Consider the following 57,671-nt stretch of genomic DNA (forward strand, 5'->3'; position numbering starts at 1 on the left):
TTTGACGTCACGTGCTACCCAACTTTATTGAGAGATTGGAAGATTTTTGCAAATCAACAAAGAAACGTGGGGGAGGCAGCATAAATGCCCCAAAACAGAGAAATCCCCCAACTTTTTAGAGAGAGCCATAAAGCATAGTTGCTAGGCGGTTATATTACAAGGCAGTTTCGGTTCTGATCAACAAGTTGGGTAGAAAATCGCAATAATCAACTCGCCATCAGGCAAAACACTCTAGATTGAACGTATCTTTGACAACTATAACCCCTGTTCAAACCCGATTTTGGGTACAACGAACTATGCCCTTTATGGGGTTGATTTTTGCAGGTTCGGTTTTTAGCGCCCTACGGGCACAGATAGGCCAAGGACATCACCGTCTTCTTGCGCGGCGGCGCGGCATTAATCAAGGGCATCACCTCCAGATCAAAGGCGGTTCGCTAGCCCCTCGGGTCTTCGAACTTGACGCCGTTGATCTTGATGCCGCGCTTGATGATTTTCATGTAGCCCAAAGACAAAAGACAACGTCTCCGCATGCGCTCGAATGTCTTGAACCCATAGCTTGTGCGTTTCAAGACCTTGATGGAGTTGTTGAGTCCTTCAGCTGTAGCATTGGTCTTGTTGAACTTATATCCGTTAAGGACGCCTTCACGGTTGCGCTTGATGCTCTTGGCAGCTCGCCTCATCTCAGGTATTCCGCTTCTTATTGCAAGGCTAATCCAATTGGAAAGAGAGTCACGCTTCTCAGCACACCATGTCATGTCAGACCAGTTGCGGAACAGGTGCATGAGTTTGTATGCACACTTAAGGTCGGGGTCAGCCTCCAGCAGGCGTTCAACCTTGGCAACACGTGCCTCACGGGGCTTCATGAAGGAAAGCTCCGCAATCTCTTCTTCGGTAAGGTCGAGCGTGGACATCAAAGCGGCACGGTTGTCGGCGAGTTTCTCAGCGTATTCAAAGTCGATGCGCTCAAGCTCTTCTGGGCGCGTCAAGAAAAGCTTCCAGGCTTTGCGCATCTCCCTGCGCAGGGGTTTGGGCAGCGACTCGTCGTTCTGGACGTGCCTGCGCACGCTGTTGAAGGCCTCGGTCGCGAGCTTTACCACATGGAAGCGGTCGATACAAAGCGTAGCGTCAGGAAACCAGGTCTTTTGGGCACGTATGAACATAGCGCTCATGTCGCTACAGAAGTAGCGCACAGAGGCGCGTTCCTTTTGATCGAACCCTTCGAAGAAATGCCCTATGCACTTCGTGGTGAGATGCGGCAGTATCTCAACCAGAAAGCCTGTATCCCCATCAGCTATTGCCACGGCCATTTTGCCCTCATTGGTGTTTGCCTTGAACTCGTCTATGCAAAGCGTTTCTGGCAGGTAGTGAGCATCGAGAATAGCCCGGTCGAGTACTTTGTTTACCATGTAGGTGCTCGGACCATTCTTCTCACTTGTTGCCTTCACGGACTTCTTGTCCATGAGGTCCATCAAGATCAGATCCTGTACGTCGACAGACATATGGATAGAAGCACCTCCTATCATCTTATGACTCTCGCTCCAGGTCTTTTTGCACTTGGGGCAGATCATGCGCGTAACTTCAATCATCAGCATGAGCGGCACACGGTGCGCCGGCGCATATCATACCTTGCGCCAGCGGTGGCCCTTTATATGAGCGTGTGCTCATCCCATAGTTCGACCAGATCAGCAACTGTTAGCTCATCTGCAAATGATCTATCTGCGAGTGCTCGCCGCCAGGCGTTCACTTCCACAGGTGTCATCCCGTTGCTCATGGTATTGCTCCTAACTGCTACGGACACGGGTTGCCATAGGGGTACAAGGGGAGGTGCGTTCTTCCCTTGTACCTTGTCTTTCCAACGCGCGGGCACACCCGCGCTCGCAGCGAACAGTTTCTCCTCGCGCGCCGGACGAGATGATCATAGGTCTGTAGATAGGAGCAAGGCCCTGTGTTTTGACGCCACGAGCCACCCAACTTCATTGGGAGATTGGAAGATTGTTGCGAAACAGCGGAGAAACGTAGGGGAGGCGGCGCAAATGCCCCGAAGCAGAGAAATCCCCCAACTTTTTAGGGAGAGCCGCAGTTTCGCGGTTTCTGCTGCCCATTATTTATGCAATCAGCCTCACTTGTTCGGTTTCGGCGTCTTCATTCCTGTCTGTTATTTCGGCTGCGTATGCGGCTGTCTATTTGGCATATTTCATTGTTGTGTACGTCTATTCAGGCAATAGAGCGGGTGTAACGTGTGATAAGGAGTAGTGATTGAGTGAAGATAGCAGTTGCCGGAACAGGATACGTAGGCTTGTCATTGGCTATATTGCTGGCGCAACATAACCAGGTTGAGGCCGTAGACGTGGCGGCCGAAAAGGTGGAGATGCTGTCACGGTGGAAGTCTCCTATACGCGACGCCGAGATTGAGCGGTTCCTAGCAGAAGCAAAGCGGAGCGAGCGGAAGCTCGATCTGTGCCCTACGCTCGATGGTGCGGCGGCCTACGCGAGGGCGGAGTTGGTGGTCATCGCCACGCCTACGAACTACGACTCAGAGAGGAACTTCTTCGACACCTCCTACGTGGAACAGGTGGTTGAGCTGGTGTTGGAGGTGAACCCGTCGGCCGTCATGGTGGTGAAGTCCACCGTACCGGTGGGATACACAAAGCTTCTGGTGGAGCGCTATCCGCAGGGTAGGTTTCTGTTCTCGCCCGAGTTCCTGCGCGAGGGGCACGCCTTGTATGACAATCTGCACCCCTCGCGCATCATCGTGGGCGTGCCCTCGGAGTCGCGATTCGCAAGTGAACTCGAGGAGGCGGCGCATGTGTTCGCCGGGCTGCTCATGCAAGGGGCCGAGGAGCCCGAGGGTTCCATCCCTACGCTTGTGATGCGGGCCACCGAGGCCGAGGCCGTCAAGCTCTTTGCCAACACCTATCTGGCCCTTCGTGTTGCCTACTTTAACGAACTCGACACCTACGCGGCTGTGAGGGGTCTGAACGCCGCTCAGATTATCGAGGGAGTGGGGCTGGATCCGCGCATAGGGAGCCACTATAACAACCCTTCCTTCGGCTACGGCGGATACTGCCTACCTAAGGACACTAAGCAGCTGCTCGCTAACTTTAAGAATGTTCCCCAGTGTATGGTTCAGGCCATCGTGGATGCCAACCGCATCCGCAAGGACTTTGTTGCCGAGGAGGTGATAGATCGTACCTGGAGGCTCGTCTATCAGGGCGTTGAGAGACCGGTGGTGGGTATTTACCGTCTTACTATGAAGACCGGCTCCGACAATTTCAGGGCTTCGTCTGTTCAAGGTGTTATGAAGAGGATCAAGGCCAAGGGGATCCCGATGGTCGTCTACGAACCTACGCTTGATGCGCCGGACTTCTTCGGGAGCGAGGTTACTCACGACCTCGAGGGCTTCAAGGAGTGCTGTGACCTCATCGTGGCCAACCGCTGGAACCCCGAGCTTACCGACGTGGCGGAAAAGGTGTACACGCGCGATTTGTTCCGGAGGGACTAGGTGCAGCCTTTTTCGCGAGGAGCCGCCCTAAATCCGGCCTTTCCGATAATCGGCTTAATTCGCGTGGTAAGAATAGTCAAATCTAATGGGCCTTTCTGAAAATCGTGTTGCCGATAAGGCCAAAACATTAACTTGATCAGGCGTTATGTATGAGAATTAAGTCGGCAACACCAGATTCAGAAGAAACGTGGTAGGTTTTAGGCCGCACTATCAGATGCCCTTGGATTCAAGGGTTTCAAAAACAAGCTATGAGACGCAGCTTTGCAACTGAGACAACGACGTTATGCGACCTTGGGTCCGGGCGGGCCCCTGGGCGCAGACCGGTGCGTCATGTGCGGCCCCTGGCGCTTCTTCTTGCGCTTGGCGGCAGCGGCGGCCTGGGCCTTCTTTCTTCTCTCGCAGGCGGTGGCGCTCTCGACGGCGTCAGGTGCGCCGAAGGCCAGAAGCAAACGGCGCCTTGTCTCTTCAAAGGTGCCGAACCCGCGGCTCTTGCGCTTGAGCTCCTTGATCTTGTCGTTGGTCGACTCCGCGCGCGCGGTGTTGATGCGGCTTATCGTCGCGGTCGCCAGGTACTGCTTGCGTCTGGACACGGTCTTGGCGAAGCGTCGCATCTCGGAAACCTCGAGCCCGCTCGCCTTGCTGACCCGGTTGTCGAGCGCCTTCTCGCATTCTTGTCTGTCGTTCCAGCTATGATCTTGCCATATGCAGCAGGGCTGGAGCACGAGGTGGGCCTGCCGCAAAAAGGAGTGCTTGGAGTCGCATATCGCGAGCACGTCGCAGATCGTCTTCCTCTCGGCCTCGATCCACGGCGCGTATCCGTGCTCGCGCCTTCTTTTTGCGCGGTTGACCGCGAGCTTTTTGTGGCGCCTCTTGATGTCGGCGCTGTTGCCCGCGCCCTTCTGCAGACGACGCCTGTCTTTGCGACGTGGAACCGGTCGACGCCTGTGCATGCGCTCCTGCACCACCTCCTCGCCGCGTCCAGGTAGGCGTCGTGCATGTCCGAGCAGAAGAAGGAGACGCGTTTGCGCTCGTCAAGACCGAACTGCCCGTACCACCTGTCCATGTCATCTTCGCCTCTGCCTTCCATGACGTCTGTCGGATGCCCCGTGGCGCCGTCGTAGGCGCAGGCCCAGAACACACACGCCTGCTTTCCCGTGTCGACCTCCCGGTAGCTTTTGGAATGGATCTCGTCCATGAGCAGGATTTTAGGGAGCCTTGGCTTTCCGATGTGCATGCTGCTTATGGCAAGGCGCACGGTGTCGTGCGAGATGCCGCAGGCTCGGGCGACCTCGGCCATGGTCTGCCGCCTTCTCAGAAGATCGATGACGCGTGCCTCAAGAGCGTCAGTTATGGCAGGGCTTGCGACGGAGGCGAAGGGGACGTCCGCGCTGTGCGTTGCCCCGCATCTTCTGCACCTGTGCCTGCGAACCTTCACGGTCAACGTGCAGGGCGTCTCGCCAACGACGTGCGCCATGCGCTTGGAGAAGCTGCCATGCCCTGTCATGGCGCGCCCGCACCGGGGACATGCGGGATCGGGGTCGTCGACTATGACGCGGAGATCGGAAAAGCCGGCGTTGATGCCCGCCTTGTCCACGCGCACGGCGTTTGGCAGCCCGACGTCTTCAGGATGCATCCTGCTCATGAGGCCATCACCCAGCCCACGAAGCCCGAGATAGCGGCGGCGCACCACCCCGGGCAGTCGTCGACGGCGCCGTCGTCGAAGGCGCACCCGCGCGAGAAGCACTTCTCCGCGAGCGCCTCGGCGCACAGCGCGTCCCACGCGCTGTGCTCGCCCCGCTCGATCTTCTCAAGAGCCGCAAGTTCTACCTCGTGCGCGCAAAGCGCGCTGCCGTCGGGCTTTGCGCGCACGCTTGCGTATGCGTTAGGCATAAGTCCCTGCGCATACGCCAGCCTTTTTTCTTGTTGGCTTCTCTGCTGTTCACGGAGCCGCTCCAATCCTCCGATGACGCAGATGCCGCAATGGGGGTGCGAGGCGTTTCCGCCGCCTTGCACCCTCTGCTCTTTTGCTTCCGATACGCTCTTGGATCCGCGCTATCGGAAATCGTCGTCGATAGATTTGATCGGAAGCCGAAGACGATCATGAAAGCAGCGGCATGAGATCGCAATACCCCAGTTCAGATAAGGTGAGCAACACGACTCTGGTGGAAAGTTGTGTTGCTAGGCCCAAAATGGAGGCAGAAATTGGCAAAGCAGCACCAGATTCGGAAAGGCCGACGAGACCTACCTCGGCGTGACGCTCTCGGGCGCCGGCGCGGCGATCTTGCAAACAGCGGCCGAGCAGGAGCTGTGCTTGTGGCCGGCTCATCCTCTTTCTTCGGTGGCTTTTCAGGTCCTGTGGATTGCGTATTCACAGAAGTTTCGACCCTCAGTGACTCGACTATCTCCAGACCGCTACGCAACGCCGCCCCCCTTGCCCATGAACGGACGCAAGTGCTCAATGAGCTTGTGGACCATGGTGCCAGGGCGCGACGCCTCAGGCGTCTTCCCGGCATTGCGATCTTCAAGTTTGCGGGCGTTCGCAAGCGCCACGTCGAGGCGCGGTTCGAGCAACGCGAACATCCCAGGTGTGCTCTTGTGGTAGGGTCCCGCGCCCATCTTGGCGAGGTGCGCGTCGAGCTTGGGGCCGTACATGCATCGGCTGAGGTCCGCCTGCAGGTACTCGAAGTGTAGCAGGTACCATAGCTCGAAGCACTCATTAGACCATATCGCGTGGAAGCGCGCGCCGCCGGCGTCCTCAGCCTCGCATGCCGCTGCGACGGCGTTGAAGTTTTCCGCGGCGAAGCTGTCCCGATCGTAGACGACCCACACATGCGTGTACCCCCGCGCGCTCGACTTGGCAAGCGCCTGCGCGTGGGCGAGCAGCGAGAGCGTGTTCATGCCGACGCCCCTGACGTCGACGGTGACCCAGTCTCCGCGGTGCTCGGCGTTCACGCGTTGGCGGATCTCCTCGAAGTACAACGGTTCGGTCTTGGTTCCCTCGGTCACGATCAGGTGGTGCTCGGGGCGCAAGGCGACCTTACGCGCCTTGTCCCTCGGTCCCGGCCAGCTCCTCTTCATCCGGGTCGCTGCCGATTCCCTTGCTCTCTTGACCTCGCTGTGCTTCGGCGGCTTATTGCTCATCGCCCGCACCCCACTCGAGCATGCTGCGCAGGTACGGGTCAGCGCCGTATTGGCCGGCCAGGTACTGCCTGTCATAGGCGTTCTGCGTACGTATGCGCTTGCCCTCGACGTCCACGATATCGGCCAGCGAGTAGAGTTCCGATGCACCGCTGTCGCCCTTGGCAGCGAACCAGATCTCGTCGCGGCGGAACGTCGCGCTGTTGAGCGTCGACATGTCATGCGACGTAAACACGAGCTGGGCCCTGTTGGGATTTGTGGCAGGGTCCGTGAACAGTCGGATGACGTAGCGCAGGAGCTTCGGGTGCAGTTTTGCGTCCATCTCGTCGGAGACGACCAGCGACCCGCTCGCGAGTGCGTCTAGCATGCGCGGTGCCAACCCCAGGAGTTTCTTGGTGCCGTTCGACTCCTCCGCGAGTTCGAGCTCGGTGTCGCCCCCGGCCTCGTGGGTGAGGTAGACGCCTTCCAGTCTGTCCTCGCCGTCGCGCTGATAGCGTATGCCGGTGATGTCGATGTCCATGCCGTTGAGCATGCGAACGACCCGCCGCTGCAGGTCCTTGTCGTCGACCCCGTACATATAATCTTCCAGGTTTGGCTGCGAGTAGTCCAGGAACTTGCAGCCAAGGAACCAGGCGAAGGCCGTGTCGACGGGTTCTAAGTCGTAGTTGATCGCGAGGAACGACAGCAAGGGCATCATGGTGTCCACCTTCGTGCTCACGCCCTTGCGCCGAAGAGACGAGCCCAGCTCGATCTTGCCGTCTGATCGCTCGAACAGGGTAGCCGTTGAGCCCTTGCCGGGCTTGCGGCGATGCAGGTACTCCTCCTCGACCTTACCGCGGTTGACCGACAGGACGTAGCGGTACGTGTAGCCGGCCGCCTCGAACACGGCGCGGAACGTTGTCGGCGAGGCTGCGGACTCGGCGTCGAAGGCGTAGGGCCGGCACTCTATGGGGGCCGCCCGCCCGCCCTTCATCCGCATGAGTAGCCACGGCCACGCGACCGAGCGGCACAGGCACTCGAAGGCCTGCAGCGCGCTCGACTTGCCACCGCCGTTGGGGCCGTACAGGACGGCGACGGGCAGTAGGTGCCGCCCGCCGAGCCCCTCGAGTAGCGTGTCGGAATGCTCCGCGATGCCGGCGGCTTCCATGCTCAGTTCAGCCTCGTCGCGATAGCACTTAAAGTTCTCGAAAGTGAAGCTCACTAGCATTTCAATTTCCCCTTACACCTTATATGAATTAATATAGTAGAAATACTACCATATTTGACTTTACAATAGCAACTTGTTGTTTTTTCAACGTGAGAAGAAACCGAAGAAACAGCGGAATGCCGCACACGCTTAATCCAGAAGGATTCGGCGTACATGCGAAACCTCATGGGAAAGCCGCGCACAGCTTGGGAAAGGCCGGAAATGAAGACTGAACCACATGAAATCTAGAACACCCAACATTGTTTTAAATTTGATTCATGATTCCCATCGTCTTCCTAGCAATACTCGTCAGTTTTGCTAAAATGAATCAAATCTGATTCATTGGAGGTCATGTGATCTACAGCAGCGACATCGCAGAGCGGGTCCGCCTCGGGCGGCGGGAGCTCGGGCTCACCCAGTCCGCGCTGGCCCAGGAGGCGCGCGTGAGCCGCCCCACCATCGCCCGCATCGAGGCCGGCGGCGCCGACAGCGTCTCCCTCGGAACCATCCTGCGCGTCCTCAACGCGACCAACTGGGACCTCTCGATTGAGCGCGGCGTCGCCCCGCGCGCGACCGAGGACGAGTTCGACATGGACACCTACCTCGACTCCCTCTACGGAGACGCCCGATGACCGCCCGGGCGCGCCGGCGCCTGGACGTGTTCGTCGCGCAAGCCCATGCCGGCGAGCTGCGCATGGCAGAAGATGGGGCTCTCACCTTCCAATACGATCAGTCGTACGCGGGACCCGACCTGTCCGTCCGCATGCCGTTCTCCTCTGGCGAATATGCGGGCAAATCGGTGTACGCCTGGTTTGACAACCTGCTGCCCGACGATCGGCGGGTGCGCCAGGGCATGGCCGCCGAGGCCGGAACGAGCACGGGGGTGTTCCCCCTTCTCGCCAACTACGGCGCCGATCTGCCGGGCGCCGTGCAGGTGGTGGCGTCTGACGATGTCGGCTCCCTGCTCAACCGGGGCCAGGGGTACGTGCGGCTCTCGAGAACCGAGATCGCCGCGCGCCTTCGAAGGATCATGGAGGACGAGGACGCCCAGCGGGCGCGCACCTGGGCGCGCAGCGACGAGCACTGGTCCCTCGGCGGCATGCAGACCAAGATAGCCTTGCGGGAGTTTGACGGGCAGTGGTACGAGTGCCTGGGGTCAAGCGCGTCGAACGTCATCGTGAAGCCGGGCGCCTGGGGGCTTGAGGGGCAAGCGTTCGTGGAGTGCCTCACCATGGAGCTCGCGAAGCGCTGCGGCTTGCCGACGGCGTCGGTGCGCGTCGAGCCGTTCGACGAGATCAGCGCCATCGTCGTGCAGCGCTACGACCGCTTCACCGCGCCGACGTCGGGCCTGGTGACGCGCATACACCAGGAAGACCTCTGCCAGGCGACCGGGACGGTCTCGGCCAAGAAGTACGCCGCGGACGGCGGGCCTTCCGCTCCCGAGGTCATGGGGCTGCTTCGCCGCGCCGAGGGAGGCAGCGCGAGCCGCTTCGTCGACGCGCTCCTGTTCAACTGCCTCACCGCGTCGACCGACGCCCACGCGAAGAACTACTCGGTGCTCCATCCCAGGAGGAGCGAGTACCTGCTCGCCCCCCTGTATGACCTGGCGAGCGCCGCGCCGTACATGGGGAAGGGGAAGACGTACCGGCTCGCCATGGCGATCGGCGGCGAGAACCGCGTCGGCTGGCTGCGGAAGTCATCTCTCGAGAGGTTCGCGCAGGCGAACGGCTTGGATTCGGGCCAGCTCGCAGACCGCGCCGACGAGCTGGCCGAGTTGATCAAGGACAACCTGGAGCCCGCCGCCGATGAGCTTGCCCGACAACCCGGCTCTGACGCCCTCGCAAGCTTGCTCATCTGTCGCCTGCGTGCCCTTTGCGATGCGACGCAGCGCAACATCCGCGTCGACGGCATCCACTTCAAGCCCGTCGACATCGCCCGTTTCGGGATCATGTCTTGCTGATGCCGATGAGAACGGCATGACACGGTGATTCGGCCTCGTCTGCCGAATCTCGAACGCGCAGGCGCTCTTCATGTCGGTGCCCTTTCCAAGAGGATCGGCTAGGTTTTAACGTAGTGCATGATTCACTCCCTCTGATTCTCATCTGCGCACCATGATGGGCTTGCGAATGATAAAGAAAGATAACGAAGATAAAGGATGATAAAGGGCGCCCCACGGGTGGGGTCCCAACGACGCGGGCAAGGGCCCCGCGTCCGGGTCCCAGCGGCGCGGCTTCGGGTCCTTCGGGCGGGCCCCGGCCGGCGCTCGCACCCCCTTCCTGGGCTTTGACTGAATCTTTTCCAACTTCGTCCGCTTTCCTTGCGCGCTCTTGACCTTCCTCAAACACGGCGCTTCTACCATGGCACCATGCCGGCGCAAGCGGAGTCCCCCTCCCGCTCCCGCTTGCCTGGCGCAACAAGCCATCTGGCCCGCTCCCGCAAGGCGGGACGAGGAAGGAAAGTGAAGAATGGAAGCGCAACCGATCGACCGCCGTCACTTCGTCAAAGGCACGGCAGCTCTGGCTCTCATGGGACTCACCTGGGGATTCGTCGGGTGCTCGTCGGGGAGCTCGGAAGGTTCGAGCAGCTCTTCGGCGCAGGGCGGCGCAAGCAGCGAGCCCATCACCATGGTGTGGCTGCCTGACAACTCCGCCAGCGACCTCACCGCCTCGCGCGAGGCCATCGGCAGCGCCATCACCGCCGCGTGCGGCAGGAAGGCCGAGCTGCTCACCACCACCGACTACAACGTCGCCATCGAGTCGCTCGCCACGGGCAAGGCGCACATGGCGCTGCTCGGCGCCGAGGGCTACGTGCAGGCGAACAAGAAGAACCCCCAGGTGCAGGCTGCGTTCACCGACTCCGACGAGGAAGGCGGGCTCGAGGGCGCCTGCTACTACAGCCGCATCAGCGTGCTCGAGGAGAACGCCGACCAGTACAAGGACGGCTCGGGCTACTCGATCCAGAACATCAAGGGCAAGTCGTTCTCGTTCGTGACCGCCACCTCCACCTCGGGCTTCAAGGTCCCCTCCTCCGCCATCGTGAACGAGTTCGGCCTCGAGAGCTCCGACGTGCTGCTCGAAGCCGGCGGGTTCTTCTCCGAGGTGCTCTTCGGCAACTCGCACCAGGGCTCGGCGGTGAACCTGCTCTCGGGCGACGCCGAGGTGGCCGCCTTCGACGACGTTGACGTGGACATGTTCCTCAACCTGGTGTCGGGCGAGGCCAACATGCCCGGCTCGGTGTACGAGGTGAAGGCCGACGCCGAGGCCCCCTTCGACGCCGTGCGCGGCAAGCGCTTCACCATCATCGCCTCGACGCCCGTGCTCAACGCGCCGTTCTGCTTCAACGAGGGCGTCATCTCGGACGAGGACCGCAACAAGATCATCGACTACTTCTGCTCGGACGCCGTGGCGAACGACGAGCGCATCTTCGTCAACCCCGACGACGAGAACGCGAAGGGCATCTTCGAGAAGGACTCGGAGAAGAAGTGCTTCGTGCGCACCAACGACGCGTGGTATGACCCCATCCGCAAGCTGAGCGGCAACTAGGGGAGCGGGAGCATGCAGGAGGAAAGCCCCCTTCTGGCGGTGAGCCACCTCACGAAGAGCTACGACGGCTGGTCGCGCGCGCTCGATGACGTGACGTTCAGCCTGCGGCGCGGCGAGTTCGTGAGCATCATCGGCTCGTCGGGCGCCGGCAAGTCGACGTTTCTGCGCTGCGTGAACCGGCTGGTGGTCCCCACCTCCGGCGTGGTGGAGTTCGACGGGCGCGAGGTGTGCACCGCGAGCAGGCGGGAGCTGCGCGCCCTGCGCCGCCGCATCGCCATGGTGTTCCAGCACTACAACCTGGTGGGGCGCTCCACGGCCGTGGAGAACGTGCTGCAGGGCCGGCTTGGCTACAAGTCGGCCCTGGCCGGGTCGCTTGGCATCTTCACCGAGGAGGAGAAGCACCGCGCGTTCCAGGCGCTTGAGCAGGTGGGCCTGAGCGACTTCGCCTACGCGCGCGCCGACTCGCTCTCGGGCGGGCAGAAGCAGCGCGTGGGCATCGCGCGCTCGCTCGTGCAGGACCCGCTGCTCATGCTGGCCGACGAGCCCATCGCGAGCCTCGACCCCAAGTCTTCGCGCACGGTGATGGACCGCCTGCGGTGGGCGGCCGATGAGCTGGGCATCGCCTGTTTGGTGAACCTCCACCAGGTCGACTTCGCGCTCGAGTACTCCGACCGCATCATCGCGCTCTCGGGCGGGCGCAAGGTGTTCGACGGCGTGCCCTCTGAGCTTGACGACGCGACCGTCAAGGCCATCTACGACGGCAATCACGACTCCGCGCAGCAGCTTGCGGAGGCGGAAGAGCTTGCAGCGGCGGAAGAGTATGCGGAAGCCGCAGGGCCCGCGGCGGGAACGGCGGAGGCAGAAGGGCGCGAAGGGGCGGAAGGCGGGCGCCCTGCCGTCCTGCCCGTCCGCCCCGCATCCCTCGCCGCGAGCGAGGTGGTGTGACGTGGCGGCCCTCGTAAGCGCCGCGGGGGCGGGTGCGAAGGGGAGCGCCGAGGCGCAGGCCGCGGCGTTCTTCCGCAAGCGCCTGCTCTTCCTCGCGGCCGCCGTGGCGGCGTTCCTCGCGCTCAACGCCGTCTGCGCCGCGTATGTGGACTACAGCTTCATCGACACGCTCGTCCAGGTGCCCGCGGGCGTCGCGTGGCTGATCGTGGAGTTCGCCCCGTCGGCGGCTTCGCTCGAGAAGCTCGGCGTGATCCTGCCGGCCCTCGGGTCCACCATGCTCGTGTCGGTCGCGGCGAGCTGCGTGGCGGCGGTGCTCGCCTTCGCGCTCGCCGTCATGGGCTCACGCTCGGTGGGCCTCGGTGGCCCGCTGCCGCTGCTGGCGCGCGGCATCGCCTCGCTCTTCCGCAACATCCCCGTGGTGGCGTGGACGTTCGTGCTGCTCTTCTCGTTCAAGCAGAGCGAGTTCACGGGGTTCCTCGCACTTCTGTTCACCAGCTTCGGCTACCTCGTGCGCTGCTTCCTCGAGACGGTTGACGAGGCGGCGAGCGGGCCGGTTGAGGCGCTGCGCGCCGTAGGGGCCTCGTATCCCCAGATCATCGCCCAGGCGGTGATCCCGCTCACCATCACGCAGGTCATCAGCTGGGTGCTCTACATGATCGAGACCAACATCCGCGACGCCACGCTCGTGGGCATCCTCACGGGCACGGGCATCGGGTTCGTGTTCGACGTGTACTACAAGAGCTTCCGCTACGACGTCGCGGGGCTGGTGATACTGACGGTCATCATCGTGGTGATCGCCTGTGAGATGACGTCGAACTTCGTGAGGAGGCGGATGCTGTGAGCGGGCGCGGCTTGAATCGAACGCCGGCGAGTGTGCAGGCGGTGTGTCAGGAGGCTGGGCCGGCGGCAGCGGCTGCGGCTGCGGAGGGCGCGTGCCCGGGCGCGCGCCTCGGCCGCTCGGGGAGCGTCAAGGTGCACGTGGCGAGCCGCGAGAACGTGGCGCTCATGGCGGTGGTGGCGCTGCTGGCCGCGGTGACCGCGTTCGCGCTCGCCACCATGGACTTCGGCAAGGCGACGTTTCCCGCGGCGTGCATCGAGGCGCTGGAGGACTTCGCCGCCATGATGCTCACCCCGGGGCTCTCGGGCCACTTCACGCTGGTCGACGTGGTGGAGGGCCTGTTCGTGTCGCTTGCGCTCGCCTTGCTCACCACGCTCATCGGCGCCGTGATAGCGTTCGTCTTAGGGCTTCTGGCCTCGTCGAACCTGTCGAGCCGCGCGGTGAGCAACGTCATCAAGGCGCTGATGTCGGTGGCGCGCGCGGTGCCCACCATCTTGTGGGTGCTCGTGTTCTCGGTGGCCATCGGGCTGGGGCCCGAGGCGGCGGTCACGGGGCTTCTGTTCCACAGCGTGGCCTACCTGGTGAAGGCGTACTCGGAGAGCTTCGAGGAGGTCGACCCCGGGGTCCTCGAGGCTCTGCGCGCGGCGGGCGCGTCGTGGTGGCAGGTGGTCATGCGCGGCGTGGTGCCCGAGAAGGCCAGCGAGATGCTGTCGTGGACGTTTCTGCGCCTCGAGATCAACTTCGTGAACGCCGTGGCGGTCGGCGCCGTGGCGGGCGCGGGCGGCATCGGCTACCAGCTCTTCCTGGCCGGCGGCTTCTACTACGACATCCACGAGGTGGGGCTGATCTCGTATCTGTGCCTCGCCGTGGCCGTGGTGCTCGAGGTGGCGGCCACGCGCCTGCGGGCGCGCCTCACCACCACGCGCTGACGTGGGCGTGCGGGTGTGCTGCGCGCGAGCGCGTGGGCGCGGAGCGTGCGAGCGTGCGGGTGCGACGTGCGGGCGTGCTGCGCGCGAGCGTGCGGGTGCGAGCCTGCGGGCGCGGAGCGCGAGCGCGTGGACGCGGAGCGTGAGCGTGCTGTGGAGCGCCGGCGCATGGCAGGGCGCTCACGCGCGGCGAAGCAAGTTGCAGGAAAGGAACGGCAGATGTTGAATCGCTACCGGCGCACGCGCGCCTTGGTAGAGGAGGGCGGTGAGCTCGCCGCCGAGATGGCACTCTTCGTGGAGAACGAGGCGCGGCGGGCGGGGATCGACGTGTCGGTGCTCGACGAGCCGCGCGAGGAGCTGGTCATGGTGCGCGTGCGCGAGACCGCCCAGGGGTGCGAGTTCTTCCTGGGCGAGGCCCTCATGACCACGTGCCGCGTGTCGGTGGGCGCCTGCACGGGGCTGGGCATGGTGCTGGGGTCCGACCGGCACTTCGCGCAGAACCTGGCCGTGATCGACGCCGCCTTCTCGGGCGGCATGGGCGAGGGGCTTTCCCGCACGTGGGAGGCGCGCCTGCGCGAGGCCGAGCGCGGCATCGCGCGCCGCCGCGCGCGCGAGCAGGCGCGCGTGTGCTCCACGCGCGTGGACTTCTCGATGATGGAGGCGGAGCTATGACGGGCGAGCCTTCGTGGGCCTCCCTGAGGGAGGAGGCGCTGCACCGGCACCAGCGCAACTTCCGCCGCGTGCTCGACGCGTGCGCGTATCCGGGGACGGTCGTGCGGTTGGAGGTGGATGCGCGCCCGCAGGCGCGCGCCGCGGCGCCCGCCATGCTCGGCGAGGCGCTGTTCGAGGCGGTGAGCCTGCTCGTCGACCAGGCGACGACGTTCTGCGTGGTCGACGCCGCGTATGCGGAGGCGACGTCCTTCATCGCCGGCGAGACGCACGCCCGCCCGTGCGACGCGCCCGACGCGGACTTCCTCGTGGTGACGAGCCGCGCCTGCTCAAACGTGGCGCGCCGCGCCGTCCTCGGCGCCCGCGCGGGGGACCTCCTGGCTCCCGAGCGCGGGGCGAGCGTGATCGTGGACTGCGAGTACGTGCGGTCCTTCGGGCAGTCCCTCGTGCGGCGAAGCGCGCTTGCGGGCGCGCGCAGCTCCAAGCCGCCGGCCGACCTCTGCCGCGTGGAGGTGCGCGGGCCGGGCGTGGACGGGGCTAACCGCTTCGTTGTCGACCGCGTCGACTGGGCCCTGGCGCGCGCCGAGCGTGCCGACGAGTTCCCCTGCGGGATCGACGTGCTCCTGGTCGACCGCGACGGATTCGCCGTGATGGTGCCGCGCACGAGCGCGCTCGCGCTCGCTGACGGGAAGGCGGCGTAGATGGGCTACGTTGCGGTGCGCGGCGGCGGCCGCGCCATCGAGGAGAGCCTGCGGCTGCTGGAGGCCGAGCGCCTGTCCAGCGCCGCCGACGCGAGCGCGGCGGCCATCGCCTCGACGCTTCCCGACCTGGTCGACCAGGTCATGGGCGAGGCGTCGCTCTTCGCGCCGCGCCTGGCCGCGCTCGCGCTCAAGCAGGCGCAGGGCTCGCCTGACGAGGCGGTGTTCCTGCTGCGCGCCTTCCGCTCGACGCTCGAGCGCCCGTATGTGTCGCGCGTGATCGACACCGCCGGCATGTACGTGCGGCGGCGCATATCGGCGGCGTTCAAGGACGTGCCGGGCGGGCAGGTGCTCGGCGCCACGCGCGACTACAGCCACCGCCTCGTCAACTTCGACCTCGCCAGCGAGGACGCCGCCACGCGCGCCGAGCAGGCCCGCGCGCTGTCCGCCCACTTCGCCGCTGCTGAGCTCCAGGCGCTGCGCGCATCCGACGAGGCCCTTCGCGATGCCGAGGAGGAGGGGCGCGACCCCCTGTCCTCCTGCGGACGCCTGCCACGCGCGCTCGACTACCTGCGCGACCAGGGACTCGTGGCGCCTGCGGCACCTGCGGGGGCAGCTGCGCCGCCCGACGACGCCACCATGACCCCGCTCGTGATACCCGCCTCGCGCTCGATGCGCCTGCAGACGCTCGCGCGCGGCATGACGCAGGCGGTCGAGGCCCTGGGGTACGCGGCCATCCGCGGGTTCGGCCCCGCGCATCCCACGGTGGGGGAGCTGCGGAGCGGCCTCCTCGAGGTGGTCATCGACCGCCCGCTGGGCACCGGCGAGCTCGCCGACGCGTACTACGCGGGCACCGTCAGCGCGACGGAGGTGGAGAGCCTGTTCATGGCGGACGCGCGCGACGAGGGCGAAGGCGCGGACGCGGGGCTTGCCTTCGAGGTGGGCTACGGCATGGTGTTCGGGCGCTGCGAGTCGAAGGCGATAGCCATGAGCGTGCTCGACCGCTGCCTCGAGATCGGCGACGCGCGCTATCCCACCCAAGACGAGGAGTTCGTGCTCTACCACGTCGACGGCGTCGAGGCGTCGGGCTTCATCTCGCACCTCAAGCTGCCCCACTACGTCACCTTCCAGTCGAAGCTCTCGAGCGTGCGCTCGACGCGCGCGCCGGGTGCCGAGCCCAGCCCGCCCGCCGAGCTCCATTCGCCCGCCGGATCAAGCGCGCATGGCGAATCGAGCCCGCCCGCCGAACCCCATTCGCCTGACCTGCCCCATCAGGAAGACGTCGAAGGAGTCGCCGATGCAGCAACGCTATAACTTCGCGTTCTTTGACGAGGCGTCGAAGCGCGAGATCCGCCGCGCCGTGCTCAAGGGCGTGTGCATCCCGGGGTACCAGGTCCCCTTCGCCTCGCGCGAGATGCCCATCGGGCGCGGGTGGGGGACCGGCGGGCTGCAGATCACGCTGTCGCTCATCGGGAGGGACGACGTGCTCAAGGTGATCGACCAGGGAGCCGACGACTCGGTGAACGCCGTCAACATCAAGAAGCTCGTGTGCGACACCACCGACGTGGACGTGACCGACGACACCGCGCGCGCTACGCTCATCCAGTCGCGCCACCGCATCCCCGAGCAGCCCCTCACCTCCAAGCAGATCCTCGTGCTGCAGGTCCCCACGCCCGAGCCTTTGCGCAGCTTCGAGCCGAGCGAGGCGGCCACACGCGTCCTGCACGCCGAGGCTGACTACACGGGCGCGTGGCTCGAGCTGTTCGACCAGATCGTGGCGTACGACACCACGGTGACCGGCGCCGACCACCCCGTGATGGTGAACGGGCGCTACGTGATGGCGCCCTCGCCCATCCCGCGCTTCGACAACCTGAAGCTCGACCAGGCCGAGAACCTCACGCTCTTCGGCGCCGGGCGCGAGAAGAAGATCTACGCCGTGCCGCCCCACACCAGCGTGCGCCCGCTCGACTTCGAGGACTACCCGTTCGTCCGCGAGCGCTTCGAGGGCGTGCGTTGCGCGCTGTGCGGCGCGGAGGGCGTGTTCTTCGACGAGCTGGAGGACGAGGCCACCGGAGAAGTGCGCTACCAATGCAACGACACGGCCTTCTGCGCGGCACGTCGCGCGCAGCAGCGGGAGGGCGATGCCGCGCCCGACGGTGCGGCGCTCGGCCCGGCACCTGACGCGGCGCTCGACTCAGCGCCCGAGGATGCGCCCGGCGAGGAGCCTGGCGAAGAGGCCGGCGCGAGGGAGGTGGTCTGACGTGGCTGAGGCGTTGACTGCGTGCGTCGCGGCGGGCGGGGAGGACGCCCCGCAGCTTGAGGTCAGGGACCTCTCCCTGCGCTTCGGGCGGGGGTGTCCCGCCTGCCTGCGCGAGGCGCCCGCGTTCGAAGGCAACGTGTGCCCCGCCTGCGGCACGGTGCACGCCGTGCGCGCGGCGAGCCTGGAGGTGTATCCCGGCGAGATCGTGGGCATCGTGGGAGAGTCGGGAAGCGGCAAGTCGAGCCTCATGCGCTGCGTCTACTTCGACGAGCAGGCCACCGGCGGCGACGTGCGGGCGCGCCCCTTCGACGGCGGTGAGCGCAACCTGCTCGACCTCTCCCCGCAGCGCAAGCGCGCGGTGCGCAACCAGGTGTTCGGCATGGTGTACCAGAACCCCCACCTGGGGCTGCGCATGGGCTTCTCGTCGCTGTCCAACATCGCCGAGGCCATGATCGCCTCGGGCGAGCGCAACGTGGGCGTCATGCGCGCCCGCGGCGAGGGCCTGCTCGAGCGCGTGAGCATCCCCCTCGCGCGCGCGACGTGCCCGCCGCGCGTGTTCTCGGGCGGCATGCAGCAGCGCGTGCAGATAGCCAAGGCGCTCTCCGCCAACCCGCCCATCCTGCTGCTCGACGAGGTCACCACCGGGCTCGACCTGTCGGTCCAGGCCGCCGTGCTCGACCTGATCCTGGACATCCGGCGCAGCTCCAACGTGAGCATGCTGGTGGTGAGCCATGACCTCGGGGTCATCCGGATGCTCGCCGACCGCACGCTGGTGATGCTGTCCGGGCGCGTGGTCGAGCAGGGCCTGACTGACCAGATCCTGGAGGACCCGCAGCATCCCTACACCCAGAAGCTCGTGAGCTCGCTTTTGTAGCGCCCCGCGCAAAGGCGGCCCGCGGGCCTCCCCCCGCGAACCACGCCGGCCAGACGGAGACGGGCTGGCCTTCAGAAGAAGGAGAAAGAAGGAGAGCAAGCACATGGACGTCAACTCGTGCATCATCCGAGGCGGGGACGTGGTGTGTCCCGATCGCGTGCTCAAGGGCCATGACGTGGTCGTGCGCGACGGGCGCATCGAGGCCGTCGTCCCCACCGCGTCCGCAGAGCGCGACCTGCAGCCGGACGCGACGTGCGGCGCGCTTCCCGTGATCGACGCGCGCGGGGCCCTCGTCGCCCCCGGCCTCGTGGACATCCATTCCGACTACGTGGAGAACGTCGCCTCGCCGCGCCCGAGCGTCATCATGGATCTGGCCTCGTCGCTGTACAAGGCCGACCGCGAGCTGGTCAGCCACGGCATCACCACCATCTACCACTCGCTGTCGGTGTACGGCGAGACCATCTTCGATCACAAGCCCATCCGCAGCTTCAGCAACGTGAGCGCGCTGGTCGATCAGGTCGCGGCCATGCGGGCGGGCGAGGAGTGCGACCACCTGATCCGCCACCGCCTCCATCTGCGCGTCGAGCTCGACGCGGTGCGCCTGCTCGACGAGATCACCGCGTACGTGGGCGCGGGCAAGGTCGACCTGCTGTCGTTCATGGACCACACGCCCGGACAGGGGCAATACGCCGACCTCGCGGTTTTCGCGGACACCATCAGGGGGTACCGCGAGGCGACCGACGAGGAGGTGCGGGGCATCGTCGCGCGCCAGCAGCAGGCGCGCAAGCTCACCGCCGCGCAGGTCGTGGACCTTGCGCGGCTCGCGCGTGCGCGCGGCATCTCGGTGGCGTCGCACGACGACGACAGCGTGGGGAAGGTGGAGGCCATGAGCGGCGCCGGCGCGCGGATCTCCGAGTTCCCCATCACGCTCGAGGTGGCCCTCGCCGCCCGCGCGCTCGGCATGCGCACGCTCGCCGGCGCTCCCAACGTGCTCATGGGGCGCAGCCACTCGGGCAACCTCTCGGCGCGCGAGGCCATCGGCGCCGGCGGCATCGACGTCTTGTGCAGCGACTACTACCCGGCGGCGCTGCTCGACGCGGTGTTCGTGCTGCGCGACGCGTGCGGGATGGACATCGCCGCGGCGTTCGCGCTGGTGACGGCCAACCCCGCGCAGGCGGCGGGGATCGGCGCGGAGCTGGGCTCGATCGAGGCGGGCAAGCGCGCCGACGTGCTGGTGGTGCGCGAGATCGCGTGCGGCGCGGCGGGCCGCACCATGCCCGTGGTGACGCGCGCCTTCGTGGGCGGGCACTCGGTGTACCGCTCGCACTACCCCGACCAGCCGAGCGGCTACGGGCGCGACACGCGCGAGGCGCATGCGCGTTCGGCAGCGGGCTCCCTTAAGGCGAAGGCGGTCTAGGCCATGGCGCTTCTGAGCATCGAGGGCCTCTCGAAGTCCTTCACCCTGCATCACGCGAACCGCCGCATCCAGGGCTGCCGCGACGTCAGCTTCTCCGTCGAGGAAGGCGAGTTCGTGGGCATCACGGGGAAGAGCGGCTCGGGCAAGTCGACCATCCTGCGCTGCATCTGGCGGACGAACGTGCCCGAGGAGGGGCGCATCCTGTACGACTCCGCGCGCTTCGGCATGCTCGACCTCATGACCGCGACGCAGCGCCAGGTGGTCTACCTGCGTCGCTACGAGCTCGGCTACGTGTCCCAGTTCCTGAGCGCGTTGCCGCGCCAGACCGCCTTCGACATCGTGCTGCGCAGCGCGCTCGACGCACACGGCGCCTCAGGGGAGGGCCCCGCGCGCCGCGAGACCGAGCGCATGCTTCGCCACTTCGGCCTCGGCGAGGAGCTCTGGGGCATCTACCCGCGCACGTTCTCGGGCGGCGAGAAGCTCAGGCTCAACATAGCCTGCGCCATGATAAAGCGTCCGCGGCTGCTCCTGCTCGACGAGCCGACGGCGTCTCTGGACAACGCCTCCAAGCTCAAGGTGCGCGCGCTGATCGAGCAGCTGAAGGGCGAGGGAACCACCATGGTGGGAATCTTCCACGACCTTGAGTTCATGGAGGGGCTGTGCGACCATGAGTTCAACATGCAGGAAGGGATGATGGCGTGAGCGCAGAAGAGCTCTTAGAGATGACGGAAGGCCGTGCGGGGTCGGTTGACCTGCACGTGCACACCACGGCCTCGGACGGGTCGGACACCTTCGCGGAGGTGATCGAGCAGGCGCGCGAGCGCGGCATCGGCATGATCGCCTTCACCAACCACGATACCACGCGGGGCCTCGGCCGGGCGTGCGCGCTCGGCGAGCAGGCGGGCGTGCGCGTGGTGGGAGGCGTGGAGATAAGCGCGTGGGACGAGAGGCGCGGGCGCAAGGTGCACGTGCTGGGGCTGGGCCTCGCGGAGGGCTCGCCGGCCGTGGAGGAGCTGTGCGCGCCCCTGCTCGACCGGCGGCGTGCCGCCACGCTCGAGCAGCTTGACCGCATCGTGGAGGCGGGGCTGCCGATTGACGTGGCGCGTGCGCTCGAGCTGGGCGAGGCGTCGACGTGCCTGTACAAGCAGCACCTCATGGCCGCGATGACCGACGCGCCCTATGCGTCCGCGGAATACCAGGAGTTGTACCGGCGCCTGTTCAAGGGCGAGGGCCTGTGCGCCCTGGAGATAGGCTACGTCGACGCGCGCGACGCCGTGCGCGCGGTGGTGCGCGACGGCGGCCTGGCGGTGCTGGCGCACCCCGGCCAGCTCGACAGCTACGAGGTGGCGAGCGAGCTGGCGGCGGCGGGCCTCGGCGGCATCGAGTGCTATCACCCCGACCACACGCCCGTCGACCACGTCCGCTGCAAGCGCCTCGCCGAGAGGTTCGGCCTCGTGCTCACGGCGGGCTCCGACTACCACGGCTCCTTCGGCCGCACGCCGCACCTCGGCTTCAGGATCCCGGAGGACTACGCCCTTCGCCGCGCCCCTTCCCGCTAGCGGGCGGGGACGCGCCTGCTCAGGCGAGCAGGCGCTCGCTGGTGGCGGCGAGGGCCTCGGCGAGGGAGCGCTCGTCGGCGCCGCGGGCCTCGGCGAGCAGGCGGAGCGCTTCCTCGAGCTGGGCGCGCCACGCCTCGGCCGACCACGACTCTCCTGCGCGGGCGGGGGAGTCGGTCTCCAGCAGCAGCCGCCCCTCGGGGATGGCGCGCGCGTAGGCGCGCCCGCGCTTGCTGGCGAGCATGCGCGGCCCCACCGAGAAGAGGCAGCCGGCGCGCATCGCGCGGGTGAGCTCGTCGGAGGTTCCCGAGAACCAGTGGAGCACGCAGGCGTGCTGGCCGAGGGCGCCTGAGCGCTCGAGCGCGTCGAGCACGTCGCCGGCTGCGCGCACCGCGTGCAGCGAGATCACCTTGGGGGTTGCGCTCGCGGCGGCCGTGCGCTTTCCGCGTCCTGCGCCGCCGCGTCCGCCTTGCCCCGCCGCATCCCCAGTCGCTTTCCCGCAGCAAGCCGCCAGCGCGCGCTCGAGCGCCGCATGCTGGCGCGCGCGGCATTCCTCCCGCCCGCGCTCGCCCGCGAAGTCGAGCCCGACCTCGCCGATGAACCGTGCCTGGGGTGCGAGCTTCTCGAACTGCGCGGCCGCCGCGGCGTCAACTCGCCCGTCGGCCACCCACCACGGGTGCATCCCGAGCCCCACGCGCACGCCCGCACCTTCCGCCAGCAGCTCGCGCGCGGCGACGTAGCCCTCAGGCGTCACGGTGCACGAGAGCGCGCGCACGCCGAGCGCCGCCGCGTCGCGCGCGAGCGCCTCGGGGCTTGCGGCGAAGTCCACGTGGCAGTGCAGGTCGTAGAGCACGGGGCGCTTCGCAGGGTCCGCAAGGTTCGTAGGGTCCGCAGGGCTCACCGGGGCCTCCTTCGGTTCGTGTGCATTTGCTAGAGGTTGCAGGGCCTGACGTTCTCCCATGATACGATGCTTCGGGTTTACCTCAAGACGCGAAAGCTGGTTTTTCACCGTGGATATGATCGTAGAAGTTCTGAAGGCGCTGCTCATCGGCATCGTCGAGGGCGTTACCGAATGGCTGCCCATCTCGTCGACGGGCCACATGATCCTCGTTGACGAGTTCGTCAAGCTGCAGGTGAGCCCTGAGTTTCTCGAGCTGTTCCTGGTGGTCATTCAGATCGGCGCCATCTGCGCGGTGCTCGTGCTGTACTTCCACAAGCTCAACCCGTTCTCCACGCGCAAGACGCCCGCCGAGCGCAAGGGCACGTGGCGGCTGTGGGGCATGGTGGTGATCGGCTGCCTCCCCGCCGCGGCCATCGGCCTCACGCTCGACGACTTCTTCAACGAGTACTTCTACAACGCTTGGACGGTGGCGATCGCGCTCATCGCGTACGGCGTGGTGTTCATCCTGCTCGAGCGCCGCAACCGTCGCCGCGAGGAGGCCTACCTCGCCTCTGTGCGCACCGAGCGCCCGCGCGGTCGCCACGCGCGCGTCGAGGCCACGGCCCAGCTCGCCGATGCGGCCGAGGACGTCGAGGCGGCGCTGTTCAAGGTGCGCACTGTCGACGAGATCGACTGGAAGACGGCGCTCAAGATCGGCTGCTTCCAGATGCTCGCGATCATCCCGGGCACGAGCCGCTCGGGCTCGACCATCATCGGCGGCATGCTGTGCGGCTGCTCGCGCACGGCCGCGGCGGAGTTCACGTTCTTTCTGGCCATCCCCGTGATGTTCGGCTGGGGCTGCCTGAAGGCGCTCAAGTTCATGATCGGCGGCCTGGTCATGAGCACCACCGAGATCGCGGTCCTGCTGACGGGCATCGTGACGGCGTTCGTGGTGTCGGTGCTCTCCATCAAGTTCCTCATGGGCTACATCAAGAACAACGACTTCACGGCGTTCGGCGTCTACCGCATCATCGTGGGCCTGGTGGTGCTGGCCTACTTCGGCCTCAAGCTGACGAGCATCCTGTAGGGCGCGCCCGCGCGCCGCGCGCCGCGCGCAAGGTCTCGGCCCGAACGCGAGGAGGGTCCGGGAACGGCAGGTTCCCGGACCCTCCTTCTGTCTGCGCCGTCGCGCGCCCGTGCCGCGCGCCGCGCCCTACAGGCGGTCGGCGAGCTCCTTCACCAGGCTCTCGGTCTTGCTCCAGCCCAGGCACGGGTCGGTGATCGACTTGCCGAACACGCCGCCGTCGACGGGCTGGTTGCCGTCCTCCAAATACGACTCCACCATGAAGCCCTTCACCAGGCCGCGGATGGCCTCGTTGCGGCGGCATGAGTCGAGCACCTCCTTGCAGATGCGGAACTGCTCGAACGGCCGCTTGCCCGAGTTGTCGTGGTTGCAGTCCACGATCACGGCGGGGTTGCGGTACTTCTCGGACGTGTACGTCTCGGTGAGACGCTCGAGGTGCTCGTAGTGGAAGTTGGGGTACGTGCGCCCATCGAGCCCGATGTAGCCGCGCAGCACCGCATGCGCGAACGGGTTGCCCGGCGTGGACACCTCCCAGTTGCGGTAGATGAACTCCTGCGGGGCCTGCGCCGCGTAGATGGAGTTCAGCATCACCGACGTGGAGCCGGCGGTGGGGTTCTTCATGCCCGCCGGCACCGAGAGGCCCGAGGCCACCAGGCGGTGCTCCTGGTTCTCGACCGAGCGTGCGCCCACGGCCACGTAGGACAGCAGGTCGAGCAGGTACTGGTAGTGCGCCGGGTAGAGCATCTCGTCGGCGGTGAACATCCCCGTTTCCTCGATCACGTGCAGGTGCATGCTGCGGATGGCCTTCACGCCTTCGAGCAGGTCAGAGGGCGCCTCGGGGTCGGGGTTGTGGAGGAGGCCCTTGTAGCCGGTGCCTTTGGTGCGCGGCTTGTTGGTGTACACGCGCGGGATGATGATGATCTTGTCGTCGACCTCCTCGGCGAGCTTCGCCAAGCGCGTCATGTACGCGAGGACGGAGTCCTCGCGGTCGGCCGAGCACGGGCCGATCACCAGCAGCTTGCGCGCGTCCTCGCCTGAGAGCACGCGTGCCACCTGCGCGTCGAAGAGCTCCTTCTTCTCCGTGAGCTCAGCCGACAGAGGCATCTCCTCGCGGATGTCCTTGGGGATGGGCAGGCGGCGCTTGAAGTTCATTGCCATGGGTGTTGCCTTTCCTCGCCGGGGCGCCTACGCGCTCGGCGTCTCCTTCATAACCTTCAGAAGCGTCTCGTAGATCTCGCGCAGCCCCTGGTCGTACAGGGGGCCTTCGCTGTAGGCGCTGATGCGCTCGAAGATCTCGCCCTCGCGCGCGGGGTCGTAGAGCTTCATGCCGAGGGTCGGCTTGAGCTCGCGGATGGCCAGGGAGTGGCCGGCGCGTTCGTTGATGAGCGCCACCAGCTGCCGGTCGATCGCGTCGATCTCGGCGCGGTGCGCCTCGAGTTCCATGCGTGCGTGGTTCATGTCAGGCATGGCGGGTTCCTTCCTTAAGGTTCAAGCGGTAACGAGAAACGGCCCCCGCCAGGCGAGGGCCACTCGTGTGGTGCCATGATAGCAAAAGGCTTGAGCGGGGCGGCGAACTTCTTCGCCGCGCCATGTGGTTTTCCGCTCGCGGTCGGCTGCGGACTCTGGGCGCCTCCAGGGCACCTGGGATCCGGTCGCCGCAGCGCCAAGGGATTCTGCCTGTCGACCTCGATTATGGACGCGAGCTGAGAAGAATGGGGAGTTTCTCGAAGAGGCGCGATCTGCCGCGCCGCCGGTTCTATCCTTTGCGAAAAGAGGCGCTTCGCGAGAGTCCAGTCACGCGGAGCTGGCGAGGAACGAGAGGGGTCGGGTGCCGCATGGCAGAGAAGAACGCTTCGCAGATCGTCTTGTTCGAGTCTTCCGACGGTGAGGTCGCGCTCGACGTTGCCGTGGACGTGCGGCAGGAGGAGGTCTGGCTGAACCGCAGCCAGATGTCCGCGCTGTTCGGTCGCGACGTCAAGACCATCGGCAAGCACATCGCCAACGCCCTCAAAGAGGAGCTTGACGCGTCGCCGAATCCAGCTGTCGCAAAATTTGCGACAGTTCAACTGGAAGGCGATCGAGAGGTAAGGCGCGATATCGAGTATTACAACCTCGACGTGATCATCTCCGTCGGCTATCGCGTGAAGTCCCAGCGAGGCGTCGAGTTCCGCCGCTGGGCCACGGACGTGCTCCGCAGGTACGTCATGGAGGGACGCGCGGAGAACGAGGGCAGGCTGCGGCAGCTATCCCAGTCCCTGGCGCTCATGGAGCGCGTCGCCGACAACCTGGATGCCAGCCAAGTGCTCGAGATAGTGAAGGTCTACGCGACCGCCCTCGACCTCCTGGACGACTACGACCACCAACGCGTCGAGAGGCCGAAGGGGGATGACGCGACCTATGTCCTGAGCTACGACGAGTGCCGAGGTCTGATCGACGCGCTGAGATTCAACGACGAGAGCACCTTGTTCGGCGCGGAGAAGGACGACTCGTTCAAGAGCAGCATCGGCGCCATATACCAGTCCTTCGGCGGGCGGGAGATCTACCCGTCGGTGCAGGAGAAGGCGGCCAACCTGCTCTACTTCATCGTGAAGAACCACTCCTTCCACGACGGGAACAAGCGCATAGCGGCAACCATCTTCCTCTACTTCCTCGACAGGAACGGGATCCTCTACGAGTCCGGGAAGAAGGCGATCAACGACAGCACGTTGGTTGCAACCACCATCATGATCGCCGAGTCAAGGCCCGAGGAAAAGGAGATGATGGTCTCGCTCGTCATGAACTTCCTCAGCTGAGATGCTGGCGAGCGGAAGCGATCTTGGCGTGAGTTCGTCAAGCAGGTGCGCCGTCTCGTCCGCGGTACGTGCCGTTTGGTATGGCAGATCGCGGTCGGCTGTCCCGCTCGCGCTTGCTCGCCGTTCGCGGTCGGCTGCTCCGCTCGCGCTTGCGTGCCCGTGCGTCAGCCTGTGAATCCCAAGCGTCTCCAGGGCACCTGGGGTCCGGTCGTCGCAGCGCCAAGGGTCACAGCACCAGGAACGTGACGAGCGGGATGGTGACGAGCGAGAAGACGAGCGTGCCGACGGTGATGCCCGCGGCGTAGTCGCCAAAGTCGCCTCTCTGGGACGCGATCATGGGGACGATGGTCATCGTGGGGAGCGCCGAGAGCAGCGTGATGGAAGTCACGAGCTCGCTCGGAAGGGGCGTCAGGTGCAGCAGGGCCCCGATGCAGCACGGGACGAGCACCATCTTCACGGCGACCCCGACGTAGAACTCCTTCGACTTGAAGGCCGACATGAAGTCCGAGAAGCAGAGGAGCGCGCCCAGGTAGATCATGCACATCGCCGATGTCGAAGAGGCTATCGTTGACAGGACGTCCCCGAGAAGGTCGGGCAGGGGCCATTCCGCCAAAACGAACGCGAAGGCCAGGACCATGGCGATGATGTTCGGCGTAAGCACTATGTCCAGCACGCTGCGAGCCATGTGGCGCACGCTGTGCGCGCTTCCGCCCGAGGCGTCGGCGGCCTCGTGACGCTCGTGGCGCCTGCCCCTCGGCGTCGCCAGCCATACGCCGAGCGTCCAGAACACGGGAGTGTCGACGATGCTGAAGAGCGACAGGTACAGCAGGCCCAGATCCGGGAAGACGGCTGACAGGAGGGGGATGCCGACGAACCCCGTGTTCCCGAAGATGAAGCAGAACATGAAGACATGCCCTTTGTCGACCGGCATCCTCAGGGCCTTCGCAAGGGCGAGCGTGACGCAGACGATGAAGGCGTAGAAGCTCGCAGCGAGGCCGAGCAGGGGCAGGTTGTCGGCCATGGCCTGGCGGGTGCACCCCGTGACCGTCGCGTAGAAGATGAGGCACGGGAGAAGCACCTTGGTGACGAGGCTCGCGAAGCCGGGCATGAAGTCCCTCTTTATCACGCCCGCCTTCCCCGCGACGAATCCTACGAGCAGGATCGCGAAGAAGATGATCATGGTATGCAAAACCGCGTTGAAGAGCATCGCTGTCGCCTCGAGTTCCAAACCTTCGTTGTTTCCGCTGGGAAATTCTAAACGATGAACCGCAGCGACGTAAGGGACAGGTACAGCTTTCCGCTTTCAACGTCGTGCACGTGACCATGGTGAAGGGGTTCTTCACCAGCATGGCGTCTTTGCTCGTCGCCCTGGCTTTGGGCGAGCCCCTTGTGGAGGAGGGCGCGCCGCAGCTTGTGGGGGTCGGTGTCGTCTCCTATGGGTTGAGTATCGTGCTCTATATCTGGGTGCACCGCTACATCGGCGCTGCGAGGACCGACAACTACTACGCCGTAGCGCCGTTTGTCGGCGTCATAGCCCCTTGGGCGATCTTAGACTTCGAGGCGCCCTCCTCTCTTCTTCGCCGTGCTCGCCCTGTCGATAGCGGGCTCGGTCCTCACCGGCATAGACGTCTCCAATGTGGCGTCCGAAGAGGTGAGCTCGGTCAAGGCGTAGGTCGGCGAAACGGCAGGCTCCGTGTTGAGCGTAGGGTAGCTGCTGGGCACGGTCCAACTCCCCAAACGGAAACGGTCCAACTCCCCAAAGACGCAGTATAACGGTACGAAAATGAAGCAAGGCAATAGGTCAGACTCTCATGCCAATCGCCGAGAAACCGGTCGATCCTGCGCTTCAAATACAGCCCGCAGGGAAAGAGGCTCTGGGGAAGACGCGACAGTTCTCAGGGGTAAATCTGTCGCCTGACCCGTATCGTCGTCATAGACATATACAGCGACGCGGTTGAGATACTGAGCCCAGGCTGGTTCATCAAAGGGCAGGATCCCGACAAGCACCTTTCTGGAGAGAGCAAGTCCTCCATTACCCGCAATCCGCTTATCTCGAAGACGCTCTACCGCTCAGGCGACATCGAGGCGTACGGCACCGACATCAAGCGCATCAAGGACTTGTGCGACGATGCCGGCATCGAGGTCGAGTATGTGCGTACGGTCGATGGGACCAATCTGGTGTTCCACAGAAACGATCCATTTGGGCAAAACGTGGTCGTAGGCGCATCGCCGGCTAACGAAACCGAGCATGAGACTGACCCAGCTGACCGACCCAGTACCGACCCAGTACCGACCCAGTTGACCGACCCAGTTGCTAGGCTGTGCGCCGTTCTGGCGGACGGGCCTCTCGGCATAAGCGAGGCTATGGGGTCTCTCGGGCTCTCGCAGAAACGCAATTTCAGGGAAAGGTATCTGAATCCGGCGCTTGAGCTGAATTGCATCGAGCGAACGATTCCAGACAAACCCAATAGCAGCAAGCAGAAATATAGGCTGACCGATAAGGGAAGGCAATACCTTCAAGAGGAGATTCGTAAGATCGGCGTCTAGCCCGCTGAGGTAATTTGCCCCAGCGGGTCACGTGCAACTCGTTGTCATCTCATGAGCTTGGGTTCGGTGAGACCCTGTGGCGTCTGGCTTAGTCTGGGGAACTCGTGGCTGACGTGAACGTGCAGGTCGCACGTGTCTGTGCTGTGGCCTCGCGTGCTCTCGGCAGGCGTTCTTTCCAGGCGGCTCCGTTTCGCCCATAATACAGCCATGAAGAGAGAAAGAGGGAAACTGCGTGCGGTTTTCCTTCGCGCGCTCGGCGTCTGTTCGCCCCAGGCGGGTGCGAAAGCGCTAGAATAGTGCGTCACCCCCTGAACCAGATCATGAGACGAACGCGAAGGAAGACGCCCATGCCCCTCGACCTCGACACCCTCAACGCCCCGCAGCGCGAGGCGGTGCTCACCACGGAAGGCCCGCTGCTCGTGCTGGCGGGCGCCGGCTCCGGTAAGACGCGCGTGCTCACGTTCCGCATTGCGCGCCTCATCGAGCAGGGCGTCTACCCGTGGCAGGTCCTGGCCATCACGTTCACCAACAAGGCCGCCACCGAGATGCGCGAGCGCCTCGGCGCGCTCGTGGGCCCGAGCGCGCGCGGCATGTGGGTGTCCACCTTCCACAGCATGTGCGTGCGCATCCTGCGCGCCGACGCCGAGCGGATCGGCTTCACCAAGAGCTTCACCATCTACGACACCGACGATCTGAAGCGCCTGTACAAGGAGATCATGGCCGAGCTCGACGTCGACCCGAAGCGCTTCCCCATAAACGCGCTCATGAACCGCATCTCGCAGGCGAAAAACGAGCTCGTGGTGCCCGGCGACTTCGAGAAGCAGGCCCTCGACCCGGTGGGGAAGGTGGCCGCGCGCGTGTACGCGCGCCTGCAGGAGCGCCTGCGCGCGGCGAACGCGTTCGACTTCGACGACCTGCTGCTCTACGCGTACCTGCTGCTGAAGAACAACCCCGACGTGCTCGACGCCTACCAGCAGCGCTTCCGCTACATCATGGTGGACGAGTACCAGGACACCAACCACGCGCAGTACGAGATCACCATGCTGCTGGCCGCCGCGCGTGGGAACATCATGGTGGTCGGCGACGACGACCAGTCCATCTACAGCTGGCGCGGGGCCGACCTGCGCAACATCCTCGAGTTCGAGAGCGACTTCCCCGAAGCGCACGTGGTGAAGCTCGAGCAGAACTACCGCAGCGTGGGCAACATCCTCGCCGCGGCGAACGCGGTCATCGCGAACAACCAGCACCGCAAGCAGAAGCGCCTGTTCACGGCCGCGGAGGACGGCGACAAGATCAACGTGTACATGGCCACCGACGAGCGCGACGAGGGCCGCTGGATCGCCGGCGAGATCGAGAAGCGCCGCGGCGAGGGCATGGGCTACGACGACATGGCCGTGTTCTACCGCACGAACGCCCAGTCGCGCATGCTCGAGGACATGCTGCTGCGCGCGGGCGTGCCTTACCGCATCGTGGGCGGCACGCGGTTCTTCGACCGCGCGGAGATCCGCGACGTCATGGCCTACCTCACGTTGGTGATCAACCCCGCCGACGACATCGCCGCCAAGCGCGTGATCAACGTGCCCAAGCGCGGCATCGGGCGCACGACCGTCGAGCGCATCGAGCAGTTCGCGCGCGAGATGGGCATGCCGTTTCTGGAGGCGTCCGAGCTTCTGATCGCCGATCCGGAGGTGCGCGCGTCGACGCGCAAGTCGGTGGGCGAGTTCGTGCAGCTCATCAAGACGGCGCGCACGTACTCGGGCGAGCTGCGCCGCGTGATCGAGATGATCGTCGACCAGGCGGGGCTCATCAGCGCGCTCGAGGCTGAGGGAACCGACGAGGCGCGCGGGCGCGTCGAGAACATCCAGGAGTTCTTGGGCGTGGTGGACGAGTTCGCCGAGACGCACGACGCTGATGACGCGGACTACGCGGCGCCCACGGCGGGCGCGCTGGCGGGCGCGAGTGCGCTGGCGGGCACGGGCGCGGGCTCGGGCTCGGGCGCGAGTGCGCTGGCGGACGCGGGCGCGGAATCCGCCGGCTCCGACCCTGCCGCCTCCCCCGACCCCGACGTCGAGCCGGTGCGCGTGCTGCGCGGCGACTCGCTCGCCGACTTCATCGAGTGGGTGCGCCTGCGCACCGACCTCGACACCGTCACCGAGGACGGGCACGCCGTCACGCTCATGACGGTGCACTCGTCGAAGGGCCTCGAGTTCGACTGCGTGTTCGTGGCCGGCATGGAGGAGACGCTGTTCCCGCACATGAACTCGGTGGGCGACGCGGCCTCGGTGGAGGAGGAGCGCCGCCTGGCGTACGTGGCCATCACGCGCGCCCGCAAGAAGCTCTTCCTCACGTGCGCCCAGCAGCGCCAGATCTTCGGCCAGACCTCGGCGAACCCCACGTCGCGCTTCGTCTCCGAGATCCCCTCCGAGCTGCGCCGCACCTCGGGCGTGGGCTCGGCGGGCTTCTCCGGCACGGGCTGGGAGAAGCGCGGAAGCCGCCGCGGCATCGCGGGGTCGGGCGCGGAGGCGGGCGAGGGGCGCGTGTTCGGGCGCTCGAGCGCGTCGGGCTCGGCGGGCCGCGCCGACCGGTCGCGCGCGGGGCGCTCGGGCCACGGCAGCTTCTCGTCGGGCGCGAATGCTGCGGCCTCGAGGAAGTCGGGAGCTGCGGCAACGTTTGCCGTGGGAGACGCCGTTGACCATAAAACGTTCGGTCGCGGCAAGGTGACCAGGGTCGATGGTGATACACTGCACGTCAAGTTCGCCAAGACCGGCCAGACCAAGAAGCTTCTCAAGGACTACGCGCCCATCGTGAAGATCGGCTAGCCTCGCCGGCTGCGAGCTGGGAATGACCAGATTCAACAAGGAGCACTGCATTGTCATCACCGGTTATCGTGGTTGGACACCGCAACCCTGACAACGACTCGATCTGCGCTGCCGTCGGCTACGCGTACCTGAAGAACGAGCTCGCCCGGCGCGAGGGACGCGCCGACGAGGTCACCTACCTGCCCGCCCGCCTGGGCCCCCTGCCGCCTGAGAGCGAGTGGGTGCTCGAGGCCAACGGCATCCCGGCCCCCAAGATCATCCCGCACGTGCACGCGCGCATCGCCGACGTCATGACCACCAACCTCGTGACCATCAGGCACGACGCCACGGTGCTCGAGGCGGGCCGCCTGCTGCGCCAGAACAACATCCGCTCGCTCGTGGTCACCAACGACGACGGCACCTTCCGCGGCCTCATCGCCACGCGCGCCATCGCGAACCGCTACATCTCGGCCACCGACCTGCTCGACGAGGGCGAGACGAACTCCATGGCCGTGGCGGCCTCGCTCATCGAGTCGCTCGGGCAGCGCGTGAGCGAGCTCACCGAGGAGAACGTGCTCGTGCTCGACGCGGAGGGCCTGCTCAAAGACGCCGTGGAGGACCTCATCTCAAGCGAGCTTCGCGAAGGCGTGGTCATCGACGACGACGGCTTCTGCATCGGCATCGTCACGCGCTCCGACATCGCCACGGGCCCGCGGCGCAGGGTCGTGCTCGTCGACCACAACGAGACGCGCCAGGCCGCGCCCGGCATCGAGGAGGCCGACGTGGTGGAGATCCTCGACCACCATCGCATCGCCGACGTGATGACCTCGAACCCCATCCAGTTTTTGAACCTGCCGGTGGGCTCGACGGCCACCATCGTCACCATGGAGTTCCGCAAGCACGGCGTGGAGATCCCGCGCGGCATCGCGGCGGTGCTGCTGTCGGCCATCATGACCGACACGGTGATCCTCAAGTCGCCCACGGCCACGCAGGTCGACCGCGACCAGGTGGCGTACCTGGCCGAGGTCATCGGCACCGACCCCACCGAGTTCGGCCTGCAGGTGTTCCGCACGCGCGGCGGCGAGGACGACATGCCGGTGAAGGATCTTGTTGAAGCTGACTCTAAGGAATTCCTGCTCGGCGACAAGACGGTGCTCATCGCGCAGCACGAGACGGTCGACCTGGCCGCCGTCATGAGCCGCGAGCAGGAGATCCGCGAGCACATGCGCTCCCTGCTGGAGGCGAACGGCTACGAGTTCGTGCTGCTCATGGTGACCGACATCGTGGCCGAGGGCAGCCAGTTCGTCTGCGAGGGCAACCGCCGCGTGGTGAATCGCGTGTTCGGCATCGAGTGCACGGGCGAGGGCGGCACCTGGATGCCCGGCATCCTCTCGCGCAAGAAGCAGGTTGCCGCGAAGATCCTCGGGTAGGGGAGCGTCGTCGTGAACCCCCAGCGCCTGCTCGACTCGTTTCTCGCCATGACCGCCGTAGAGAGCCCCTCGTGGCACGAGGCGGCGATGGCCGACTTCTGCGCGCGCGAGCTTGAGGGCATGGGCTTTGCCGTGGCGTTCGACGACTCGGGCGAAGAGACGGGCTCGGAGGTCGGCAACCTCATAGCGCACCTGCGCGGCACCGTGCCGGGGCACATCGCGTTCTCGGCCCACATGGACACGGTGGTGCCGTGCGCGGGCATCCGCCTGGTGATCGAGAGGCGCCCGGCGGCGGCGTGCGGCTACGAGGACGCCGAAGGGGAGGTCGAGGTCATCTGCTCGACGGGGGAGACGATCCTCTCGGCTGATGACAAGGCCGGCATCGCGGCCATCTTCGAAGGCGTGCGCGCCACGCTCGAGGCGGGTGCGCCCCGCCCCGACCTCACGGTGGTGCTCACCACCTGCGAGGAGCAGAGCCTGCTCGGCGCCTCCGCGCTCGCCCCCGACGTCTTCGCCCGCGCCGCCGTCCTGCCAGACGAACGAACGAATGTTTCACGTGAAACATTTTCGAATGGTGCGGCGCGCGCTGAGGCGGGCGAAGACGAGCGTGCCGTTGCGTGTGCTGGGGCAGATGGCGAAGCGGGCGGAAGTGCCGAAGAGCGCGCGAGCGCGGGTGCTGCGAGTGCAGGTGTCGAAGAGCACGCAAGCGTGAATGTCGCGAGCGCAGGTGCTGAAGAGCGCTCAAGCGCGAATGCTGCGAGCGCAAGCGCACGAACGAATGTTTCACGTGAAACACTTGCGGAACCCGATCTCGTGCCGTGCTTCGTGCTTGACGCCGACGGGCATCCGGGCTCCATCATCGTCGGCGCGCCCTTCCACTACACGCTGCGCGCTCGCTTCACGGGCCGCGCGGCGCACGCGGGCGTCGAGCCCGAGGCGGGCGCAAGCGCCATCCAGATGGCCGCGCATGCCGTGGCGGGCATGCCGCTCGGGCGCATCGACGAGCACACCACCGCCAACGTCGGTGTCGTCAGCGGCGGCGCGGCGGTGAACATCGTCCCTGAGATCTGCTGTGTCGAGGGGGAGTGCCGTTCGCTCTTCGAGGATCGCGTGAACGCCCAGCGAGACGCCATGACGCGCGCGTGCGAGGAGGCGGCGGCCCGCTTCGGCGGCACGGTTGAGGTGGACTGGACGGTCGATTACCCGGGCATCCTCTTCAGCGAGGACGCGCCCATCGTGTCCAGCCTGGTCAGGGCTGCGAAGGCGGCGGGCCTCACGCCGCGGCTCGCCCTGTCGGGCGGCGGCGCTGACGCCAACGTGCTCTCGACCAAGGGGGCCTGCGCCATCACGCTCGGCATCGGCATGACGAACTTCCACACCTGCGACGAGCACATCACCGTGCGCGATCTCGAAGGGTCCGCCCGCTACGTGGAGGCCGTCATCGCCGAGTACGCCTGCTGATCCGCGCTCGCTTCGCGCGTTCGCCTGTTCGCCCGCTCGCGCATTCGTCGCCGCTTGCCTTCATCTGTTCGCTCGCCCGTCCGTTCATTCGCTGTCATCCTCCCCTTGGTTCGCTAGGGCGTTGTCCCTCGGCGTGTTTTTCGAAACGCGTTCCGCAAAACACGCCGAAAGAGAGAGGGCGTGCGCCAGCCCGCCCGCCAGCCAGCCCCATCAGCCCGCAGTCGTTCGCATCCACACGCTCCCGCCAGCCCGCCGTTGCTCGCGCCCACGCGCCCGCCAGCTTGCCGTCGGGCGCATTTTTTCGCGAAAAAAATTCACATGGCGGCGGCGCGCCTCCTCGCAGGGCGCAAACCCTGCCTCTGACCTGCGCGTTTCCGCTCCCCGCGGTATGGATACTCCCGGGTGCGTGGCGTTTGACAAGCTGGCGAAAGGCGCATAATATACCACTTCGCGTCTCAAAGAGGCGCTTGTTTTCACGCACCTCGTCGCCGCTGTTTGTGAGGCGGCAGCGACGAGGGCATGCGGCCCCCAGCCCCGGGCGAAGGGCCGCAGTCGGTAGAAAAAGGAAGGAATGAGTCTTGCCTACTATTAACCAGTTGGTCCGCAAGGGCCGCAAGAAGACGGCTGACAAGTCCAAGACGCCGGCACTCAAGGGCAACCCGCAGAAGCGCGGCGTGTGCACTCGCGTGTACACCACCACGCCGAAGAAGCCGAACTCGGCTCTGCGCAAGGTCTGCCGTGTGCGCCTCGTCAACGGCATGGAAGTCACCGCCTACATCCCCGGTGAGGGCCACAACCTGCAGGAGCACTCCATGGTGCTCATCCGCGGCGGCCGTGTGAAGGACCTGCCTGGCGTTCGCTACAAGGTCATTCGCGCCGCCCTCGACTGCGCTTCGGTTGACAAGCGCCGTCAGGCTCGCAGCCGCTACGGCGCCAAGCGCCCCAAATAAGTAATCGCTAAGTCGCGCGGGCAGAAGAAGCGCCGCGCCGGCAGGAGGCCGGCGGCAGGCGAAGCCTAATGGGCCGAAGGAAAGCGGCCTCGAAGCGCGCAGAGGAAAAGGAGTTAGTACATGCCGCGTCGTGCAGCAGCAGTCCGTCGTGAAACCCAGCCGGACGCAAAGTACAACAACCGTCTCGTCACGCAGCTGATCAACAAGGTCCTGCTTGACGGCAAGAAGTCCATCGCCGAGGGCATCGTCTACGGTGCGTTCGACATCGTGGAGACCAAGACCGGCCAGGATCCGCTGTCCGTCTTCAAGAAGGCCATGGACAACGTGCGCCCCACGCTCGAGTGCAAGCCCAAGCGTGTCGGCGGCGCCACCTACCAGGTGCCGATGGAGGTCAACTCCCGTCGCGCCACCACGCTCGCCATTCGCTGGATCGTTGACTTCTCGCGCAAGCGCAAGGAGCACACCATGAAGGAGCGCCTCGCCAACGAGATCATCGACGCCTCCGAGAACACGGGCGCGTCCATCAAGAAGCGCGAGGACATGTACAAGATGGCCGAGGCAAACCGTGCCTTCTCGCACTACCGTTTCTAGGACAAGGTGAGAGTGAACATGGCAAAGATCGATCTGAGGGATACGCGCAACATCGGCATCATGGCCCACATCGACGCGGGCAAGACGACCACCACTGAGCGCATCCTCTACTACACAGGCAAGACTCACAAGATCGGCGAAGTCCACGACGGCGCCGCGACCATGGACTGGATGGTCCAGGAGCAGGAGCGCGGCGTGACCATCACCGCCGCCGCCACCACGTGCTTCTGGAAGTACCCCGGCGGCGCGGCTGACGGCAAGGAGTATCGCTTCCAGATCATCGACACCCCCGGCCACGTTGACTTCACCGCTGAGGTGGAGCGCTCCCTGCGCGTGCTCGACGGCACCGTCGCCGTGTTCGACGCCGTCGCCGGCGTGCAGCCCCAGTCCGAGACGGTCTGGCGCCAGGCCGAGCGCTACGGCGTTCCGCGCATCGCCTTCATCAACAAGTACGACCGCGTGGGCGCTGACTTCTTCCACGCCATCCAGACCATGCGCGACCGCCTCGACGCGAACGCCGTGGCCGCCCAGATCCCGATGGGCGCCGAGGACAAGTTCTGGGGCGTCATCGACCTGGTGACCATGACCGCGTGGGACTTCAAGGCCGACGACAAGGGCATGACCTACCCCGAGCCCATGGATGCCATCCCGGCCGAGTTCGCCGAAGACGCCGAGCTCTACCACCAGGAGCTCCTCGAGGCCGCCGCTGACTGCGACGACGACCTCATGGAGAAGGTCCTCATGGAGGAGGAGGTCACGGTCGAGGAGCTGAAGGCCGCCATCCGCAAGGGCGTCATCGCCTGCCAGATCAACCCCGTGTTCGTGGGCTCCGCCTACAAGAACAAGGGCGTGCAGGAGCTGCTCGACGCGGTGGTCGACTACATGCCGTCCCCGGTTGACATCCCGCCCATCAAGGGCACCAACCCCGACACCGGCGAGGAGGAGGAGCGCCCGGCCGACCCGAAGGCGCCGTTTGCCTCCCTGGCGTTCAAGATCATGACCGACCCCTACGTCGGCAAGCTCACCTACCTGCGCGTGTACTCGGGCAAGCTCGACTCCGGCAGCTACGTGGTCAACGCCGTCAAGGGCAAGAAGGAGCGCATCGGCCGCCTGCTGCAGATGCACTCCAACCAGCGCGTCGACATCGACGCCTGCTCCGCGGGCGACATCGTGGCCGTCGTGGGCCTCAAGGACACCTCCACGGGTGACTCCCTGTGCGCCGAGGACGCCCCCATCATCCTGGAGTCCATGGAGTTCGCTGACCCGGTCATCGACATCGCCGTCGAGCCGAAGACGAAGGCCGAGCAGGACAAGATGTCCATCGCCCTGCAGAAGCTCGCCGAGGAGGACCCGACGTTCCGCGTGTCCACCAACCACGAGACCGGCCAGACCATCATCGCCGGCATGGGCGAGCTGCACCTTGAGATCATCGTCGACCGCCTGCTGCGCGAGTTCAAGGTTGAGGCGAACGTGGGCAAGCCCCAGGTCGCCTACCGCGAGCGCCCGGGCAAGGAGGTCCTCAACGCCGAGGGCAAGTTCGTGCGCCAGTCCGGCGGCCGCGGCCAGTACGGCCACGCGGTCATCAACATGTACCCGCAGGAGCCGGGCGCGGGCTACGAGTTCGTCAACAAGATCGTGGGCGGCGTGGTCCCCAAGGAGTACATCCCGTCCATCGACAAGGGCATCCAGGAGGCGCTGAACTCCGGCGTCCTGGCCGGCTACCCGGTCGAGGACGTGAAGGTCGAGCTCATCGACGGCTCCTACCACGACGTCGACTCCTCCGAGGCTGCGTTCAAGGTTGCCGGCTCCATGGCCATCAAGGACGCGCTGCGCAAGTCCAACCCGGTCATCCTCGAGCCGGTCATGGCCGTCGAGGTCGAGACCCCCGAGGAGTACACCGGCTTCGTCATGGGCGACATCCCGAGCCGCCGCGGCATGATCCAGGGCCAGGAGAAGCGCGGCAACGCCAACGTGATCAGCGCGAAGGTGCCGCTCGGCAACATGTTCGGCTACGCCACCGACCTGCGTTCCGGCACTCAGGGTCGCGCGGTGTACACCATGCAGTTCGACTCCTACGAGCCGGTTCCCAAGAGCGTTCAGGAAGAAATCATCAGCAAGGCTGGCGGAAACGCGTAAGCGCCCCGCAACAGGCTAACTTTGGAGGTAAGGTAAGTGGCTAATCAAAAGATTCGCATCCGACTCAAGGGATACGATCATGAGATCGTGGATCAGTCCACGAAGCTCATCGTCGACACCGCCCAGAAGACGGGTGCCAAGGTTTCCGGTCCTATTCCGCTGCCGACGGAGCGCAACATGTACTGCGTCATCCGCTCGCCGCACGTCAACAAGGACTCTCGTGAGCAGTTCGAGATGCGCACGCACAAGCGCCTGATCGACATCCTCGAGCCGACCCCGAACACGGTCGACTCGCTGATGCGCCTCGATCTTCCTGCTGGCGTTGACATCGAGATCAAGCTGTAAGGGGGGTTGCTCGAACATGATTAACGCTATTTTTGGCAAGAAGATCGGCATGACCCAGATCTTCGCCGAGGACGACACCGTCGTCCCCGTGACGGTCATCCAGGCTGAGCCCAACGTGGTCTGCCAGGTGAAGACCGCTGAGACCGACGGCTACGAGGCTGTTCAGCTGGCGTTCGGCTACGTGAAGCCGCGCCGCGTCAACCGCCCCATGGCCGGTCACTTCGAGAAGCAGGGCATCGAGCCGAAGCGCTACCTGCGTGAGGTTCGCGTGGAGAACGCCGCCGACTACAAGGCGGGCGACCTGCAGACCGTGGCCGCGTTCGCCGACGTGAAGAAGGTGGACGTCCAGGGCACCTCGAAGGGCAAGGGCTTCGCCGGCGTCATGAAGCGCTGGGGCTTCCGCGGCGGCCCGGGCGGCCACGGCGCGCACTTCCATCGCGCTCCGGGTTCTGTGGGCCAGTGCGCCACGCCCTCCCGTGTGTTCAAGGGCCTCAAGCTCCCGGGCCACATGGGCTGCGACACCGTGACCGTGAAGAACCTCGAGGTCGTCCGCATCGACGAGGACCAGAACCTCATCCTGGTCAAGGGCGCGGTTCCGGGCGGCAAGAACGGCATCGTGCGCGTTCGCATGGCTTAAGTTCTCGTTTACGTTAAGGAGCTGCTAATACTATGACAACCATTGAGATCAAGGACGTGAAGGGCGCTGCAGCCGGCACCGCTGAGCTCGCAGAGTCCGTGTACGGCATCGAGCCGAACGTTCACGTCATGCACCACGTCGTCACGGCGCAGCGCGCCTCCTGGCGACAGGGCACCGCTAACACCCGCACCCGCGGCATGGTCCGCGGCGGCGGCAGGAAGCCGTGGCGCCAGAAGGGCACCGGCCGTGCTCGCCAGGGCACCATCCGCGCTCCCCAGTGGAAGGGCGGCGGCGTCGTGTTCGGCCCCCACACTCGTTCCTACGAGATGAAGGTCAACCGCAAGGAGGTCAAGCTGGCCATGCGCTCGGCGCTCTCCGCCAAGCTGGCTGACGGCGAGCTTATGATCGTGAAGGACTTCGGCTTCGAGAAGCCCCGCACCAAGGACGCCGTGGCGGCCCTGAAGGCGCTCGGCCTCGAGGGCAAGCGCATCACGCTCATCATCGGCAACGAGGATGTGGAGACGTTCCTGTCGTTCCGCAACATCCCCGAGGTGAACATCGTCCCCGTGGGTGACATCAACACCTACGAGCTCATTGACAACAAGGTGCTCGTGATCGTTGACACCTGCCTGGCTCGCATCGAGGAGGTGCTTGCATAATGAACAAGGATCCCCGCGAGGTCATCATCCGCCCCGTCATCACGGAGCACAGCTATGACATGATGGAGAAGAACACCTTCACCTTCGAGGTGGCCAAGGACGCCAACAAGGTGGAGATCCGCCAGGCCATCGAGGCCATCTTCGACGTGACGGTCACGAAGGTGAACACCCTCAACGTGAAGTCCAAGCCGAAGCGCCTGCGCGGCCCGATCGGCCGCACCCGCACCTGGAAGAAGGCCATGGTCACGCTGAAGGAAGGCGACACCATCGAGATCTTCGCCAGCTAAGGCGAGCGCAAGTGAGCGCCGCAGGGCGCGACATGAGCGCGACATAAGCGCAGCGAAGGGAGGCACCCGCGAGGGTGCCTCTTTTTTTGCGCGGGGGGATGCGGGCGTGTGGGCGCGAGCGGATTTGGGTGCGCAGCGCCCGGCGGCTTGGCGGCGCGGCGGGGAAGGACCTGGCGGCGCGGGCGCGGCGGCGCAGCTGGGGAGGGGCCCGGTGGCGCAGGTAGGGAGGGGCCCGGCGGCCCGACGCGGTTTTTCCGTGGGCGGGGGAGCGCAGGCGCATCCCTCGGCGGGCTGATCGTGTATCGTAAGGGAAGAGGACGAAGGGCAGAAGCCGGCTTGAGCCTTGAGGCGGCCGGCGAGGGCCGAGGACAGAGGGCCGAGGACAGTGGGCGAGGCTGCCGGCGGAAGCAGCCGGCGGCCGGCAGGAGCAGAGGCGAAGTGAGGAGCGCGGGGCGTGGCTTTCGTTGAGTTTCGCGAGGTGAGCAAGGTCTATCGCATGGGCGAGGTCGAGGTGGCCGCCGTCGACGGGATGAGCTTTGAGATCGAGCGCGGCGAGTTCGTGGTGGTGGTGGGGCCGTCGGGCGCCGGCAAGACCACGCTGCTCAACATGCTCGGCGGCATGGACGGCTGCACGAGCGGCTCCATCACGCTCGACGGGCGCGAGGTCAGCGGCATGGACGAGCGCGCGCTCACGCAGTACCGCCGGCTCGACATCGGCTTTGTGTTCCAGTTCTACAACCTCGTGCAGAACCTCACGGCGCGCGAGAACGTGGAGCTGGCGAGCCAGATCTGCCCCGAGCCGCTCGACGCTGACGAGGTGCTCGCCCAGGTGGGGCTCAGCCACCGCGCCGACAACTTCCCCGGGCAGCTCTCCGGCGGCGAGCAGCAGCGCGTGGCCATCGCCCGCGCGCTCGCGAAGAACCCCAAGCTGCTGCTGTGCGACGAGCCCACGGGCGCCCTCGACTACCAGACGGGCAAGGCCATCCTGGCGCTTCTGCAGGACACCTGCCGCGCCACGGGGCGCACCGTGGTGGTCATCACGCACAACTCCGCCTTCACGGCCATCGCTGACCGCGTGATCCACGTGCGCGAGGGGCGCGTGGCCGCCATGGAGACCAACGCGCACCCCGCCTCGGCCGAGACGCTCGAATGGTGAGGTCGTGCGCGTGACCAGCTCGTTCGGCAAAAACCTCCTGCGTTCCGTCACAGGCTCGCTCGGGCGCTTCGTGGCCATCGCCGCCATCGTGGCTCTCGGTTGCGGCTTCTACGCGGGGCTGCGCATGACGTGCCCCGACATGCTGCTGTCCGCCGACGCGTACTACGACGACGCGGACCTCTGCGACGTGCGCGTGGTGGCGCCGCTTGGCCTCGAGGAGGCGGACGTGGAGGCGCTGCGCGCGGTCGAGGGCGTGTCAGCCGTCATGCCGGCGTACGAGACCGACGTCATGGCCACCATGGGCGGCGAGCAGTACGCCGTGCGCGTGCACTCGCTCGCCGAGGAGGGCGCGCCTGAGCTCAACCGGCTCGAGCTTGCGGAAGGGCGCCTGCCCGAGCGCGCCGACGAGTGCGTGATCTCGGCCGACCGCGTGATGGGCTCGCCCGTGGGCATCGGCGACGCCGTCACGCTCACCGAGGGCACCCAAGAGCTCGACGAGGTGCTCGTCACGCGCACGTTCACGGTCGTGGGCTTCGCGCACGCGCCCTACTACGTGGCCTCGACGGCCATGGGCTCCACCTCACTCGGTTCGGGCAGCATCCAGCAGTTCATGTACGTGCTTCCAGGCGCGTTCTGCGAGGACGTGCCCTACGCGGAGGCGTTCGCGCTGGTGGAAGGCGCGAAGGAGGAGTTTTCGGGAGATGAGGCGTACCAGAGCCTCGTCGACGCGGCCTGCGCGAACGCGGAGGAGGCATCCGCCGAGCGCGCGCCGGGGCGCCTCGAGAGCTTCCGCGCGCAGACGCAGGCCACCCTCGACGAGGCGCGCGCCGCATACGCTGCCGAGCGCGACCGCGCGTATGCCGAGCTCGACGACGCCCGGTCGCAGCTCGACGAGGCGGCCGCCACCATCGAGGCGAGCGAGGCGCGCATCGCGCAGGGGCAGGCCGACTACGACGCGGGCACCGCGGAGCTGGCGCGCCAGCGCGCCGCGGCCTTCGCGCAGCTCGACGCCGCCGAGGCGCAGATCGACGCGCAGCAGGAGCGGAACGCCGACGTCGAGGGGGCCGAAGCCTACCTCGGCGGCGCCCGCGCCGAGCTCGCGGGGCGCCGCGCCCAGGCGATCGCGCAGTTCGCCGCCGCCGAGCAGGCGCTCTCCCAGGCGGCCGACCAGCTTGAGGACGCCCGCGCGCAGCTGGCGGAGGGGAAGGCGGCCTACGAGCGCAACCTCGCGCGATACGAGGAGTCGCGCGCCGAGGCCGAGAGCCAGCTCGCGAGCGCTGAGGACGAGATCAACCGCTCACAGGAGGCGCTCGACGGCCTCACCGAGCAGGACGCCGCGTGGCTCGTGATGGACCGCACCAAGCTCACCGGCGCGGTGAGCTTCGAGTCCGACGCGCACCGCATCGACTCCATCGCGCAGGTGTTCCCCTTCATCTTCTTCCTGGTGGCGGCGCTCGTGGCGCTCACCACCATGACGCGCATGGTGGAGGAGGAGCGCGTGCTCATCGGCACCTTCAAGGCGCTCGGCTACTCGCGTGCGCGCATCACCTCGAAGTACCTCATCTACGCCGCGACGGCTTCCGTGACGGGCAGCGTCGTCGGCATCGCCCTCATGAGCCAGGTGCTGCCGGCCGTCATCATGGAGGCGTACTCGATCATCTACGCCGTGCCGCCTGCGGCGCTGCCCATCGACGTGCCCATCGCGCTCGCCGCCGCGGGGCTCGGCGTGGGCGTGACGCTCATCGCCACGTTCGCCGCCGCGGCCGCCACGCTGCGCGAGCAGCCCGCGCACCTCATGCTGCCGCGCGCGCCGAAGGCGGGCAAGCGCATCCTGATCGAGCGCATCCGGCCTCTGTGGCGGCGCGCGTCGTTCAGCTGGAAGGTCACCCTCCGCAACCTCTTCCGCTACAAGAAGCGCTTCGTCATGACGGTCATCGGCATCGCGGGCTGCACGGCGCTCCTGCTCACGGGGCTGGGGCTGCAGGACTCCATCAACGACATCATCGACAAGCAGTTCGGCGAGATCGTGAGCTACAACGTGGTGGTCACCGCGGACGGCGCCGCCGACGAGGACGTGCTCGACGAGGTGGGGGAGCACGTGGGCGAGAGCGCGCTGGCGCAGGAGGAGCCCATGGTCGCGCGCACGCAGGCGGGCGCCGACGTGCGCGCGACCATGGTGACGCCCGAGGACCCAGACGCCTTCGCGGATCTGTGGACCCTGCGCGAGCGCGTGGGGCATGCGCCCGTGGCGCTCGACGGCGAAAGCGTGGTGGTCACCGAGAAGCTCGCCACGACGCTCGGCATCGGCGTGGGGGACGAGCTCGTGCTCTTCGAGCAGGACGTCATGGGCAACGCCTCAGGGGCGGGGCGCGCGCTCGAGGTGACGGGCGTGGCGGAGAACTACATCGCCAACTACGCGTTCGTGGGCGCGGAGGCCTACGAGACCGCCTTCGGGCGGGCGCCCGAGTACCGCACGCTGTTCGGCACCGTGGGCGCGAGCCCGCAGGCGCACGAGGCGTTCGCCGAGGCGGCGCGCGCGATCGACGGCGTGAAGACGGTCACGTTCAACGACGAGACGATCGACACGTACCGCACCATGCTCAAGAGCGTGAACATGGTGGTCGTGGTGCTGGTGGTGGCCGCGGCGGCGCTCGCGTTCATCGTGCTGTACAACCTCACCAACATCAACATCACCGAGCGCGTCCGCGAGATCGCCACGCTGAAGGTGCTCGGCTTCACCCGCCGCGAGGTGGACCTCTACATCTACCGCGAGACCATGCTGCTCACCGTCATCGGATGCGTGGCGGGGCTGCTCCTCGGCATCGTACTCGAGGGCTTCGTGGTGGTCACTGCCGAGGTGGACTACGTGATGTTCGGCCGTGAGATCCACGCCGCGAGCTTCGCGGCGGCCTTCGCGCTCACGCTCGCGTTCGCCGCCTTCGTCATGCTGGTCATGCGCGGCAAGCTGGCGAAGGTCAACATGGTCGAGAGCCTCAAGAGCAACGAATAGGGCGATAAAAGGCGCGTTGCCTAAGGCGCGCGCCATCCCTCCCGTGCGTTATGAGCATGTCCCTCCCTCATGTCACTGAGCGGAGCGCTCGAGTCAGATGCCTCCCCATGTCATCCTGAGCGGAGCGCCCGCAGGGCGCGGAGCCGAGAAGGCCGGTAGCTCAGACGGACGCCTCCCTCCCGTGTCATCCTGAGCGGAGCGCCGCAGGCGCGGAGTCGAAGGATCTGGCCGCAGGCGAGTAGAGCATGCAGGCGCGCCGCGCTCGGGGCCAGATCCTTCGACTCGCTTCGCTCGCTCAGGATGACACGGGAGGGGAGCCTGCTCTCTCAGTGACGCGGGGGTGTGGCGCCCTAGCAGCAGGTGGCTTGGGAGAGGGGCATCCTAGCGACAGGCGGCTTGGGAGAGGAATGCGCTAGCAGCAGGCGGCTTGGGGGAGGAATGCCCTAGCGGCAGGCGGCTTCGATGCGGAGGGTGAGCATGGCGCCGGTGTCGTAAGCGCGGCTGCCGGCGACGTCCTCGTCGCAGGTCACGTTGAAGCCCACGAGGCGCTCCCCGCCGTCGTCCGCATCCTCGTACACGTAGACGACCGTCATGTCGTCGTCCTCGCGCACCTCAACGCGGCGGCCTTCGCACGCCTCCACGCTTCCCGCCGAGATGAACAGCGTGCCCAAGACGGCGATGGTGTTCGTGGGGATGCTGCCCGGGTAGGCGTCGGCCGCCTCCGGCGCGCCTCCGGCGAGCTCGGCGGCCATGGCCGCTCCCGCGCACGCGCCCTGGAGCGCGGCGCTCTTCCAGATGCCCACCACGCGGCGCTCGCCCGACACCAGCTCAAGGGCCTGGGCCACGTCGCCCGCGGCGTACACGTCGGGGTCGCTCGTGCGCATGAACTCGTCGACGAGCAGCGCGCGGTCCGCTTCGAGCGCGCCTTGGGGCAGAAAGCCGAGGTTCGACCTCACGCCGTGCGCCACGATGACCTCGTCGAAGCGATCCGCCTCGCCGGTGGAGAAGGTGACCGTGAGCTTGCCGGGGGCGGCGGTGCCGCTGATTGCGGCTGCGGCCGCGCCCGTGTTCATGCCGTTCGCATCCGCCGTGTCCACGCTGCAGGAGCTCGCGTTCGCCGTGCTCGCGTCGTTGGCCACGGCGTCCCTCGTGTCCTCCGCGCTCGCGACCTCCACGCTCTTGATGGTCTGCCCGAGCCGCAGCTCGACCCCCTTCGCGGCGAGCCCGCGTTCGAACCGCTCGGCGGCGGCGGGCAGCGCGTTGAAGTCGAGCACGTGCGGGTTCATGCCCACGAGCGTGCACGTGACGTCGTGGCGCAGGCATGCCTCGAGCGACTTGAGCGCCACCATGGACGCGCCGCTCACCAGCACGCGGCGGCAGGCGCCGCCCTCGAGCACACGCTTGAGCCGGCAGGCGTCGTCGAGCGTGCGCAGCACCAAGGGCTCGTAGCCCTCCGTTGCGGGGAAGCCCGCCGTGGAGGGGTGCGCGCCTGAGGCGATCAGGCATTTCTCGTACGTGAAGTCGCCCTGCGGCGTGCGGATGAGGTGCGCGGTGGGGTCGAGCGCGGTGACGGGGCAGTCCAGGTGCACCTCGGCGCCCAGGCAGGCGAGCTCGTCGGCACTCCACGGGAAGCACTCCTCGTAGGCTTTCTCGCCGCCGGCGTAGTAGGAGGTGAGGATGGGGCTGTAGGGGAGGGTGGTCGCGTCCGAGAACACGTGGACGTCCCCGGCGTAGCCCGCGCGGCGCAGCGCGATGAGCGCGTTCACGCCCGCCGTGCCGTACCCGATGACGGCCACGCGCACGGGAACGGCGCCCGCGGCGTCCTCTTGACCCGCGGAAGCGCTCGCGGTGTTCTCCCGGCTCGCATCAGCGCCCGCGGTTGCGGAAGCGCCCGCAGCCTCTTCGGCCCTCGCAGCTTGGGCGCCCTGCGAAAGGTCAGCTTGCTCGATTCGGCTCATCTTCTCACTCCTCACGATCTCTTGAGCGCCATCACGCGAAAACCTGGGCGAGCCAGGGCCCGTACTCGCCGGACCACATGCCGCCGAGCTGCGCGAACACCGCGTCCCAGTCGAGCTGGCTTTCGAACAGAAGCTCGGCGTAGTGCTTGTTCGCCACGTCGCGCGGCTCGCTCGTCAGGCGGAAGGCGTAGGTGTAGGTGCAGGTGGGGCACATGGTGACCACCGTCGCGCCGTCGGGGGCGAAGGAGAGCTTGGAGTCGGCTTGGCTCGCCTGGCGGTTGGGGTCGAAGGCGCTCACCGCGCCGCCCGCACCGCAGCACCCGCTGAAGATGGTGATCGCGCCGGGCGTGCCGGACGTTGCGCCGAGCGTGCCAGGTGCTGTGCCGGTCGTCCCGTCGGCCCCGCCAGCCCCGCCGGCCATGCCGGCCGCTGCGCCGGCCCCGCCGGCAGCGCCGGCAGCGCCCGCGTTCGCCGCCACGCCGAGCGCGCGGCACGTCTCCTCGAGGTAGTGCCCGTCGCGGTCCTGGCATGACTTCGACAGGCAGAGCGTGCCCTCGGGCAGCGCGCGCTTGCTCGTGAAGCCGTGCGCGGTCAGAAACGCTGGCAGCAGGCTCACCGCCACGTCAAGCCCGCGGCGCCCGAGCGTCGAGCGCATGGCGTTCGCGCACCCCGGGCACACGCACACGATCTCGCGTGCGCCCGAGAGCGCCACCTCGTCGGCGATGCGGTCGCACAGCGCCTCGGCGCGCTCGAAGAAGCCGGCGCTCTTCAGGGGGGAGCCGCAGCAGTGGTCGATCATGGTGGTCTTCCCGCCGAGCTCCTCCATGGTGGCGAAGATCTCGCGCGTGAGGTCGGGCCCGTAGGCGGCCAGCGAGCAGCCGGGGAAGAACGCCACCGCGCAGTCGGTCTCGGCGGCGTGCTCCTCGCGCTCCACGTGGCGCACGAGGTCGGCGAAGCCGATGCCGTGGATGGCGCGGTACGCGGTGAAGATGTCCCACTCCTGGTCCACCATCACGCTCGACCAGGCGCCGCGCTCGATGAGCCCGAGGCTCTGGAAGTCAACGCGCGCGTTGTAGATGAGGTCGCACACGTCGTTGTGTGCGAAGCAGGTGTTCTTGCACGAGGTGCAGAAGAAGCAGCCGCGCACGGCCTGCATGAGCGCCCCGTCGCCTAGGATGCGCGCGGCGAGGTCCTCGCGTGACTCAGCGGCGCGCTCGTGGGCCAGAAGCGCCCGGGCGATCTCGCCGAGCGTCATGTTTGCGCTGGTGAGCGACGAGCACGCGTCCACGCAGTGGCCGCACTGGGTGCACTGCCCCAAAAACTTCCAGTAGGCGTCAGAGCGTTCGAGCAAGCCCATGGCGTTGTCCTCCTCGTCAAGCGGCGCCTCCATGCAAGCGGCGCTCGGCGAGCGGCGATCAGCATGCGAAGGCGGATAAAGCTGCAAGCCCATACGATACCCCACTTCCCAGCCGCGCGCAAAGCAGACGTTGGTCCTCGCTTCGGTCGAGCTGACGAGCCCCGTCAATGACCTTGTGTCGTCCCCCCTACATTTTTTAAGATGTAATCAAAGCCCTGAATTGCGTAATAAAGTAAGAATACCCTGTTAATAGCCGATGCTATGATATCGTACAACTGTAGATAGCCGTATACTTTTTCGTCAAAACGCACGAGCAAGCTTATGGCCTGCGAAAACGACGAGCATGACGAATCAGTTTATGAATGAGGAGATTGGCGAAGGCGCGTTTTGCACCGCTTGCCCCGCCAAGGTGTGAGAAGGCTGTGAAAAATCACGGCCGGAATCCGCACAGCAGGCGGGAAGCCGCATGGGAGAGCTGGGTGGTCAGTATGTTCGAGCGACTGGTCGATGCGAAGGGAACGTTCGAGGGAAAGGCTCTCTCCGTGCTCCTATCGGTTGCCCTCGTGCTCAGCGTGACGAACGTGTTCGCGTTCGCTGAGGCCGGCGGCGTCGTGAGCGAAGACGCCAAAACGGGGCAGATCGATCCGGCTGTGTCTGCTGACCAGCGCAAGGACGCCGCTGTGTCCGAATCTGCCGCATCGGGCGGCGCGAAGGAGCCCGCGGGTGAGCAGGGGGCCGTCCCGGCTGCTTCCAGCACGGCGGCGGTCGCGAACGACCCGCATGCCGTCCTTCCCACCCCGCCGCTTGTCGAGGCGAACCTCGACGAGGCCGTGGTCACCTTCGACCTCGAGAACGCCTACGTCGAGGTGAGGGGCCAGAAGCTCGCCGGCACCAAGAAGATCCCGATGAAGATCGAGAAGTCGAAGGACCTCACGTTCCGCGCCGGCGCTAACGCCGGATACAAGATCGCCAGCATCAAGGCGAAGAACTCCGCGACGGAGAACGTTCCCGTCACCGTCAAGGACGGCATGTCCGCGATAGCCGCCGACCACGTCAACAGCACCCTCGTGGTGGTGGTCAAGGTCGAAGCCGACGAGGCCGCCGAAGCTGCCCCGACGTCCGATACGACGCCCCTGACCAACGATACTGACATCAAGGCGGAAGGGGGGACCGGCGAGTCTGCGGCTGCCGGTGAGCCCGCGGCCGCTGGTGAGTCCGAAGCTGGCGAAGCCGCCGATTCTGCAGAGTCTGCCGAGTCTGAGGCAGCCGAAGGCAGCGAATCTGCTGACCACGAAGCGGCCGATGGCAAGGCTGCGGCTGATGACGAAGAGGTCGTCACCGTCCACGCCGACGTGAGCAGCCCCGTCTTCGAGGGCTACGCCTACGTGGGCAACATCATCGTCAAGGTGACCGCCGGCGAGGGCGTCCTCCCTGAGGGCACCACCGTGAAGGCCGTCGCCGTCGAGAGCCAGGACGTGATCGACGCCGTGAGCGACAAGGTGGAGGCGCAGGGCAAGGAGCTCCAGGACGCCGTGGCCATCGACGTGACGCTGCTCGACAAGGACGGCGACACCATCCAGCCCGACGGCGCCGTGAACGTATGCTTCTTCGACAACTACGTGGCGGGTGACGAGATAGGCGTGTACCGCGTGTCCAACGACACCTCCACTGTTGAGACCATTGGTGCCCGCCAAGCCAATCCCACCATCCAGAGCTTCGATGTGGACCACTTCACGATTTACGTAGTGGGTGGTACTACGGAAAACTCCAATGTGGATGGTGCCGTGAATTCAATCGACCACCAATATGCTGCCGCAGCCGGTGAAACGGTGGAGCTGAGGGTCAGCGATCTTGATCCGTCTCGTGTTGGCAGTTGGGCGATCGCCCAGGGCGATGACGCTTATGGGCCAAACGAAACCGAGGACGGCACCTCTCTTGATTGGGGCTATGACCTCAACGAGGGTCAAACTCCGAAAGACGCTTACGCGACGGTCGCGATCAGCGAAGGCGCAGAGCCTGGGACGACTTATGCGGTTCGCTATGGAAGCGATGGGGATAACTTCGAGTATTTCTATATCAGTGTTGTTCCTACGGTTAAGTTCGATGCAAATGGCGCGTCGGGCACGGCTCCCGATAGCATTTCTGAGCCTGCCGGAACCGTTGTCATCCTACCGGGAGCAGAAGGCTTGACTATGGGTGAAGGCGAAAAAGCCTGCACTTTCATGGGCTGGGCAGATTATAGCGATGTGGAGACGACTGGATCTGGCGGTGGGGAGATCTACCCAGCTGGCTCCAAATGGACCGTTGAGGGCAACAAGACGTTCTTCGCCGTATGGCAGGAGAGCTCTGCGAAGAGCATCAGGGTTGGGGCCGAGAGCAGCACCACCATTGAGGAGAACGGCACAGTGCAGCTTGTCGCCATGAGGACTCCCGTGGATGCTCCTGTGACGTGGTCGTCCAGCGATGCAAGTGTTGCCACGGTTGACGGCAGCGGTCTTGTGAGCGCGGTGCATGACGGCACTGCGACCATAACGGCGGCACTCGACGGCGAAACCTCATCCAGCATAGTCATCACCGTCGCGACTTTTCGGAGCGTTGCGTTTGACAACAACGGAGGAAGCGCTTCTGCTCCGGCTTCGACCAGGAAGCCAATCGGCACGACAATTTCCCTTCCTGACTATAGCGGGGAAAGGAAAGACTTGGAGTTCGTGGGGTGGTCGACGGACAGCAACGCAACTGGCGGTGGTGTGGCTCACTACACTAACACGGTCTACCCTGTTGGCTACAACTACACGGTATCCAGCGAGGACGTGATTCTGTACGCGACATGGGCGAGCAAGAACCTCGATGCAGAATTCTGCATTCGCACAGATGGGAAGATCCCCAGAGAGCCCCAGGCTTATCCGACGGATCAATACACAGGCCGCGTCAAGGTCGAAGATGCCGTCAAGCTGGGGGTGTTTTACGCGAATACTACGGGCGTTTCTGCCAAGCTGGCCTATGAGCCGACTCCTGAGCAGATACGGGATCATATGGTAAAAACATACGATCCCAACACTCAAGATGTTGTGTGGTACGTGATAAAGAACGAAAGCGACGGGTGGCACGTTGACGGCGTCATCGTGGACAAAAACAAGGTTGCTCTCACCTACGAGCCGAATGCCCCTGATGGCATATGGGACAACATGCCTGCAGGTGAGATGTATAACAAAAACGATCAAGCAACAATCTCGGATATGGTCCCGACGCGTTCTGACGGCTATGTCTTTGACGGGTGGAAAGAGAGCAAAGAGGGCGCAGGCTATACAACGTATTGGGCGGGCAATGAGATCGTCATGGATTCCGATAAGACCCTGTACGCCCAATGGAAAAGTGACGACCACTACACCGTTACCTACAAGACTGATCCAGAAAGGGGCGGTTCCCTCAGCCAGCGTAGCCAGACTGACCTCGTAGACAGCAACGAGAAGGTGGCTGGTTCAACGGTCACGCCAAATCCAGGATACAAGTTTAAGGGCTGGTACAAGGGGGCGCATCTCGTTTCAAGTGATCTTACGCTCAGCGAAGGAACAGCCAAGGACAAGCTCAACGTAGACAAGAACGGGCATTACGCCAACACGACCTACACGGCCAAGTTCGAAGTCGATCAGACGGTGAAGTTCAACTACGAGGTCAACTACTTCATCGACGAGACGACCAAACCCGTGCCGGGTATCGATCCCAATCCGAAGACTGGTACCGGTTACGTCGGCGAGTGGGTCACTTGGGAAAATCCTGCGACTAGCGGCGGCTACAAGCTCAAGGAATGGCAGCCCACTGGTCTGACGGTTACCAATGACAACAAGGCTTCTGCGACGGTCTACTATGCCGTTGATCCCAGTCAAACCTATGACGTCACCTACAAGGCCGAGACTGGTGGCCAGGTTGCCCGACTTGCCGCTGACGGCACGAAACCCGTTTATGGCCTCAGGTGGACGAACGATGACATCTGGGTTCGCGAAGCCACGGGCGTGACCGGCGCGATCGTCAAGACCGACAACGGCTATACATTTGACGGCTGGTATGTCGGCGAGGGTGATGCTGCGAAGAAGATTTCCTCCAACGAGGTATTGACTCGCGAGGAAGCCGTAAAACACCTGAATGCCGGTAAGACCACTGGCTCGTACGATAATACGTTATACACCGCCAGATGGACTCAAGATGAGTACGCCGTCACCTACACCGACGGCGTCGAGGGATCCGAGGTCTTCGCCGACCAGGTGACCGGGGGCCTGGCCTACGGCGACGAAACGCCCGCGTTCACCAACGGCGGCGACACGCCCGCCGACCCGGCCCGCCCCGGCTACACCTTCAAGGGCTGGAGCCCCGAGGTCGCCGGCACCGTCACCGGCTCGGTCACCTACACCGCCCAGTGGACCCAGGACGTCTACGCCGTCACCTACACCGACGGCGTCGAGGGCTCCGAGGTCTTCGCCGACCAGGTGACCGGGGGCCTGGCCTACGGCGACGAAACGCCCGCGTTCACCAACGGCGGCGACACGCCCGCCGACCCGGCCCGCCCCGGCTACACCTTCAAGGGCTGGAGCCCCGAGGTCGCCGGCACCGTCACCGGCTCGGTCACCTACACCGCCCAGTGGACGGCGAATCCCAGTGCTAGATATGAAGTCCAATATTATCGTCAAAATGTTGTGGGTGACGGCTACGCCCTGTTTGAGACAACAGAGGGCGTGGGTACCACGGGCACTGAAGTTACGGCGGCGCCGAAGAGCTACACGGGCTTCACGCATGTGGTGACTGGTGATTCGGTCGAGTCCGGCATCATCGCCGGGGACGGCTCGCTCGTCCTTAGGCTGTACTACGATCGCAACCTCTATACGGTGAGTGGAGTTATCGACAACGGCGGTTCGGTCGAGGGCAACAACCAGGAGGTTCGCTATCTGGCGTCTTCTGAGCCCATGACTTTTACAGCTGCAAGCGGGTATCGCATTGTCTCGATTGCTGTCAACGGCGAGCCTCAGAACGTCACGCCTGGCATGATCTCCTACACATTCGGTGCTGTTTCCGATGTCGACAGAAATTACGTGGTCGATGTCAAGACGGCTGCTCTCGGCTCAGTCGTTGCAATTGCTCCTAGCGCGCGGAAGACCTATGACGGTACGCCGCTCGTCCCAGGTGCCGCCGTCTTCGAAGGGTTGCCGGCGGGATATACGGCTGAGGCCGTCGTCTCGGGCGAGCAGACTAACGCGGGCAGCTCGATGAGTTCGCTGTCGAACATCATCATCCGTGACGCCGATGGCAACGATGTGACGAGAGACTTCGCCATCGATGCCAAAGACGGTACGTTGATTGTTGATCCTGCTTCCGTCGTCATCACGGTGAACAGCGCTTCCAAGCAGGTCGGCACGACTGATCCGGTGTTCACGGGCAAGCCCGACGGCTTAGTGAGCCAAGATGACTTGGGCACCATCACCTACTATCGCATCGGTTCGGAAGAGGCCGTGGGCTCGTATCCTGACGTGCTTGTGGCCAGCTATGCGAGCAATCCGAACTACACGGCAGAGGTCACTCCCGGTACCTTCACCATCACAGCGGCTCCTGTTCCCGATGAGCCGACTCCCGATACGCCCGGTGGTACCACCCCCGGCGGCACGACCCCGGGCGGCACGACGCCTGATACCCCGGGCGGTACCACGCCGACCCCCGGTGGCACGACTCCTGGCAACATCATACCGGTGATCCCGACTCCGCCGACGCCGACCCAGGTGCCGGGCACGGTGCCTGACGGGGCGCTGACCCCTGCGATGACGCCCCTCGTTGACGCGCTCGAGGGCGCGGCCGAAGCCGTCATCGGCGAGGACGCCACGCCGCTCGCTGACATCGGCGACGAGGCCACCCCGCTGGCCGAGCGCCATGTGAGCTGCTGGGTGCACTTCTACATCATCCTCGGCATCATCGTCACGCTCGTCTACGCGGCATGCGTGGCGGCTCGCCGCGCGCTGTTCTCGCGTCGCCTCAAGAAGTACGAGGACGAGATCGCGGGCGATGACAACTCGCCTTCAAAGGAGCCTGCCCGCGAGGGCTTCGGGTTCAGCCCCGTCCCCATGGCTCCGCGGGGTGCGACGGCGACGGCGTTCGCGGGCCAGAACAAATAGGGGAGGGTCGAATACGCCCAATCCGTGTGCTTTTGCGCTGTTCCTGCGCTAGAATGATGCCCAAGCACAACGAGGCGCCCTCAGGGGCGCAAGGGAGATGAAGGAGAGAAACCCCTCATGAAGGTCAACCAGAAGAAGCTCGAGCCCGGCAAGGTCCGCCTCGAGGCCGTCGCCACCGTCGACGAGGTCAGCAACGTCCTGCAGGCGGCGCACGTGGCGTTCGCCCAGTCCATGGGCTTGCAGCCGCAGCAGGGCAAGACGGTCGCCGAGGTCGCCGAGGAGCACATGGGCATCAAGAACCTCGACTCCATCGTGGAGGCCAGCGCCATCGAGGCGCTCGTCCCGCTCGCGCTCGACAAGAAGAACATCGTGCCGCTGTTCCCGCCGAAGGCCGAGCCGAAGTCGCCGTTCAAGCGCGGCCGCCAGTTCTCCTTCGACGTGGAGGTCACGCTGAAGCCCGACTACGAGCTCACCTCGTACGACCCGGTCGAGGTCACCGTCCAGCCCTACCGCTTCAACGAGGCCGTCGTCGACGCGCAGATCGAGGACATGGCGAAGCGCTACACCTCCTTCGTCGCGGACGACCCCCGTCCGGTCGAGAAGGGCGACAGCTGCCTCATCGCCATGAAGTGCTTCGAGAAGGGCGAGGAACTCAAGGGCCTCAGCACCGAGGGCCGCACCTACACGGCCGGCAAGGGCTACATGCCCGAGGGCTTCGACGAGGCGATCCTGGGCATGCAGCCGGGCGAGACGAAGCAGTTCACCTTCGAGGGCCCCGGCATCGACGATGACTTCAACGAGATCACGCAGGTCATCGACTGCACGCTCACGGTGAAGGAGATCCAGAAGGAGGCGGTCCCCACCATCGACGACGAGTGGATCGCCAAGAACATGCCCATGTACAAGGACCTCGCCGCGCTGCGCGCCGATATCGCCCGCAACCTCGAGCGCCAGGATCGCGAGCAGTACGACACCTACTGCATGCAGGCGGTCGCCTCTGAGCTCGGCCGTCGCTTCGAGGGCAAGATCGCCGACGAGGCGTACGAGGCCATGCGCGACAACCTCGTGCAGAACCTGCGCGTCAACCTGCAGCAGCAGGGCAAGGACTGGGAGGAGTTCGTGCAGGAGAACGGCGGCGAGCAGCAGTTCGGCATGATGCTCATGCTCCAGACGCGCGAGATGCTCGTGCAGGGCTTCGCGCTCGACGCGGTGTTCCGCCACGAGAAGCTCAAGCTCACCGACGAGGACATCGACGCCGCCTGCCGCGTGATGAACCCGCAGGCGAACCCTAAGCAGATACGCCAGCAGTTCGAGCAGTCGGGCCGCGGCTTCGCCCTGCGCGAGTCAGCCGAGCGCATGAAGGCCAACCGCTGGGCGCTCGAGCATGCGATCGTGAAGCACCCCGAGGAGGCGCCCGCCGCAGCGCCCGAGGTGCTCGAGGAGCCCGCAGCCGACGAAGCCGCGGAGTAGCCCGCCCTTGCCGCACGCGAAGCCCCGAAAGAACAAGGCCGCAGCTCCCACGCGAAAGGAGGCTGCGGCCGCTGACTTCCTTCCCATGACGCGCGAGGCGGCGGCCGCGCGCGGATGGGACGAGCTCGACTTCGTGTACGTGTCGGGCGACGCCTACGTCGACCACCCCTCGTTCGGCCACGCCATCATCACGCGCCTGCTCGAGGCGCACGGCTACCGCGTGGGCGTCATCGCGCAGCCCGACTGGCGCGACCCGGCCTCCGTCACCGTGTTCGGCGAGCCGCGACTGGGCTTTCTGGTGTCGGCGGGCAACATGGACTCCATGGTGAACCACTACACCGTGGCCAAGAAGCGCCGCCGCTCAGACGCGTTCACGCCCGGCGGCGAGGCGGGGCGCCGCCCCGACCACGCGGCGGTGGTGTACGCGAACCTCATCCGCCGCACCTACAAGAAGGCGCCCGTCATCCTCGGCGGCATCGAGGCGAGCCTGCGCCGCCTGGCGCACTACGACTACTGGTCGGACTCCCTCAAGCGCTCCATCCTGCTCGACTCGGGCGCCGACCTCGTGAGCTACGGGATGGGGGAGCACTCCATCGTCCAGATCGCCGACGCGCTCGCCGCGGGGCTCTCCGTCGCCGACCTCACGTTCATCGACGGCACCGTGTACAAGGCGCGCTCGCTCGAGCACGTGTACGACTACGAGCTTCTGCCCTCGTGGGACGAGATCCGCGCCGACAAGCTGAAGTACGCCGAGAGCTTCGCCGTCCAGTACGACAACGCCGACCCCGTCCGCGGGAAGCGCCTGGTCGAGCCCTACTCCGACCACGAGTTCGTGGTGCAGAACCCGCCCGCGCCCCCGCTGACCACCTCCGAGATGGACGCGGTCTACCGCCTGCCGTACGCGCGCACGTGGCATCCCGCCTACGACGCGGCCGGCGGCGTGCCCGCCATCGCCGAGGTGAAGTTCAGCCTCGCGAGCTGCCGCGGCTGCTTCGGCGAGTGCTCGTTCTGCGCGCTCACGTTCCACCAGGGGCGCATCATCTCGGCGCGCAGCCGCGAGTCGCTCCTCGACGAGGCGCGCCTCATCACGCAGGACCCCGGGTTCAAGGGCTACATCCACGACGTGGGCGGCCCCACGGCGAACTTCCGCGCGCCGGCCTGCTCGCACCAGCTCGAGCGCGGCGCGTGCGCGCGCAAGCGCTGCCTTGTTCCCGAGCCCTGCCGCGCCTTGGACGTGAGCCACGCCGACTACGTGGAGCTTCTGCGCGCGCTGCGCGCGCTGCCGGGCGTGAAGAAGGTGTTCGTGCGCTCGGGCATCCGCTTCGACTACGTGATGGCCGACCCCGACCCCGCGTTTCTGCGCGAGCTCGTGGCCCACCACGTGTCAGGCCAGCTCAAGGTGGCGCCCGAGCACGTGTCCGACGAGGTGCTGCGCCACATGGGCAAGCCCTCCCGCGCGGTGTACGACGCGTTCGTGCGCGCCTACGAGGCCGAGAACGCCCGCGTAGGCAAGAAGCAGTACCTCGTGCCCTACCTCATGTCGTCGCACCCCGGCTCCACGCTCAAGGAGGCCGTCGAGCTCGCCGAGTTCTGCCGCGACATGGGCTACAACCCCGAGCAGGTGCAGGACTTCTACCCCACGCCCTCGACCATCTCCACCTGCATGTACTACACCGGCGTCGACCCGCGCACCATGCAGCCCGTCTACGTGCCGCGCTCGCCGCACGAGAAGGCCCTGCAGCGCGCCCTCATCCAGTACCGCAACCCCGCCAACTACGACCTGGTGGCCGAGGCGCTCGCGAAGGCGGGCCGCCGCGACCTCGTCGGCTACGGCCCCGACTGCCTCATCCGCCCCCGCAAGCCCTCCAAGCGCAACCCCGCGAATTCTGCGAAAGGCGCTGCGAAAGGGGAGCGCGCGAACCCCGCGAAAGGCAGCGCGAAAGGGGAGGGCGCAAGGGGCGTGAAGTCCTCGCGTGGCTCGAAGGGCGCCGCCCGCCCTGCGCCCGCGCAGCCTCAGCGCGCCGGGCGCCCCCCGAAGGCCAACGGCCGCAAGGGCGGCATTCGCAAGGGGCGGTAGCGCCCCCGACCTCGCCGCCCAGCTCGCCCAGCTCGACGGCTGTGTGCACCTTGTGTCCCCGCGACATCCGGCAACTTTTCCTTGAAATCCTTCCTTCGCGCGCATATAATGTCTCTTTGCGTCTGCGTGTGTTATGGATACACCCGGACGCGTGGTTAGACGGAGTCGCGGCGCCGAGCCTCCATCGGCGCATGATCGGCAATCGCCTGGCCATGTAACGTAGATGAGGTCCTTGGTGTGCGGAGAGGCGCGCGAGCAAGGGTCTCGGCGGGCTGCCGCCGGCGTTCCACCTGCCGTCACCAGGCGCGGGGCGCAGGCAAGCTAGCCCGAAGGTACAGGAAAG

Annotated in this window: 44 protein-coding genes and 1 pseudogene; 33 read left to right on the forward strand and 12 right to left on the reverse strand. The window is 65.7% G+C overall.

Going from position 1 to position 57,671, the window contains the following annotated elements:
* Nucleotides 1–434: 434 nt before the first annotated feature.
* Complete coding sequence (locus G7Y50_RS04175; protein ID WP_255464119.1) at nucleotides 435–1,601, reverse strand: ISL3 family transposase; 1,167 nt, start codon at nucleotides 1,599–1,601, stop codon at nucleotides 435–437.
* Nucleotides 1,602–2,260: 659 nt separating this feature from the next.
* Between G7Y50_RS04175 and G7Y50_RS04180 the strand changes: the two genes are divergently transcribed.
* A complete protein-coding gene (locus tag G7Y50_RS04180; RefSeq protein ID WP_165049398.1) occupies nucleotides 2,261–3,502 on the forward strand; it encodes a nucleotide sugar dehydrogenase in 1,242 nt (413 codons plus the stop codon).
* A gap of 281 nt (nucleotides 3,503–3,783) precedes the next feature.
* On the opposite strand, the gene G7Y50_RS04185 is transcribed toward G7Y50_RS04180, so the two are convergent.
* The 5 genes and pseudogenes from G7Y50_RS04185 to G7Y50_RS04205 form a co-directional block, all read right to left on the reverse strand.
* The gene (locus G7Y50_RS04185; protein ID WP_165049408.1) at nucleotides 3,784–4,452 is read right to left on the reverse strand and encodes a transposase; all 669 of its coding nucleotides are present in this window, start codon (nucleotides 4,450–4,452) and stop codon (nucleotides 3,784–3,786) included.
* 23 nt (nucleotides 4,453–4,475) lie between these two features.
* Nucleotides 4,476–5,144: pseudogene (locus tag G7Y50_RS12240) on the reverse strand (helix-turn-helix domain-containing protein); the annotation flags it as partial.
* Nucleotides 5,141–5,392 (reverse strand): hypothetical protein, encoded by a 252-nt coding sequence (locus G7Y50_RS04195; protein WP_165049418.1) that lies wholly within the window; start codon nucleotides 5,390–5,392, stop codon nucleotides 5,141–5,143. The gene G7Y50_RS04195 and the pseudogene G7Y50_RS12240, both read right to left, overlap by 4 nt.
* A gap of 522 nt (nucleotides 5,393–5,914) precedes the next feature.
* Entirely contained in the window at nucleotides 5,915–6,532 is a 618-nt protein-coding gene (locus G7Y50_RS04200) for an RloB family protein (protein ID WP_165056946.1), read from the reverse strand.
* A 100-nt stretch (nucleotides 6,533–6,632) separates the two neighbouring features.
* Entirely contained in the window at nucleotides 6,633–7,847 is a 1,215-nt protein-coding gene (locus G7Y50_RS04205) for an ATP/GTP-binding protein (RefSeq protein WP_165049439.1), read from the reverse strand.
* A gap of 332 nt (nucleotides 7,848–8,179) precedes the next feature.
* Here G7Y50_RS04205 and G7Y50_RS04210 point away from each other — a divergent pair, with 332 nt between their 5' ends.
* From G7Y50_RS04210 to G7Y50_RS04275, 14 genes are all read left to right on the forward strand, one after another.
* Nucleotides 8,180–8,458 (forward strand): helix-turn-helix transcriptional regulator, encoded by a 279-nt coding sequence (locus tag G7Y50_RS04210; protein WP_206214765.1) that lies wholly within the window; start codon nucleotides 8,180–8,182, stop codon nucleotides 8,456–8,458.
* The gene (locus G7Y50_RS04215; RefSeq protein ID WP_165049450.1) at nucleotides 8,455–9,786 is read left to right on the forward strand and encodes a HipA domain-containing protein; all 1,332 of its coding nucleotides are present in this window, start codon (nucleotides 8,455–8,457) and stop codon (nucleotides 9,784–9,786) included. The genes G7Y50_RS04210 and G7Y50_RS04215 overlap by 4 nt, the downstream gene beginning before the upstream one ends.
* A gap of 505 nt (nucleotides 9,787–10,291) precedes the next feature.
* Nucleotides 10,292–11,368 carry a phosphate/phosphite/phosphonate ABC transporter substrate-binding protein gene (locus tag G7Y50_RS04220; protein ID WP_165049457.1) on the forward strand — a complete coding sequence of 359 codons (1,077 nt, stop codon included), beginning with the start codon at nucleotides 10,292–10,294 and terminating at the stop codon, nucleotides 11,366–11,368.
* Nucleotides 11,369–11,380: 12 nt separating this feature from the next.
* Complete coding sequence (phnC, locus tag G7Y50_RS04225; protein ID WP_165049482.1) at nucleotides 11,381–12,313, forward strand: phosphonate ABC transporter ATP-binding protein; 933 nt, start codon at nucleotides 11,381–11,383, stop codon at nucleotides 12,311–12,313.
* A 1-nt stretch (nucleotide 12,314) separates the two neighbouring features.
* On the forward strand, nucleotides 12,315–13,154 hold the full coding sequence (locus G7Y50_RS04230; protein ID WP_206214768.1) for an ABC transporter permease subunit: 840 nt from the start codon (nucleotides 12,315–12,317) through the stop codon (nucleotides 13,152–13,154).
* The gene (locus tag G7Y50_RS04235; RefSeq protein WP_165049506.1) at nucleotides 13,151–14,080 is read left to right on the forward strand and encodes an ABC transporter permease; all 930 of its coding nucleotides are present in this window, start codon (nucleotides 13,151–13,153) and stop codon (nucleotides 14,078–14,080) included. Before G7Y50_RS04230 ends, G7Y50_RS04235 begins: the two co-directional genes overlap by 4 nt.
* A 216-nt stretch (nucleotides 14,081–14,296) precedes the next feature.
* The gene (phnG, locus tag G7Y50_RS04240; RefSeq protein WP_165049518.1) at nucleotides 14,297–14,749 is read left to right on the forward strand and encodes a phosphonate C-P lyase system protein PhnG; all 453 of its coding nucleotides are present in this window, start codon (nucleotides 14,297–14,299) and stop codon (nucleotides 14,747–14,749) included.
* Nucleotides 14,746–15,447 carry a phosphonate C-P lyase system protein PhnH gene (locus tag G7Y50_RS04245; RefSeq protein WP_165049527.1) on the forward strand — a complete coding sequence of 234 codons (702 nt, stop codon included), beginning with the start codon at nucleotides 14,746–14,748 and terminating at the stop codon, nucleotides 15,445–15,447. The genes phnG and G7Y50_RS04245 overlap by 4 nt, the downstream gene beginning before the upstream one ends.
* A complete protein-coding gene (locus G7Y50_RS04250; RefSeq protein ID WP_165049536.1) occupies nucleotides 15,448–16,758 on the forward strand; it encodes a carbon-phosphorus lyase complex subunit PhnI in 1,311 nt (436 codons plus the stop codon).
* Complete coding sequence (locus G7Y50_RS04255; protein ID WP_165049543.1) at nucleotides 16,742–17,704, forward strand: alpha-D-ribose 1-methylphosphonate 5-phosphate C-P-lyase PhnJ; 963 nt, start codon at nucleotides 16,742–16,744, stop codon at nucleotides 17,702–17,704. Before G7Y50_RS04250 ends, G7Y50_RS04255 begins: the two co-directional genes overlap by 17 nt.
* 1 nt (nucleotide 17,705) lies before the next feature.
* Nucleotides 17,706–18,578, forward strand: a complete 873-nt coding sequence (locus G7Y50_RS04260; RefSeq protein ID WP_241156416.1) for an ATP-binding cassette domain-containing protein — start codon at nucleotides 17,706–17,708, stop codon at nucleotides 18,576–18,578.
* Between the two features lie 103 nt (nucleotides 18,579–18,681).
* A complete protein-coding gene (phnM, locus tag G7Y50_RS04265) occupies nucleotides 18,682–19,995 on the forward strand; it encodes a phosphonate metabolism protein PhnM (RefSeq protein WP_165049585.1) in 1,314 nt (437 codons plus the stop codon).
* A 3-nt stretch (nucleotides 19,996–19,998) separates the two neighbouring features.
* Nucleotides 19,999–20,697 carry a phosphonate C-P lyase system protein PhnL gene (locus G7Y50_RS04270; RefSeq protein ID WP_165049612.1) on the forward strand — a complete coding sequence of 233 codons (699 nt, stop codon included), beginning with the start codon at nucleotides 19,999–20,001 and terminating at the stop codon, nucleotides 20,695–20,697.
* The gene (locus tag G7Y50_RS04275; protein ID WP_241156417.1) at nucleotides 20,694–21,554 is read left to right on the forward strand and encodes a PHP domain-containing protein; all 861 of its coding nucleotides are present in this window, start codon (nucleotides 20,694–20,696) and stop codon (nucleotides 21,552–21,554) included. The genes G7Y50_RS04270 and G7Y50_RS04275 overlap by 4 nt, the downstream gene beginning before the upstream one ends.
* A gap of 19 nt (nucleotides 21,555–21,573) precedes the next feature.
* Here the strand turns inward: G7Y50_RS04275 and G7Y50_RS04280 are convergent, their stop codons facing one another.
* Nucleotides 21,574–22,452 (reverse strand): TatD family hydrolase, encoded by an 879-nt coding sequence (locus G7Y50_RS04280; protein WP_241156418.1) that lies wholly within the window; start codon nucleotides 22,450–22,452, stop codon nucleotides 21,574–21,576.
* Nucleotides 22,453–22,567: 115 nt separating this feature from the next.
* Between G7Y50_RS04280 and G7Y50_RS04285 the strand changes: the two genes are divergently transcribed.
* Nucleotides 22,568–23,518: an undecaprenyl-diphosphate phosphatase gene (locus tag G7Y50_RS04285; protein ID WP_165049629.1), complete on the forward strand. Its 951-nt coding sequence runs from the start codon at nucleotides 22,568–22,570 to the stop codon at nucleotides 23,516–23,518.
* A 126-nt stretch (nucleotides 23,519–23,644) separates the two neighbouring features.
* On the opposite strand, the gene G7Y50_RS04290 is transcribed toward G7Y50_RS04285, so the two are convergent.
* Both G7Y50_RS04290 and G7Y50_RS04295 read right to left on the reverse strand, forming a co-directional pair.
* The gene (locus tag G7Y50_RS04290; protein ID WP_165049653.1) at nucleotides 23,645–24,673 is read right to left on the reverse strand and encodes a 3-deoxy-7-phosphoheptulonate synthase; all 1,029 of its coding nucleotides are present in this window, start codon (nucleotides 24,671–24,673) and stop codon (nucleotides 23,645–23,647) included.
* Nucleotides 24,674–24,700: 27 nt separating this feature from the next.
* Entirely contained in the window at nucleotides 24,701–24,982 is a 282-nt protein-coding gene (locus G7Y50_RS04295) for a chorismate mutase (protein WP_165049665.1), read from the reverse strand.
* A gap of 368 nt (nucleotides 24,983–25,350) precedes the next feature.
* On the opposite strand from G7Y50_RS04295, the gene rhuM reads away from it, so the two are divergent.
* Nucleotides 25,351–26,307, forward strand: a complete 957-nt coding sequence (gene rhuM / locus G7Y50_RS04300) for a virulence protein RhuM/Fic/DOC family protein (protein ID WP_165049670.1) — start codon at nucleotides 25,351–25,353, stop codon at nucleotides 26,305–26,307.
* Nucleotides 26,308–26,533: 226 nt separating this feature from the next.
* On the opposite strand, the gene G7Y50_RS04305 is transcribed toward rhuM, so the two are convergent.
* Complete coding sequence (locus tag G7Y50_RS04305; RefSeq protein ID WP_165049677.1) at nucleotides 26,534–27,514, reverse strand: AEC family transporter; 981 nt, start codon at nucleotides 27,512–27,514, stop codon at nucleotides 26,534–26,536.
* A 731-nt stretch (nucleotides 27,515–28,245) separates the two neighbouring features.
* On the opposite strand from G7Y50_RS04305, the gene G7Y50_RS04310 reads away from it, so the two are divergent.
* The 13 genes from G7Y50_RS04310 to G7Y50_RS04370 all read left to right on the forward strand — a co-directional run bounded on the left by G7Y50_RS04310 (nucleotide 28,246) and on the right by G7Y50_RS04370 (nucleotide 44,314).
* The gene (locus G7Y50_RS04310; RefSeq protein ID WP_255464123.1) at nucleotides 28,246–28,854 is read left to right on the forward strand and encodes a Fic family protein; all 609 of its coding nucleotides are present in this window, start codon (nucleotides 28,246–28,248) and stop codon (nucleotides 28,852–28,854) included.
* A 347-nt stretch (nucleotides 28,855–29,201) separates the two neighbouring features.
* A complete protein-coding gene (locus G7Y50_RS04315) occupies nucleotides 29,202–31,673 on the forward strand; it encodes an ATP-dependent helicase (RefSeq protein WP_165049704.1) in 2,472 nt (823 codons plus the stop codon).
* A gap of 50 nt (nucleotides 31,674–31,723) precedes the next feature.
* Nucleotides 31,724–33,082, forward strand: coding sequence for a putative manganese-dependent inorganic diphosphatase (locus G7Y50_RS04320; protein ID WP_165049729.1), 1,359 nt, complete (start codon nucleotides 31,724–31,726; stop codon nucleotides 33,080–33,082).
* 12 nt (nucleotides 33,083–33,094) lie between these two features.
* The gene (locus G7Y50_RS04325) at nucleotides 33,095–34,543 is read left to right on the forward strand and encodes a M20/M25/M40 family metallo-hydrolase (protein WP_165049754.1); all 1,449 of its coding nucleotides are present in this window, start codon (nucleotides 33,095–33,097) and stop codon (nucleotides 34,541–34,543) included.
* Nucleotides 34,544–35,121: 578 nt separating this feature from the next.
* Nucleotides 35,122–35,493, forward strand: a complete 372-nt coding sequence (gene rpsL / locus G7Y50_RS04330; RefSeq protein ID WP_165049765.1) for a 30S ribosomal protein S12 — start codon at nucleotides 35,122–35,124, stop codon at nucleotides 35,491–35,493.
* A 120-nt stretch (nucleotides 35,494–35,613) separates the two neighbouring features.
* Nucleotides 35,614–36,084 (forward strand): 30S ribosomal protein S7, encoded by a 471-nt coding sequence (rpsG, locus tag G7Y50_RS04335; RefSeq protein ID WP_165049794.1) that lies wholly within the window; start codon nucleotides 35,614–35,616, stop codon nucleotides 36,082–36,084.
* Nucleotides 36,085–36,102: 18 nt separating this feature from the next.
* Nucleotides 36,103–38,220: an elongation factor G gene (fusA, locus tag G7Y50_RS04340; protein WP_165049802.1), complete on the forward strand. Its 2,118-nt coding sequence runs from the start codon at nucleotides 36,103–36,105 to the stop codon at nucleotides 38,218–38,220.
* A 36-nt stretch (nucleotides 38,221–38,256) separates the two neighbouring features.
* The gene (rpsJ, locus tag G7Y50_RS04345; protein ID WP_102377598.1) at nucleotides 38,257–38,565 is read left to right on the forward strand and encodes a 30S ribosomal protein S10; all 309 of its coding nucleotides are present in this window, start codon (nucleotides 38,257–38,259) and stop codon (nucleotides 38,563–38,565) included.
* Between the two features lie 16 nt (nucleotides 38,566–38,581).
* Nucleotides 38,582–39,202 (forward strand): 50S ribosomal protein L3, encoded by a 621-nt coding sequence (rplC, locus tag G7Y50_RS04350; protein ID WP_165049810.1) that lies wholly within the window; start codon nucleotides 38,582–38,584, stop codon nucleotides 39,200–39,202.
* A 32-nt stretch (nucleotides 39,203–39,234) separates the two neighbouring features.
* Complete coding sequence (rplD, locus tag G7Y50_RS04355) at nucleotides 39,235–39,861, forward strand: 50S ribosomal protein L4 (RefSeq protein ID WP_165049817.1); 627 nt, start codon at nucleotides 39,235–39,237, stop codon at nucleotides 39,859–39,861.
* Nucleotides 39,861–40,148, forward strand: coding sequence for a 50S ribosomal protein L23 (gene rplW / locus G7Y50_RS04360; RefSeq protein WP_165049827.1), 288 nt, complete (start codon nucleotides 39,861–39,863; stop codon nucleotides 40,146–40,148). The genes rplD and rplW overlap by 1 nt, the downstream gene beginning before the upstream one ends.
* Nucleotides 40,149–40,602: 454 nt before the next feature.
* Nucleotides 40,603–41,304, forward strand: a complete 702-nt coding sequence (locus tag G7Y50_RS04365; RefSeq protein WP_165049832.1) for an ABC transporter ATP-binding protein — start codon at nucleotides 40,603–40,605, stop codon at nucleotides 41,302–41,304.
* A gap of 10 nt (nucleotides 41,305–41,314) precedes the next feature.
* Entirely contained in the window at nucleotides 41,315–44,314 is a 3,000-nt protein-coding gene (locus G7Y50_RS04370) for an FtsX-like permease family protein (RefSeq protein ID WP_241156420.1), read from the forward strand.
* Between the two features lie 443 nt (nucleotides 44,315–44,757).
* On the opposite strand, the gene G7Y50_RS04375 is transcribed toward G7Y50_RS04370, so the two are convergent.
* Both G7Y50_RS04375 and G7Y50_RS04380 read right to left on the reverse strand, forming a co-directional pair.
* Nucleotides 44,758–46,272 (reverse strand): NAD(P)/FAD-dependent oxidoreductase, encoded by a 1,515-nt coding sequence (locus G7Y50_RS04375; RefSeq protein ID WP_165049840.1) that lies wholly within the window; start codon nucleotides 46,270–46,272, stop codon nucleotides 44,758–44,760.
* Nucleotides 46,273–46,303: 31 nt separating this feature from the next.
* A complete protein-coding gene (locus G7Y50_RS04380) occupies nucleotides 46,304–47,722 on the reverse strand; it encodes a (Fe-S)-binding protein (protein ID WP_165056948.1) in 1,419 nt (472 codons plus the stop codon).
* A gap of 329 nt (nucleotides 47,723–48,051) precedes the next feature.
* On the opposite strand from G7Y50_RS04380, the gene G7Y50_RS04385 reads away from it, so the two are divergent.
* The 3 genes from G7Y50_RS04385 (at nucleotide 48,052) to G7Y50_RS04395 (ending at nucleotide 57,328) form a co-directional block, all read left to right on the forward strand.
* Nucleotides 48,052–53,781 (forward strand): InlB B-repeat-containing protein, encoded by a 5,730-nt coding sequence (locus tag G7Y50_RS04385; RefSeq protein WP_165056949.1) that lies wholly within the window; start codon nucleotides 48,052–48,054, stop codon nucleotides 53,779–53,781.
* Between the two features lie 117 nt (nucleotides 53,782–53,898).
* Nucleotides 53,899–55,251: a trigger factor gene (gene tig / locus G7Y50_RS04390; protein ID WP_165049934.1), complete on the forward strand. Its 1,353-nt coding sequence runs from the start codon at nucleotides 53,899–53,901 to the stop codon at nucleotides 55,249–55,251.
* A 7-nt stretch (nucleotides 55,252–55,258) separates the two neighbouring features.
* Complete coding sequence (locus G7Y50_RS04395) at nucleotides 55,259–57,328, forward strand: YgiQ family radical SAM protein (protein WP_241156421.1); 2,070 nt, start codon at nucleotides 55,259–55,261, stop codon at nucleotides 57,326–57,328.
* The last annotated feature ends 343 nt before the right edge of the window (nucleotides 57,329–57,671 follow it).

This window comes from Adlercreutzia sp. ZJ176 (assembly GCF_011038975.1).
Taxonomy (GTDB): Bacteria; Actinomycetota; Coriobacteriia; order Coriobacteriales; family Eggerthellaceae; genus CAAEEV01.

Excerpts from the sequence above, each read along its gene's own strand:
- G7Y50_RS04185 (WP_165049408.1), bottom strand. The coding sequence starts at position 4,452 with ATGCACAGGCGTCGACCGGTTCCACGTCGCAAAGACAGGCGTCGTCTG.
- G7Y50_RS04195 (WP_165049418.1), bottom strand. The coding sequence starts at position 5,392 with ATGCCTAACGCATACGCAAGCGTGCGCGCAAAGCCCGACGGCAGCGCG.
- G7Y50_RS04205 (WP_165049439.1), bottom strand. The coding sequence starts at position 7,847 with ATGCTAGTGAGCTTCACTTTCGAGAACTTTAAGTGCTATCGCGACGAG.
- G7Y50_RS04215 (WP_165049450.1), top strand. The coding sequence starts at position 8,455 with ATGACCGCCCGGGCGCGCCGGCGCCTGGACGTGTTCGTCGCGCAAGCC.
- G7Y50_RS04220 (WP_165049457.1), top strand. The coding sequence starts at position 10,292 with ATGGAAGCGCAACCGATCGACCGCCGTCACTTCGTCAAAGGCACGGCA.
- phnC (WP_165049482.1), top strand. The coding sequence starts at position 11,381 with ATGCAGGAGGAAAGCCCCCTTCTGGCGGTGAGCCACCTCACGAAGAGC.
- phnG (WP_165049518.1), top strand. The coding sequence starts at position 14,297 with ATGTTGAATCGCTACCGGCGCACGCGCGCCTTGGTAGAGGAGGGCGGT.
- G7Y50_RS04245 (WP_165049527.1), top strand. The coding sequence starts at position 14,746 with ATGACGGGCGAGCCTTCGTGGGCCTCCCTGAGGGAGGAGGCGCTGCAC.
- G7Y50_RS04250 (WP_165049536.1), top strand. The coding sequence starts at position 15,448 with ATGGGCTACGTTGCGGTGCGCGGCGGCGGCCGCGCCATCGAGGAGAGC.
- G7Y50_RS04255 (WP_165049543.1), top strand. The coding sequence starts at position 16,742 with ATGCAGCAACGCTATAACTTCGCGTTCTTTGACGAGGCGTCGAAGCGC.
- phnM (WP_165049585.1), top strand. The coding sequence starts at position 18,682 with ATGGACGTCAACTCGTGCATCATCCGAGGCGGGGACGTGGTGTGTCCC.
- G7Y50_RS04270 (WP_165049612.1), top strand. The coding sequence starts at position 19,999 with ATGGCGCTTCTGAGCATCGAGGGCCTCTCGAAGTCCTTCACCCTGCAT.
- G7Y50_RS04285 (WP_165049629.1), top strand. The coding sequence starts at position 22,568 with ATGATCGTAGAAGTTCTGAAGGCGCTGCTCATCGGCATCGTCGAGGGC.
- G7Y50_RS04290 (WP_165049653.1), bottom strand. The coding sequence starts at position 24,673 with ATGGCAATGAACTTCAAGCGCCGCCTGCCCATCCCCAAGGACATCCGC.
- G7Y50_RS04295 (WP_165049665.1), bottom strand. The coding sequence starts at position 24,982 with ATGCCTGACATGAACCACGCACGCATGGAACTCGAGGCGCACCGCGCC.
- rhuM (WP_165049670.1), top strand. The coding sequence starts at position 25,351 with ATGGCAGAGAAGAACGCTTCGCAGATCGTCTTGTTCGAGTCTTCCGAC.
- G7Y50_RS04305 (WP_165049677.1), bottom strand. The coding sequence starts at position 27,514 with ATGCTCTTCAACGCGGTTTTGCATACCATGATCATCTTCTTCGCGATC.
- G7Y50_RS04315 (WP_165049704.1), top strand. The coding sequence starts at position 29,202 with ATGCCCCTCGACCTCGACACCCTCAACGCCCCGCAGCGCGAGGCGGTG.
- rpsG (WP_165049794.1), top strand. The coding sequence starts at position 35,614 with ATGCCGCGTCGTGCAGCAGCAGTCCGTCGTGAAACCCAGCCGGACGCA.
- fusA (WP_165049802.1), top strand. The coding sequence starts at position 36,103 with ATGGCAAAGATCGATCTGAGGGATACGCGCAACATCGGCATCATGGCC.
- rplC (WP_165049810.1), top strand. The coding sequence starts at position 38,582 with ATGATTAACGCTATTTTTGGCAAGAAGATCGGCATGACCCAGATCTTC.
- rplD (WP_165049817.1), top strand. The coding sequence starts at position 39,235 with ATGACAACCATTGAGATCAAGGACGTGAAGGGCGCTGCAGCCGGCACC.
- rplW (WP_165049827.1), top strand. The coding sequence starts at position 39,861 with ATGAACAAGGATCCCCGCGAGGTCATCATCCGCCCCGTCATCACGGAG.
- G7Y50_RS04375 (WP_165049840.1), bottom strand. The coding sequence starts at position 46,272 with ATGAGCCGAATCGAGCAAGCTGACCTTTCGCAGGGCGCCCAAGCTGCG.
- G7Y50_RS04380 (WP_165056948.1), bottom strand. The coding sequence starts at position 47,722 with ATGGGCTTGCAGCTTTATCCGCCTTCGCATGCTGATCGCCGCTCGCCG.
- tig (WP_165049934.1), top strand. The coding sequence starts at position 53,899 with ATGAAGGTCAACCAGAAGAAGCTCGAGCCCGGCAAGGTCCGCCTCGAG.